The organism is Natrinema gari JCM 14663 (assembly GCF_000337175.1).
Classification (GTDB): Archaea; Halobacteriota; Halobacteria; order Halobacteriales; family Natrialbaceae; genus Natrinema; species Natrinema gari.
Map to the genome: position 1 here is coordinate 113378 of NZ_AOIJ01000033.1, position 53779 is coordinate 167156.

The 53779-nt window shown below is 64.6% G+C and carries 59 protein-coding genes (1 of these 59 only partly in view); 31 read left to right on the top strand and 28 right to left on the bottom strand.

Annotated elements, in window-relative coordinates; genetic code table 11:
- Nucleotides 1-460, bottom strand: the 5' portion of a protein-coding gene (gene dps, locus C486_RS03590; protein ID WP_008453139.1) for a DNA protection during starvation protein. It extends 200 nt beyond the left edge of the window; 460 of the gene's 660 nt are visible here — the first part of the coding sequence; its start codon is at nucleotides 458-460; its stop codon lies beyond the left edge, outside the window.
- Between the two features lie 134 nt (nucleotides 461-594).
- Here dps and C486_RS03595 point away from each other — a divergent pair, with 134 nt between their 5' ends.
- On the top strand, nucleotides 595-1875 hold the full coding sequence (locus tag C486_RS03595) for a DUF7405 family protein (RefSeq protein ID WP_008453140.1): 1281 nt from the start codon (nucleotides 595-597) through the stop codon (nucleotides 1873-1875).
- A 69-nt stretch (nucleotides 1876-1944) separates the two neighbouring features.
- Here the strand turns inward: C486_RS03595 and C486_RS03600 are convergent, their stop codons facing one another.
- Nucleotides 1945-2379 (bottom strand): DCC1-like thiol-disulfide oxidoreductase family protein, encoded by a 435-nt coding sequence (locus tag C486_RS03600; RefSeq protein WP_008453142.1) that lies wholly within the window; start codon nucleotides 2377-2379, stop codon nucleotides 1945-1947.
- 79 nt (nucleotides 2380-2458) lie between these two features.
- The gene (locus C486_RS03605; protein ID WP_008453143.1) at nucleotides 2459-2833 is read right to left on the bottom strand and encodes a 2Fe-2S iron-sulfur cluster-binding protein; all 375 of its coding nucleotides are present in this window, start codon (nucleotides 2831-2833) and stop codon (nucleotides 2459-2461) included.
- A 141-nt stretch (nucleotides 2834-2974) separates the two neighbouring features.
- Between C486_RS03605 and C486_RS03610 the strand changes: the two genes are divergently transcribed.
- The 3 genes from C486_RS03610 to C486_RS03620 all read left to right on the top strand — a co-directional run bounded on the left by C486_RS03610 (nucleotide 2975) and on the right by C486_RS03620 (nucleotide 5099).
- Nucleotides 2975-3748, top strand: coding sequence for an NAD-dependent epimerase/dehydratase family protein (locus C486_RS03610; RefSeq protein ID WP_008453147.1), 774 nt, complete (start codon nucleotides 2975-2977; stop codon nucleotides 3746-3748).
- Between the two features lie 115 nt (nucleotides 3749-3863).
- Nucleotides 3864-4658 (top strand): hypothetical protein, encoded by a 795-nt coding sequence (locus tag C486_RS03615; RefSeq protein WP_008453149.1) that lies wholly within the window; start codon nucleotides 3864-3866, stop codon nucleotides 4656-4658.
- 126 nt (nucleotides 4659-4784) lie between these two features.
- A complete protein-coding gene (locus C486_RS03620; RefSeq protein ID WP_008453151.1) occupies nucleotides 4785-5099 on the top strand; it encodes a DUF7535 family protein in 315 nt (104 codons plus the stop codon).
- A gap of 33 nt (nucleotides 5100-5132) precedes the next feature.
- Here C486_RS03620 and C486_RS03625 read toward each other — a convergent pair whose 3' ends face one another.
- Nucleotides 5133-6143, bottom strand: coding sequence for a glutathione S-transferase family protein (locus C486_RS03625; protein WP_008453153.1), 1011 nt, complete (start codon nucleotides 6141-6143; stop codon nucleotides 5133-5135).
- A gap of 164 nt (nucleotides 6144-6307) precedes the next feature.
- On the opposite strand from C486_RS03625, the gene C486_RS03630 reads away from it, so the two are divergent.
- Nucleotides 6308-7375: a DNA methyltransferase gene (locus tag C486_RS03630; RefSeq protein WP_008453155.1), complete on the top strand. Its 1068-nt coding sequence runs from the start codon at nucleotides 6308-6310 to the stop codon at nucleotides 7373-7375.
- Between the two features lie 301 nt (nucleotides 7376-7676).
- Here C486_RS03630 and C486_RS03635 read toward each other — a convergent pair whose 3' ends face one another.
- Nucleotides 7677-8339: a potassium channel family protein gene (locus C486_RS03635; RefSeq protein WP_008453157.1), complete on the bottom strand. Its 663-nt coding sequence runs from the start codon at nucleotides 8337-8339 to the stop codon at nucleotides 7677-7679.
- Between the two features lie 192 nt (nucleotides 8340-8531).
- Here C486_RS03635 and C486_RS03640 point away from each other — a divergent pair, with 192 nt between their 5' ends.
- Both C486_RS03640 and C486_RS03645 read left to right on the top strand, forming a co-directional pair.
- The gene (locus C486_RS03640; RefSeq protein WP_008453160.1) at nucleotides 8532-9959 is read left to right on the top strand and encodes an NCS2 family permease; all 1428 of its coding nucleotides are present in this window, start codon (nucleotides 8532-8534) and stop codon (nucleotides 9957-9959) included.
- 119 nt (nucleotides 9960-10078) lie between these two features.
- Entirely contained in the window at nucleotides 10079-10336 is a 258-nt protein-coding gene (locus C486_RS03645) for a glutathione S-transferase N-terminal domain-containing protein (RefSeq protein ID WP_008453162.1), read from the top strand.
- A gap of 71 nt (nucleotides 10337-10407) precedes the next feature.
- On the opposite strand, the gene C486_RS03650 is transcribed toward C486_RS03645, so the two are convergent.
- Together C486_RS03650 and C486_RS03655 are read right to left on the bottom strand one after the other, a co-directional pair.
- Nucleotides 10408-10605: a hypothetical protein gene (locus C486_RS03650; protein ID WP_008453164.1), complete on the bottom strand. Its 198-nt coding sequence runs from the start codon at nucleotides 10603-10605 to the stop codon at nucleotides 10408-10410.
- 52 nt (nucleotides 10606-10657) lie between these two features.
- On the bottom strand, nucleotides 10658-11623 hold the full coding sequence (locus C486_RS03655) for a transcriptional regulator (RefSeq protein WP_008453166.1): 966 nt from the start codon (nucleotides 11621-11623) through the stop codon (nucleotides 10658-10660).
- A gap of 169 nt (nucleotides 11624-11792) precedes the next feature.
- Here C486_RS03655 and C486_RS03660 point away from each other — a divergent pair, with 169 nt between their 5' ends.
- Nucleotides 11793-13100: a tRNA(Ile)(2)-agmatinylcytidine synthase gene (locus C486_RS03660; protein WP_008453170.1), complete on the top strand. Its 1308-nt coding sequence runs from the start codon at nucleotides 11793-11795 to the stop codon at nucleotides 13098-13100.
- 87 nt (nucleotides 13101-13187) lie between these two features.
- Here C486_RS03660 and C486_RS03665 read toward each other — a convergent pair whose 3' ends face one another.
- Both C486_RS03665 and C486_RS19970 read right to left on the bottom strand, forming a co-directional pair.
- A complete protein-coding gene (locus C486_RS03665; protein ID WP_008453173.1) occupies nucleotides 13188-13391 on the bottom strand; it encodes a VNG_1110C family protein in 204 nt (67 codons plus the stop codon).
- Nucleotides 13392-13907: 516 nt separating this feature from the next.
- A complete protein-coding gene (locus C486_RS19970; protein ID WP_241432461.1) occupies nucleotides 13908-14537 on the bottom strand; it encodes a hypothetical protein in 630 nt (209 codons plus the stop codon).
- Here C486_RS19970 and C486_RS03680 point away from each other — a divergent pair.
- From C486_RS03680 to C486_RS03690, 3 genes are all read left to right on the top strand, one after another.
- Nucleotides 14491-15603 (top strand): OBG GTPase family GTP-binding protein, encoded by a 1113-nt coding sequence (locus tag C486_RS03680; RefSeq protein WP_008453178.1) that lies wholly within the window; start codon nucleotides 14491-14493, stop codon nucleotides 15601-15603. The two genes, C486_RS19970 and C486_RS03680, sit on opposite strands and share 47 nt — an antisense overlap.
- Before the next feature lie 133 nt (nucleotides 15604-15736).
- Nucleotides 15737-17440, top strand: a complete 1704-nt coding sequence (locus C486_RS03685; protein WP_008453180.1) for a Na+/H+ antiporter NhaC family protein — start codon at nucleotides 15737-15739, stop codon at nucleotides 17438-17440.
- Between the two features lie 47 nt (nucleotides 17441-17487).
- Nucleotides 17488-18276: a VOC family protein gene (locus tag C486_RS03690; RefSeq protein ID WP_008453182.1), complete on the top strand. Its 789-nt coding sequence runs from the start codon at nucleotides 17488-17490 to the stop codon at nucleotides 18274-18276.
- 69 nt (nucleotides 18277-18345) lie between these two features.
- Here C486_RS03690 and C486_RS03695 read toward each other — a convergent pair whose 3' ends face one another.
- The 4 genes from C486_RS03695 to C486_RS03710 all read right to left on the bottom strand — a co-directional run bounded on the left by C486_RS03695 (nucleotide 18346) and on the right by C486_RS03710 (nucleotide 20730).
- Nucleotides 18346-18729: a universal stress protein gene (locus C486_RS03695; RefSeq protein ID WP_008453185.1), complete on the bottom strand. Its 384-nt coding sequence runs from the start codon at nucleotides 18727-18729 to the stop codon at nucleotides 18346-18348.
- 349 nt (nucleotides 18730-19078) lie between these two features.
- Nucleotides 19079-19390, bottom strand: coding sequence for a DUF7521 family protein (locus C486_RS03700; RefSeq protein WP_008453188.1), 312 nt, complete (start codon nucleotides 19388-19390; stop codon nucleotides 19079-19081).
- Entirely contained in the window at nucleotides 19387-19734 is a 348-nt protein-coding gene (locus C486_RS03705; RefSeq protein ID WP_008453190.1) for an ArsR/SmtB family transcription factor, read from the bottom strand. The genes C486_RS03700 and C486_RS03705 overlap by 4 nt, the downstream gene beginning before the upstream one ends.
- Before the next feature lie 261 nt (nucleotides 19735-19995).
- Entirely contained in the window at nucleotides 19996-20730 is a 735-nt protein-coding gene (locus C486_RS03710; RefSeq protein WP_008453192.1) for an alpha/beta hydrolase family protein, read from the bottom strand.
- 305 nt (nucleotides 20731-21035) lie between these two features.
- Between C486_RS03710 and C486_RS21535 the strand changes: the two genes are divergently transcribed.
- The 3 genes from C486_RS21535 (at nucleotide 21036) to C486_RS03725 (ending at nucleotide 24061) form a co-directional block, all read left to right on the top strand.
- Nucleotides 21036-21200, top strand: coding sequence for a hypothetical protein (locus C486_RS21535; protein ID WP_169316569.1), 165 nt, complete (start codon nucleotides 21036-21038; stop codon nucleotides 21198-21200).
- A gap of 452 nt (nucleotides 21201-21652) precedes the next feature.
- Complete coding sequence (locus tag C486_RS03720) at nucleotides 21653-22720, top strand: glycerophosphodiester phosphodiesterase (RefSeq protein WP_008453197.1); 1068 nt, start codon at nucleotides 21653-21655, stop codon at nucleotides 22718-22720.
- A gap of 222 nt (nucleotides 22721-22942) precedes the next feature.
- Nucleotides 22943-24061: a tyrosine-type recombinase/integrase gene (locus C486_RS03725; protein ID WP_008453199.1), complete on the top strand. Its 1119-nt coding sequence runs from the start codon at nucleotides 22943-22945 to the stop codon at nucleotides 24059-24061.
- 53 nt (nucleotides 24062-24114) lie between these two features.
- On the opposite strand, the gene C486_RS03730 is transcribed toward C486_RS03725, so the two are convergent.
- Genes C486_RS03730 through C486_RS03770 form a run of 9 tightly spaced genes read right to left on the bottom strand, consistent with a single transcriptional unit; the run spans nucleotide 24115 to nucleotide 32576 of the window.
- Nucleotides 24115-25953 (bottom strand): Na(+)/H(+) antiporter subunit D, encoded by a 1839-nt coding sequence (locus C486_RS03730; protein WP_008453202.1) that lies wholly within the window; start codon nucleotides 25951-25953, stop codon nucleotides 24115-24117.
- A complete protein-coding gene (locus tag C486_RS03735; RefSeq protein WP_008453204.1) occupies nucleotides 25953-27857 on the bottom strand; it encodes a proton-conducting transporter transmembrane domain-containing protein in 1905 nt (634 codons plus the stop codon). Before C486_RS03735 ends, C486_RS03730 begins: the two co-directional genes overlap by 1 nt.
- Entirely contained in the window at nucleotides 27857-29452 is a 1596-nt protein-coding gene (locus C486_RS03740; protein ID WP_008453207.1) for a monovalent cation/H+ antiporter subunit D family protein, read from the bottom strand. Before C486_RS03740 ends, C486_RS03735 begins: the two co-directional genes overlap by 1 nt.
- Entirely contained in the window at nucleotides 29445-29822 is a 378-nt protein-coding gene (locus tag C486_RS03745; protein ID WP_008453210.1) for a cation:proton antiporter subunit C, read from the bottom strand. The genes C486_RS03740 and C486_RS03745 overlap by 8 nt, the downstream gene beginning before the upstream one ends.
- Complete coding sequence (locus C486_RS03750; protein WP_008453212.1) at nucleotides 29815-30333, bottom strand: MnhB domain-containing protein; 519 nt, start codon at nucleotides 30331-30333, stop codon at nucleotides 29815-29817. Before C486_RS03750 ends, C486_RS03745 begins: the two co-directional genes overlap by 8 nt.
- Nucleotides 30333-30872: a DUF4040 domain-containing protein gene (locus C486_RS03755; protein ID WP_008453215.1), complete on the bottom strand. Its 540-nt coding sequence runs from the start codon at nucleotides 30870-30872 to the stop codon at nucleotides 30333-30335. Before C486_RS03755 ends, C486_RS03750 begins: the two co-directional genes overlap by 1 nt.
- The gene (gene mnhG / locus C486_RS03760) at nucleotides 30869-31234 is read right to left on the bottom strand and encodes a monovalent cation/H(+) antiporter subunit G (protein ID WP_008453217.1); all 366 of its coding nucleotides are present in this window, start codon (nucleotides 31232-31234) and stop codon (nucleotides 30869-30871) included. Before mnhG ends, C486_RS03755 begins: the two co-directional genes overlap by 4 nt.
- Complete coding sequence (locus C486_RS03765) at nucleotides 31231-31512, bottom strand: cation:proton antiporter (RefSeq protein WP_008453219.1); 282 nt, start codon at nucleotides 31510-31512, stop codon at nucleotides 31231-31233. Before C486_RS03765 ends, mnhG begins: the two co-directional genes overlap by 4 nt.
- The gene (locus C486_RS03770; protein ID WP_008453221.1) at nucleotides 31509-32576 is read right to left on the bottom strand and encodes a monovalent cation/H+ antiporter subunit E; all 1068 of its coding nucleotides are present in this window, start codon (nucleotides 32574-32576) and stop codon (nucleotides 31509-31511) included. Before C486_RS03770 ends, C486_RS03765 begins: the two co-directional genes overlap by 4 nt.
- 213 nt (nucleotides 32577-32789) lie before the next feature.
- Here C486_RS03770 and C486_RS03775 point away from each other — a divergent pair, with 213 nt between their 5' ends.
- From C486_RS03775 to C486_RS20810, 6 genes are all read left to right on the top strand, one after another.
- On the top strand, nucleotides 32790-32975 hold the full coding sequence (locus C486_RS03775; protein WP_008453223.1) for a CbtB domain-containing protein: 186 nt from the start codon (nucleotides 32790-32792) through the stop codon (nucleotides 32973-32975).
- On the top strand, nucleotides 32975-33757 hold the full coding sequence (locus C486_RS03780; protein WP_008453224.1) for a CbtA family protein: 783 nt from the start codon (nucleotides 32975-32977) through the stop codon (nucleotides 33755-33757). The genes C486_RS03775 and C486_RS03780 overlap by 1 nt, the downstream gene beginning before the upstream one ends.
- Nucleotides 33754-34086, top strand: a complete 333-nt coding sequence (locus C486_RS03785; protein WP_008453225.1) for a (2Fe-2S) ferredoxin domain-containing protein — start codon at nucleotides 33754-33756, stop codon at nucleotides 34084-34086. Before C486_RS03780 ends, C486_RS03785 begins: the two co-directional genes overlap by 4 nt.
- Before the next feature lie 86 nt (nucleotides 34087-34172).
- Nucleotides 34173-35243 carry a quinone-dependent dihydroorotate dehydrogenase gene (locus C486_RS03790; RefSeq protein WP_008453228.1) on the top strand — a complete coding sequence of 357 codons (1071 nt, stop codon included), beginning with the start codon at nucleotides 34173-34175 and terminating at the stop codon, nucleotides 35241-35243.
- Nucleotides 35244-35323: 80 nt separating this feature from the next.
- Nucleotides 35324-36613 (top strand): hypothetical protein, encoded by a 1290-nt coding sequence (locus C486_RS20805; protein ID WP_152419121.1) that lies wholly within the window; start codon nucleotides 35324-35326, stop codon nucleotides 36611-36613.
- A 74-nt stretch (nucleotides 36614-36687) separates the two neighbouring features.
- Nucleotides 36688-37071 (top strand): hypothetical protein, encoded by a 384-nt coding sequence (locus C486_RS20810; RefSeq protein WP_152419122.1) that lies wholly within the window; start codon nucleotides 36688-36690, stop codon nucleotides 37069-37071.
- A gap of 479 nt (nucleotides 37072-37550) precedes the next feature.
- Here the strand turns inward: C486_RS20810 and C486_RS03795 are convergent, their stop codons facing one another.
- The 3 genes from C486_RS03795 to C486_RS03805 form a co-directional block, all read right to left on the bottom strand.
- On the bottom strand, nucleotides 37551-37790 hold the full coding sequence (locus C486_RS03795; RefSeq protein WP_008453232.1) for a hypothetical protein: 240 nt from the start codon (nucleotides 37788-37790) through the stop codon (nucleotides 37551-37553).
- A 177-nt stretch (nucleotides 37791-37967) separates the two neighbouring features.
- Nucleotides 37968-39335: an allantoinase AllB gene (allB, locus tag C486_RS03800; protein ID WP_008453234.1), complete on the bottom strand. Its 1368-nt coding sequence runs from the start codon at nucleotides 39333-39335 to the stop codon at nucleotides 37968-37970.
- A 137-nt stretch (nucleotides 39336-39472) separates the two neighbouring features.
- Nucleotides 39473-39853: a hypothetical protein gene (locus C486_RS03805; RefSeq protein ID WP_008453235.1), complete on the bottom strand. Its 381-nt coding sequence runs from the start codon at nucleotides 39851-39853 to the stop codon at nucleotides 39473-39475.
- Between the two features lie 149 nt (nucleotides 39854-40002).
- On the opposite strand from C486_RS03805, the gene C486_RS03810 reads away from it, so the two are divergent.
- The 3 genes from C486_RS03810 (at nucleotide 40003) to C486_RS03820 (ending at nucleotide 43947) form a co-directional block, all read left to right on the top strand.
- On the top strand, nucleotides 40003-40992 hold the full coding sequence (locus tag C486_RS03810; protein ID WP_008453237.1) for an NAD-dependent epimerase/dehydratase family protein: 990 nt from the start codon (nucleotides 40003-40005) through the stop codon (nucleotides 40990-40992).
- 491 nt (nucleotides 40993-41483) lie between these two features.
- Entirely contained in the window at nucleotides 41484-41984 is a 501-nt protein-coding gene (locus C486_RS03815; protein ID WP_049910097.1) for a helix-turn-helix transcriptional regulator, read from the top strand.
- Nucleotides 41985-42207: 223 nt separating this feature from the next.
- Entirely contained in the window at nucleotides 42208-43947 is a 1740-nt protein-coding gene (locus tag C486_RS03820) for a DUF7282 domain-containing protein (RefSeq protein ID WP_008453244.1), read from the top strand.
- Nucleotides 43948-44160: 213 nt separating this feature from the next.
- Here the strand turns inward: C486_RS03820 and C486_RS03825 are convergent, their stop codons facing one another.
- Both C486_RS03825 and C486_RS21540 read right to left on the bottom strand, forming a co-directional pair.
- A complete protein-coding gene (locus C486_RS03825; RefSeq protein ID WP_008453245.1) occupies nucleotides 44161-44664 on the bottom strand; it encodes a DUF7344 domain-containing protein in 504 nt (167 codons plus the stop codon).
- Nucleotides 44665-45018: 354 nt separating this feature from the next.
- Nucleotides 45019-45180 carry a DUF7563 family protein gene (locus C486_RS21540; protein WP_007109247.1) on the bottom strand — a complete coding sequence of 54 codons (162 nt, stop codon included), beginning with the start codon at nucleotides 45178-45180 and terminating at the stop codon, nucleotides 45019-45021.
- A 603-nt stretch (nucleotides 45181-45783) separates the two neighbouring features.
- Here C486_RS21540 and C486_RS03830 point away from each other — a divergent pair.
- The 3 genes from C486_RS03830 to C486_RS03840 all read left to right on the top strand — a co-directional run bounded on the left by C486_RS03830 (nucleotide 45784) and on the right by C486_RS03840 (nucleotide 47800).
- The gene (locus C486_RS03830) at nucleotides 45784-46116 is read left to right on the top strand and encodes a winged helix-turn-helix domain-containing protein (protein WP_008453247.1); all 333 of its coding nucleotides are present in this window, start codon (nucleotides 45784-45786) and stop codon (nucleotides 46114-46116) included.
- A gap of 220 nt (nucleotides 46117-46336) precedes the next feature.
- The gene (locus C486_RS03835; RefSeq protein ID WP_008453250.1) at nucleotides 46337-46612 is read left to right on the top strand and encodes a PadR family transcriptional regulator; all 276 of its coding nucleotides are present in this window, start codon (nucleotides 46337-46339) and stop codon (nucleotides 46610-46612) included.
- Entirely contained in the window at nucleotides 46613-47800 is a 1188-nt protein-coding gene (locus tag C486_RS03840; RefSeq protein ID WP_008453253.1) for a DUF1616 domain-containing protein, read from the top strand.
- 219 nt (nucleotides 47801-48019) lie between these two features.
- Here C486_RS03840 and C486_RS03845 read toward each other — a convergent pair whose 3' ends face one another.
- On the bottom strand, nucleotides 48020-48556 hold the full coding sequence (locus tag C486_RS03845) for a DUF7344 domain-containing protein (RefSeq protein ID WP_008453255.1): 537 nt from the start codon (nucleotides 48554-48556) through the stop codon (nucleotides 48020-48022).
- Nucleotides 48557-49026: 470 nt separating this feature from the next.
- Between C486_RS03845 and C486_RS03850 the strand changes: the two genes are divergently transcribed.
- The 5 genes from C486_RS03850 to C486_RS03870 all read left to right on the top strand — a co-directional run.
- On the top strand, nucleotides 49027-49617 hold the full coding sequence (locus C486_RS03850) for an acyltransferase (protein WP_008453257.1): 591 nt from the start codon (nucleotides 49027-49029) through the stop codon (nucleotides 49615-49617).
- A complete protein-coding gene (locus tag C486_RS03855) occupies nucleotides 49614-50834 on the top strand; it encodes a DegT/DnrJ/EryC1/StrS family aminotransferase (RefSeq protein ID WP_008453259.1) in 1221 nt (406 codons plus the stop codon). Before C486_RS03850 ends, C486_RS03855 begins: the two co-directional genes overlap by 4 nt.
- Complete coding sequence (locus tag C486_RS03860; RefSeq protein WP_008453261.1) at nucleotides 50831-51856, top strand: Gfo/Idh/MocA family protein; 1026 nt, start codon at nucleotides 50831-50833, stop codon at nucleotides 51854-51856. Before C486_RS03855 ends, C486_RS03860 begins: the two co-directional genes overlap by 4 nt.
- Entirely contained in the window at nucleotides 51856-53346 is a 1491-nt protein-coding gene (locus C486_RS03865; RefSeq protein WP_008453262.1) for a nucleotide sugar dehydrogenase, read from the top strand. The genes C486_RS03860 and C486_RS03865 overlap by 1 nt, the downstream gene beginning before the upstream one ends.
- The coding region (locus C486_RS03870) for a glycosyltransferase family 2 protein (RefSeq protein WP_008453264.1) at nucleotides 53339-53779 on the top strand (441 nt) is incomplete at its 3' end. The genes C486_RS03865 and C486_RS03870, both read left to right, overlap by 8 nt.

Sequence of the window (53779 nt, forward strand, 5' to 3'; positions counted from 1 at the left end):
CACAGATCTCCGACCACGTCCGAATGGCACAGCGTTCGGCCTCGAGTAGTACTTCGAGAATGCCCGCGGCGCTGAGCGAATCGGTGTCGAAGCCCCCGTCACCGGCCATCGGGACCGGGACCTCGGCGTCGGGGCAGGACGCCCGATCGGCGAACTCGCGAATATCGTTGGGGAGCGCACCGCCGAGTTCGTACACTCGCGGTGCGACTAACTCGAAGTGCGCCCGGTCCTCGAGGCGGGCGTCCTCGGTGATCTCCTTGTAATCCTCGTGGCCGGCGAGGTGCATGCGCAGGTTCGTGTAGTAGTAGTACGTCGTGAATTCGGCACCGATCGCGTCGATCAGTTTCTCGCGCAGTTCCTCGGGCTCGAGTCCCCGTTCGCGAAGGACAGCCATGCCGACGCGCTCGCTCGTGTCCCCTGTATCGACGGTGCCCGTCGCGTGTGGTTTATCGTCTGACATCCATCGGATCACTCCCAGCACTCGCTACATGTATCTTTGCTTGCACTTGCAGCCCGCGAGCCGCGGGATTTCGGCCGGCGTGTGCCGACGACGTGACCGCAATATCCTTACTCGTCAGCCCCTGAAAGACGTGTATGAACGGTTCGGATCACGGCCTCTCGCGTCGCGCGTTCGTCCGCAGTGCCGTCGCCATCGGTGGTGCGAGCGCACTTTCTGCCTGTCTCCAGCGCGAAGAACCCGAAGACGTCCCCCAGGCCACTCTCGCCCCGGACGAACTTCCCGACCGCCAGCACGCCTGGAACGAGTTCCTCGCGACGGACGACCACGGGAACGTCGTCCCACCCGAACACCACCTTCTGCTCGGCCTCGAGTACGTCGGCGACGGCCCGGCCGCGGTCGAACGCGAGCGCGAGCGACTCGAGGGCGCGCTTCGAACCCTCGAACGAGCCTACAAGCGCGGGAACGAGGGGCTAGCGTTTACGATCGGCTACGGTCCGAACTACTTCGACCGGTTCGATACCGCCCTTCCCGATGGCGTCGATCTGCCTGCACCCGAAGCGCTCGCGCCGATCGAGGACCCGAAACTCGACGAGTACGACGCGCTCGTCCATCTGGCCAGCGACTACGGCCACGTCACGCTCAGCGCCGAGGAGGCCCTGAAAGGCGACCTCGACGAACTGAACGGCCTCGAAGTCGAGGGCTCGCTCGCGGGCGTCTTCGACATCGCCGAGCGCCGGACGGGATTCATCGGCCGCGGCCTCCCGGCGGACAACCAGGCCGGCGTCAGCGGCATTCCCGACAGCGAACCCGTTCCGGAGGACGCACCGCTTTTCATGGGGTTCAAGTCGGGATTCAGGAAGACCCAGGCCAGCGAGGACCGCGTGACGATCGACGAGGGCCCGTTCGCCGGCGGCACGACGATTCACCTCTCGAAGATCCAGTTGCACCTCCATCAGTGGTACGAACAGGACAGCCGCGACCAGCGCGTCGCCAAGATGTTCTCCCCGACCCACGCCGAGGACGGGCTCGTCGAGGGTGCCGGCCACAATCTCGGCGACTCGAGCCGGGTCGCCGAGGTCGGCGGGAGCGCGGCCGACGACGCGCGAACCGAAGGAACGGTCGGTCACGCGCAAAAGACGGCCCGCGCCCGCGAAGACGGGTCACCGATCATCCTCCGACGGGATTTCGACTCGACCGACGATGACCGGGCGGCCCTCCACTTCCTCTCCCTGCAGCGCTCGATCGCGGACTTCGTGACGACGCGGCGGGCGATGACCGGCAGCGACCTCACGGAGGGGGCGGTCAACTCGCGGACGAACAACGGTATCCTCCAGTATATCAGCGTCCGCAACCGGGCGAACTACCTCGTGCCGCCGCGGGATCGGCGCGCCTTGCCCGCGCCGAATCCGGCGTAGCGGATCGGGTCGATTCCGCGAACGAACCGCCCGACCACGAGGTGCGCGGCCGGGTCGCCGAAACCTATCTTAGGCGTCCGGGCTGTGGGTCCGCGTCCCGGCGGCCGCGAGGTCGTCGAACAGCGCCGCGGCGTCGTCGGACAGCGGATAGGCGTCGTGATAGGGATCGATCTCGCGATCGGTTCCCGAGACGAACTGGACGGCGTCCGCGACCCGTTCGTAGCTCTCGTCGACGATGTCCCGGACGAGCACGGGCAGTCCGGCCCGCTCGCACAGTTCGGTGGCGGCGGCCCGCCCCGCCCAGACCGTTTCGGCCTCGATATCGACGAAAAAGAGCGCGAAGGGAGTGTCGCCGAACTGGGCCGCGAGGAACGCCTGTGCGGCCGGGTCGTCCCACGGAACGACGCCGACGGACTCGAGGCGTCGCATCGCGGTCGACGCCGCCGAGCAGAAGGGACAGTCGCCGTCGTAGAGCAGGAGCCCCGTAAACTGTGGGTCGGGCATACCGTTCGGTACGCCACGAGGGCGGAAAACGTTCGGTGGGGCAGGTGCCGGGACCGGTTCGGTCGACCCGCGTTCGTCCCTACTCGAGTTTCGACCGCCCCGGGGGCTTGTCGTGGTCGGCACGATGCCGGAGCAGTGCCTCGGACCGTTCGACCTCAATGACGCAGTCGGATCGGGGGCGAGCGACGCAGGTGAGGACGAAGTTCGCCGCCTCGTCCGACGGGTAGTATCGCTTGGCCTGACTGTGATCGACCTCGCCGGAGCGGAGTTTCGCACCGCAGGTGATACACCATCCTTGCTGGCAATCCGCCGACAGCCAGAGGTCCGCGGCGCGGGCCGCCGTGAGGATCGACTGGTCCTCGCGGACCGCGACAGTTCGGGACTCGCCCGCGGCGTCGAGAGCCGCGTCCTCGGGGACGCGAAGTTCGACCTCCCAAGTCGTGGGGGCAGTCACAGGCCCAGGTACGATCGGGTTTGAAAAAGGTCTGCGGCCGGACGACCCAAGCCGCGGGTCGACTGAATCGACCGCCGGAATCGGCGCGAAGCCGGAAGGCGCTGGCCCGACCTATTTCGGCGTGGTGACCGACCGTCCCGTATGACTGCCATCGCGATCACCGGCGCGGCGGGCAAGGTCGGCCGGCAAGCCATCGACGCGTTTCCCGACGACCACGACCTCACGCTCCTTTCCCACCACGAGACTGCGGACCTCGAGACGGAACTTCTTGAGATCACCGAGCGCGAGGCGTTCGTCGACGCGCTCGAGGGCCAGGACGTGTTGCTCCACCTCGCGGCGAACCCGTCGCCGCGAGCCGAGTGGGACGAGGTGCGAGGGCCGAACGTCGACGGCGTCTACAACGCGTTCGAGGCGGCGATCGAGCACGACCTCCAGCGGGTAGTCTTCGCGAGTTCGAACCATGCGGTCAACATGCGAAACGCCGTCTCGGGAATCCGGCCGGAGTCGACGGTGGGCCGTCCGGCCATCGTCCGACCCGACGATCCGGCGGATCCCGACACGTACTACGGCGTCACTAAGGCCTTCGGCGAGGCCATGGGATCGTACTACGCGAAGCGCCACGGCCTCGAGGTGGTGAACCTGCGGATCGGCTGGCTGCTCACACGGGACGACCTCCGGCGGGAGTGTCGCGAACGGGACGGCGCGGGCGAGCGCTACGCCCGCGCGATGTGGTTGAGTCCCGACGACTGCCGACGGCTGCTCAACGCGGCCGTGACGGCGACCCTTGGCGGGTCGCCCCTGACCGCACACGGGATCTCCGCCAACTCCGACCGGTTCCTCTCGCTGTCCGAGACGATGCGCGACCTCGGCTACCGGCCACGAGACGACGCCGAGGCGGTTCTGAACGACGGATGAACCGACCCGGAAGCGGACGAGGCGGCCGCGACTCCACCTCGTCCGCGGTCCGCCCGCGACGACAGTATATCAACACAACAGAACGAATATAGTATCGCGGCCGCATACGGGATGCATGGCCCGCGAATCACCATCGGACGACGCGATCACCGCCGCGGCGGATGTCGTCGACGTCCTTCGCCAATTCGGCCTCTCCGACGAGGCGATCGTCGGCGGCGCGATCGAGGCCCCCGATTCGATACGCGACGCGACGAAAGCGGTCGCCGTCGACGGGGCCGTCGTACGGGGGCTCGGTACCGGTGGCGACCCCGAACGCGCGAAAACCGGGACGGTACAGGCCGTCCTGAGCGAGAGCGGCCGCGGCGTGATCGTGGACAACACCTACCACCACAAACGCACCCTCGAGGTCCCGCTCGACAGAGCGCTGGCCGAGTTCGGGTACGGGTTCGAGTTTCGGAGCGTCGGGAGCGACGAGTGGATCGAACCCGCGCATCCCGATCATCCCCGGGCGTTCCGGCTGGTCGTGGTCGACGATGCGAACGACCCCGTCGCGACGGCCGCGTTTCGATACCCGCCGACCGACGGCGCGCATCCGAGTCGGCTGTGCCGAGCCCTCGGGACGGCACTGAACGACACCGTTCTCGCCGCGGTCGATATCCGCATGCTCCTCCTCGACGAAGGGAGCGGGTCGTTCAAGTGGGTCGTCGTCGATCGGGAGACGCTCGAGACGCTGGCGTCGGCGTACGGGCCGACGCTCGCGGTGTTCGGGGAGCCACTCGTGCGGCGCGGGCCGGAGTACAAATACGGCGTCCGGGAGATCGACCGGTCCGCCGCGGTCGATCACCAGTCCGAATTCGGGGTCCCGGAACCCGAGGAGACGTTCGCGATCGAAACGGCGTACGACCTGTAGGGAGCGTCGCGTCGTCACTCGACCGACTCACCGCCGAAATGACAGGTCGTCAGACCGCCGGCAGCGGTACCGCGGCCGCTCGAGGGGATCGAAAGACGGAATACCGACACGTTCGTAGCCGATCACATGTCAGTCAAGGTGTCCGAGTCGACGGGCTACGGGCCGAACACCCAGATGTCACTGTTCGGCTATATCATGGCCGCAGTGCTCGTGGTCGTTCTCATTCCGTTGATCCCCGTTCTCGTTCCCGTCTGGATTCTCTGGAAAGTGTTCGTCTCGGAGGAACAGTTCGAGCACAGCTTCGAAACCTGGCGTCGCGAGTCCGGACGCACCGGCTCCAGCCGTCACGACTCCGCCGAACCGGAGGTCGAAGACAACTCCGACCCCGCGGACGACGATGCTGCAGACGCCGAGGGCGACCGAACGGCCGCGGAGTCCTAACCCGGTAGGTTCCCGCTCGAGTGTCCCGTCGGGCTAGTCGTCGGTATTCGCCGCCGCGACGAGGTCGGACGGCGGCCCGCCCGGACGGTCGTCGCGGTCGTGGGGAGCCTCGAAGTCCAGGTCGGGGCCGCGAGCGACGATCCGATGTGGGTTCACGTCGGGATGGGTCGTGTAGTAGTGTTCTTTGATGTGGACCATGTTCACCGTCTCGGCGACGCCGGGAGTCTGATACAGATCCCGTAGATACGGCCAGAGGTTATCGTACTCACGAACGTACTGGACGTTACACATGAAGTGTGTATGGTAGACGCTATCGAAGCGCACGAGCGTCGTGAACATCGCGATATCCGCTTCGGTTAGCCGATCGCCGGCGAGATAGCGCCGGTCCGCGAGCACCTCGTCCCAGTGGTCGAGCGCCGAAAAGAGGTCGGCGATCGCCTCGTCGTAGGGCCCCTGCTCCGTGGCGAATCCGGCCCGATAGACGCCGTTGTTGATCGGCTCGTAGATCTCGTCGATGATCCGGTCGACCTCGTCGCGGTATCCCTCGGGATAGAAATCGACGTCTCGGGACGCGATGTCGTCGAACTCAGTGTCGAGCATCCGCATGATCTCTGCGGACTCGTTGTTGACGATGGTCTCCGTCTTCTTGTCCCAGAGGACCGGCACCGTTACGCGACAGGTCGCGTCCGGGTCCGCTCGCACGTACAACTCGCGGAGGAACTCGGCGTCGTGGCGGTGATCGCGCGTACAGCCCTCCTTGTCGGGCGTGAACTGCCAGCCGTCCGCATCGCGGTACGGATCGACGATCGAGACGGAGATCGCGTCCTCGAGTCCTTTCAGCGCCCGCGTCACGAGCGTCCGGTGTGCCCACGGACAGGCATAGGAAGCGTAGAGGTGGTATCGTCCTGCCTCCGGTTGGTATCGGGCGTCGGGGTCGTCTCGGATTTCGTCCCGGAACGTCGTTTCCTGACGTTCGAACGAGCCGCCGTCGTCGGTCGACTCGTAGGTATCGGTCCGCCATTCGCCGTCGACGAGCATGTTCATACACGAACGGGCGGGACGGACGACTAAAGGCTCTCGCTAACACTCGTGTCACCTGGATCTCACGGCGACTCGCGGTCGTCCAACTGAACCGATCGGTCCTATCGACGGCCGACCAGGCCGTTCGGAGCAGAAGCGTTTAACAGACTCCCGTGAGCACTCGAGGTATGGCAGACGACGGGGATCGACACCGCCAGAGCCGCCTGTTCACGGACGACGACGGCGCGTTCGACGCCGACCGTGCACGGGAGGAATCCCTGCCGGTCGAAGACGGCGAGGTGATCGATACCGACGACCTGGCCGACAACCAGCGCTACGTCGAGGGTCGGGGAATCTACGACGAGCGCAATCGAGTGAACGATCTCACGGGCAAGGAGTGGAAATACGCCACGAAGTCCGTGATCACGGAGGGGTACCCACCCGCCGTCCAGCACGAGCGGCGCAGCGAACACGGCGGCCAGAAACCGCCGCGGCTCTGTGCGGACCTGATCGGCCGGTTCAGCAAGGCCGGCGACACGGTTCTCGACCCCTTCGCGGGCGTCGGCGGCACCCTGCTCGGTGCGAGTGTCTGCGAACACGAGGGGACCGGCCTGCGGGACGCAATCGGATTCGAACGGACCGAACGCTGGGTCGATCTCTACCGGGAGGTTCTCGCGGCGGAAAACGACGAGCGTCGCGCTCGCGGCGATCCGCCCCTCGCCGAACAAGACATGCGCCACGGGGACTGTGTCGAATTACTCGACGATGTCCCCGACGACTCCGTAGACCTCCTGCTGACCGACGTTCCGTACTGGCACATGGACGAACTCGAACAGACGCGCAACGAGCGCGAAACGCGCGAGAGCAAGTTGGGATCGTTCGACGGTGCCGAGGCTGATGACGCGACCGCCGACACCGATGCGGACGATGGAGGCGGCAGCGAGCAATCGAAAGCCGAGTGGCTCGCCGACATGGCCGACAAGTTCGACCGGTTCGCGGACGCCGTCACGCCGGACGGTCACGTCGTCGTCTTCATCGGCGACATGTACCGCGAACAGTCCTACGAGTTCCTCTCGGCGGACCTCGCGCGGGCGATCGAGTCGTCCGCCCCGCTCACGCTCGCGGCGAACCTGATCTGGTACGATCCGACGAAGGACCTCCACGTCTACGGCTACCCCTTCTCGTTCGTCCCCTCGATGGTTCACCAGAATGTCCTCGTCTTCCGTCTCGAGGATGGGAGCGACGCCGGGAACTGAAGTGCGGCCGAGTCGTTTCTGCCGGCCGCCGGGCGGCGAGTCACGCCCGAGGGATGGCTCGGATGTCCACGGCAGGCGGGGCGAACCTGACTGAGTCTGACTCCCGTCTGTCGGTCGTCTGACGCGGTTTTATTGGGCCCCAGCGTGACGAAAGGAATAGGCGCGCGACGGTCTCCCCACCCCTCCCCCATCCAGCCGTCTGCGCGCCTACTCCCGTTCCTCTCCCCCCTTTTGATAGCGGCAGGTGAGCGGTAGCCGCCCGATCGAACCCGAACCGAGCGCAGTGGCCTGCTCGGCTCGATCAGGCGTTCGCGGGCAACAGGGTCGACCGAACGTCGTCCGTGCGATCGCTTTCGATGATGAGTGCGACCTCATCGCCGATCTCGAGTTCGGTCCCCGGGAGCGGAATCGTCAGCGACTCGCGGGCGCGACCGTGGGCGTAGATCCGCGCGGACTCGGGCAAGTCGAGTTCGCTCATTCGCTTGCCGACCGCCGGCGATCCCTCGCGAATCTCGAGGACCGTCAACTGGAGGTTCGCGGCGAGGTCGGCCACGACGTTGAAGTCACCGCCGAGCAGGGCCGTCTTCGCGCCGGCAGCCCCGAGCCGTTCGGGATAGATGATCTCGTCGACTTCCTCGGCATACTTCTCGTAAATGTCCTCGCGGTAGTCCTCGTCGATCCGCAGCACGGTCCGACAGCCGTGGTGCGTGCCGACCATACAGGCCGCGAAGTTGACGTTGAGATCGGGCGTGAACGTGCCGATCGCGTCGGCGTTCCCGATACCGGCGTCGACGAGGACGGTCTCGTCGGCACCGTCGCCCCGGACCGTCTCGAGTCCGTCGCCACTGGCGCGCTCGAGGCGGTCCATGTCGTTGTCGACGATGACGACCTCGTGGCCCTCTTCGGCGAGGATCGTTGCCGTCCGCGAGCCGACTCGGCCGTATCCCACGATGACAAACCTCATGCTACCGTGGTACGCGGTCCGGGGTGAAATACGTTGGTCCGGCCGCCACTCGTTGTACGCCGGACGATCGGAGCGCGAGCGGACCCGAGTTCGGTTCGCGCCCCCTCATCTATACACGATTGTGGCCATACATGGCCCCGATGCGGACAAGAACGCTTAACTAATCGGTGTGGTTATGCTCGGACATCCAATATGGGGGCACTCGCAGCGTTCTTCGGTTTCGACGAACACGATACCGATCTCGAGACGGAATCGATCGCGGGGGTGACGACGTTCCTGGCGATGTCGTACATCATCGTCGTCAATCCGGCAATTCTCGGCGAGGCGATCACACTGGAGGGCTACAGTTCGGGCGAAGTCACACAGATGATCACCGTCGCGACGATCCTCTCCTCCGCGGTCGCCATCTTCGTGATGGCGTTCTGGGCGAACAGGCCGTTCGGCCTCGCGCCCGGGATGGGGCTGAACGCCTTTTTCGCGTACACAGTCGTCCTCGGGCTCGGCGTCCCGTGGCAGGTCGCGCTCGCGGCCGTCTTCGTTGAGGGAGTCGTCTTCATCTTCCTGACCGCCATCGGCGCGCGACGGTACATCATCGAACTGTTCCCCGAACCGGTCAAGTTCGCCGTGGGGGCCGGTATCGGCGTCTATCTGCTCTTTTTGGGTCTCCAGGAGATGCAGATCGTCGTCGACGACCCGGCGACGCTCGTCAGTCTGGGGAACGTCGCGACGAGCGCCGTCGCCGCGCTCTCGGTCGCGGGGCTCGCGCTGATGCTCGTCCTCCACGCACGGGGGATCCGCGGGTCGATCGTCATCGGGATCGTCGCGACGGCCGTCGCCGGGTGGGCGTTGACGGCTGCCGACGTCGTCGCCCCGGGAACACTCACGCCGCCCGGTAGCTACGAACAGGTCACCGAGGAGGGGCTCCTGAGTATGATCGCGAGCGTACAGTACGACTTCAGGCCCCTGATCGCCGGCTTCATCGACGGCCTCGGGATGATTACCGAGGACCCGCTCGTCTTCGTCCTGGTCGTCTTTACGTTCTTCTTCGTCGACTTCTTCGACACGGCCGGGACCCTCATCGGCGTCTCGCAGATCGGCGGCTTCCTCGACGAGGAAGGCGATCTTCCCGAGATCGAAAAGCCGCTGATGGCGGACGCGATCGGCACCACAGTCGGGGCGATGATCGGTACCTCGACCGTGACCACGTTCATCGAATCCTCGACCGGCGTCGAAGAGGGTGGGCGGACCGGGTTCACTGCCCTCGTCGTCGGTCTCCTCTTTGTGCTGTCCCTGCTCGTCGTGCCGCTAATCAGCGCCATCCCGCAGTACGCCTCCTATCTCGCGCTGGTCGTCGTCGGTATCATCATGCTTCAGGGCGTCACTGACATCGACTGGCAGCATCCCGCCTGGGCGATCGCCGGCGGACTAACGATCACGGTCATGCCGATGACCGCGTCGATCTCGAACGGTCTCGCGGCCGGCATCATGAGTTATCCGCTCGTCAAAGGTGCCATGGGCGAAGCCGACGACGTCTCGACCGGCCAGTGGGCGCTTGCGCTCTCGTTCATCCTCTACTTCGTCATCTACTTCGCCGTCGACGCCGGCATGGTCTCGTTCTGACGGCTGCCGTCGAGTGCCGGTTTCGGCGACGCCGCCGGCCCACCCGCCCAGTCTCCGCGATCCCGGCAACGACCCGGTCGACCGGTGACCTGATACGTCTTCCGTGGCAAGGCCCTCGCATGGCAGACATCACGATGTACGAACTTCCCGGCTGTCCGTACTGCGCGAAGGTCCGCTCGAAACTCGACGACCTCGAGCTCGAGTACGACGTCATCGAGGTCCCTCGCTCGCACGACGAACGGACGGAAGTCGAGAACGTCAGCGGTCAGACGGGCGTGCCGGTCATCACCGACGAAGCCAACGGCGTCGAAGGCATGCACGAGAGCGACGACATCGTCGCGTACCTTGAAGAGACCTACGGCAGCGGCGCGGCGTAACTCCTGCAATCGATCGCCGTTCGGATGCCGGACTGCGGGTCCGGATCGAGACAGGACTGCTCTCGGACCCACTAAAACCGACCACTACACAGGCTGCACAGCGTGAGAACGGGATAGCCGATCGCGACGGCGATGGCGACGAACAGCGCTCCATCGGCCGCGGTGGTGATGGTCGTGCCGTAGTTGAACGCGACTCCGAGTCCAGCCATAAACCCGACGAGGAGTCCACGACGTGCGCTGACGATGTCGACGGCGGAATTCGTCTGCATTGGTACTCGCTGAATCGCCGACATCGGTCCATGCGGCCGGCGCGGATCCCTGTCAGGCCGCCTCTTCGTGCTCGGAGCGCTCCCGGATGACGTCCCGAAGGTCGTCGGCGTTCCGGAACGTCTCGAGTTCGTCGCGCTCGACCAGAGCGGTGCCGTCGACGGACTCCTGTTTCGCCCGGTCGACGACGTAGACGGATCGCGTCCGCGTGACCTGTCCGATCGAACTCATGATCCGGGCGCGTTTCTCCGCGGCCTTCGTGAACTTCGAGTGGCCGGTCAGCACGATCTCGCTGTCGTCTTGGTCCTCGCTGACCGCCGTGAACGGCGAGCGGGCCGTCGGGTGGACGCTGTAGCCGGCCCGCGTGAGGACGGCGACGACCTGTTCGTCGTCCGGGTCCGCTTCCGGATCAGCTGGCGTCGCCTCGCTCTCGTGGACGTCGTCGGCTCCCTCGAGGACATCAACCGGGCTCGTCAGTGGCGCGTCGAACATCTCTTCGAGGGCCATCGCGATCTCGACGGACGCGTTCATCCCGTCTTCGTACTTCGAGACGGTCCGTCGGGAGACGCCGAGTTCGCTGGCGAGTTGGCCGAGGCTCCAGTCGCGGTCCTCGCGCTCGTCGGCCAACAGATCGCCGTCGATGTTGACGTAGAGGCCCCCTGGGGCGGCGTAGATCAGCGGTGGGACCTCTTCGATGAAGAGGTTGTACGCCGTGTCGGGGCTGAAAACCGGGACGCCGTGTCGGAAGTAGACGACGTCGGGTTTCAGGTCCTCATCGCGGCTTCGCAGGCCGATGACCAGCGGCGTCGCATTGAGGTAGGTCCCCAGGCGTCGCATCTCGTGGCCGGTCGCCTCGTTGAACGCGTCGATGTTTGCGAGGATCTTGACGAGGATCAGATCCTCGCCGCGCCGAGCGGCGATATCGAAGCTCTTCGGCCGGATCGCACACCGATCACTTACCAGGAATCCCGCGTCCTCTAACATCGCGGTCACGTTACCGACTAGTGCGGAGCGGGACATACGGGGTTGTAAGCGATTCCTCCTATAAGAGGTTTTTCCCCGGGATATCCGGGTGCCGTGTCGCGATTCCGTGATCGTCATGGGAGTATACTTATATATTAGTTTCCGCCGATCGACGGCGAAACGAGATCCCGAAAGGGATTCCCCGGTCCCCCGCCAAGAGACGCCGATGACCGTCGTCGGGATCGACGATACCGACTCGCGCGAGCGCGGGATGTGTACGACCTACGTCGCCGCGACGATTGCCGATCGACTCCGTCAGGAGCACGGCGCGTCCGTGTCTCGAGTCCTCCTCGTTCGGCTCAACCCCGCCGTCGAGTACAAGACGCGGGGCAACGCCGCGCTGGCGATCCACACGGACTGCGATCCCGCCCGCGCGTTCGCGATCGCTCGCGACCGCCTCGAGTCGCTCGCCGAAACTGACGACGACCGAACGAACCCCGGTCTGGTCGTGGCCGACCGCGTACCCGAAGCGGGCGCGATCCCCGCCGACGTGCGTCGATTCACACGCACGGCGATCCGCGACCACCTCGAGCCGGCCGCCGCCGCGGCCCTGATCGAGCGCCACGAGTATCGGTCGTGGCACGCCGGCGACGGCCGCGGCCGGATCGGGGCGCTGGCCGCGATCGGCTCCTGGACGGCGCTCGAGGAGTGGACCTACGAATACATCTCGTATCGCGAGCCCGACCGCTGGGGAACACCCCGTGACGTGACCCACGAGAGCGTCTTCGCCGCGGCCGAGCAGGGGTATCCCTCGGTGTGGGATACGGTCGACCGCGGCGAGGGCGAGACCGTCTGCGTCCCCCACACGCCCGGCCCCATCCTGCACGGCATCCGCGGCGACGATCCCGATTCAGTCCGTGCGGTCGCCGACCGAATCGAGAGCGAACCCGTCGCCGGGGGACGGCTGTTCGTGACTAACCAGGGCACGGACGTCCACCTCCGGGACGGTTCGATCGGGACCGTCGAGAACGGGCGGGCCTACCGCGTCGAGGGGCGAGTCGCGAGCGAGCCCGAAACGCGTCGCGGCGGCCACGTGTTCGTCGATATCGAACCGCCGGCCGCCGAGGCCGCCGACGGCGACAGGTCGGCCGAGCGGCTCACCTGCGCGGCGTTCGAGCCGACGAAGCGGTTCCGCGATCGCGTGCGAGCGCTCCGCGTCGGCGATCGGATCACCGCCTGCGGCGAGGTCGCCGACGGCACGCTCAAACTCGAGAAGATCGCCGTCCGCGACCTCGTTCGGACCGAGCGGGTAACGCCGATCTGCCCCGACTGCGAGCGAACGATGGAGAGCGCCGGACGGAAGCAGGGGTATCGCTGCCGAGACTGTGAAACCAGTGCGGCGGAGCGAGCCGAGCACCCGCTCGAGCGAGACCTCGAAGACGGCTGGTACGAGGTCCCGCCGTGTGCGCGACGCCACATCGCGAAGCCCCTCGTTCGAGGCGGGTTCGATGCACCGACGCATCCGGAGCGGTGACGCCGAACCGCGGGGCTAGGTGCGTTCGAATAGGGGAAAGAGGCGCCGGGGGATCGATCGGCTTCGGTGGACCACGACGAGCGGCGATCACCGAATGGTGACGCCACGCCGAGCGAGGAACTCGCTTACCGCCTTGATTTCGACGGGACTGCCGATGATGCGGCAGTCGTCGTCGCCCGCCGGAACGACGGTGACGGTGAACTCGTCGTCGAGCTGCGACTCGAACCCCTCGAATGCCTCCCGTGGCAGGACGATCTGGGTACTGTCACGCAGCCGCGACGCGTTCGGCATAGGTACCGTATCCCCGGCCGGTCGTTTATGTGTGTCGAAGTCCCGTTTCTATCGGTAATGGAGCTGAGTGGTCGGGCCCGAAACTGACGAGTCGCCCGCTTTGTGACCCACCATCGAGTGACCTCGACGGCTGCCGTCATCACTGCCGGGTGGTCCGTACTGGCGCTCGCATGCAGCCCAGCTATGTACCATGATAGCATACAACAATATAGTCTTCCCTCGAGCGCCCGGGGCAATCGAGAATCAGCGAACGAAATCCAGGACCATCGAGGGGAGACTCGGCGTCGGATCGTGTCGCGAGCGATCACCGAATCGAATCCGTCGACGAACCGACTGCACTCGCAGGTGCATTCGGCGGTCACGACTCCGTTTGGGAGGAACTGACCGACAATACCTTTTCCCGCCAATGCCTCGATAACGAGAGGGAGGTACGGCACGTAACGACTCAGCGGCACACCACGGCGTGGTCGGCCGCCGTTTCGTCGGGCCGTGGGGGTCAATCTGTTCCGTAGACCGTCACCGACTGCGTGTCGACTGTCGTCGGATCGTGACCCACGACGAGGTCGACCTCACGACCGGCCCCGGGCCGTCGCCCGTGTTCGATAGCGTCGCCGTCACCTCGAGCCACTCCCCGCCCGTCACGGGCGCGTTCGTCTCGAGGCCAGTCACCTCGAGGTGCCCTTGCGATCCGCCGTCTTCGGTTCCGATAACCGTAACGTCAGTCACCGACGCGTCGTCGCGCGTTTCGACGCGGGCGGGGAACGTCTGCGTGTTGCGGACGGTCGCAGTCGTGAACTCGAGTGACACGGTTTCGGTGTGGCCCGTAAACACCTCGACCGTCTCGCTGTCGACGTGCGTGGGGTCGTGGCCGACGATCAGGTTGACCTCGACATCGACGAACCCGTGATACGTGGAATCGCCCTCGGGCTCGACTGCGGCCTCGACGACGAGGTCCTCGCCCGCTCGAACCGGCGCGTTCGTTCCGGTGACGAGACGGTCCGGAACGCAGTGACCGACGGGCGGTCGGTCCGACCGACCGCGGCGTCGCCAGCGTGTGTCTCGAAAGGGTTTTTCGGCCCGGCCGGTTGCATACTGACAAATGGGGCTCGAGGATGAAATCGAGGCAATCGAAGACGAAATAGCCAATACGCCCTACAACAAGTCGACTGAGGCCCACATCGGCCGGCTGAAGTCCAAGCTCGCGGAGAAAAAGGAGAAACTCGAGAAACAGCAGTCCGGGTCGGGCGGCGGTGGCGGCTATTCCGTCGAGAAACACGGCGACGCGACCGTCGCGCTGGTCGGATTCCCGAGCGTCGGCAAGTCGTCGCTGCTGAACTCGATGACGAACGCGGAGAGTGAGACGGGGTCCTACGAGTTCACGACGCTCGATGTCAACCCGGGGATGTTGAACCACCGTGGCGCGAACATCCAACTGCTCGACGTCCCGGGGCTGATCGAGGGCGCGGCGGCGGGCAAAGGCGGCGGCCAGCAGGTGCTTGCGGTCGTCCGCAACGCCGACCTCATCATCTTCATGCTCTCGGTGTTCGAGATCGAGCAGTACGATCGGCTGCGAGAGGAACTGTACGACATCAACATCCGCGTCGATCAGGAGCCCCCGCAGGTTACGGTCCGCCCGAAAATCAAAGACGGTATCAAGATCACCTCGAGCACCGACCAGGACTTAGACGAAAAGACGATCAAGGACGTCCTCCGCGAGCACGGCTACGTCAACGCCGATCTAAATCTCCAGGAGAACGTCTCCATCGATCGGCTGGTCGACGGCCTGATGGAGAACCGAGAGTACATCCCCTCGATCACCTGCGTCAACAAGGTCGACTTGATCGATCCCGACTACAAGGAAACGGTCGACGAGCAGTTGCGCCAGCGCGACTTGGACCCCGAGGCGGTCACCTTCATCAGCGCCGAAGAGGAGAAAGGGCTCGACGTGCTCAAAGACCGTATCTGGGAGCGACTCGGACTCATCCGGGTCTACATGGACAAACCCGGCCGCGGTATCGACTGGGAGGAGCCGCTCGTCGTCGAGCAGGGAACCACCGTCGGCGAGGCCGTCGAGAAACTCGGCGGCGAGATGGAAGAGCGGTTCCGCTTCGCCCGCGTGACCGGTTCCAGCGCGGCCCACGACCAACAGCAGGTCGGCAAGGACCACGTGCTCGAGGACGAGGACGTACTGAAACTGATTCTGCGACGCTAGTCCCGGACGGTCGCCCCGTCACCCGACGGCTCGGCTCCCACTCGGATCGGTCCGCATGCGGTACTGTCGAACGGCTCACACGAGCCGGATCGGAACGGTCAATACTATCCAGACAGCCGAAGACTAGACAGTTATGGCTACGTACGGGGCACTCTCCGTGTTGCCGCCGCTGCTCGCGATCGTCCTCGCGATCGTGACTCGCCGACCGATGCTGGCACTGTTTCTCGGCATCTGGTCGGGGGCGGTCATCCACACCGAGAGTCTCGGCATCGCACAGACCTTCGACTGGATCGTCAGCGCGGTCATCGTCGACGACGGCTTTCACGTCCAGATCCTCGTCTTTACGCTCCTGTTGGGGTCGGGCGTCGCGCTCATCTGGCGGCTCGGCGGCGCGATCGCGGTTCGCCACTGGGCGACCGAACGCCTCGAGACCCAGCGAACCGTCGGGCTGACCACGTGGATCCTGGGAATCGTGTTGTTCTTCGACGACTACGCCAACACGGCCATCGTCGGGAGCACGATGCGGGAACTCTCCGATCAGCTCCGCATCTCCCGGGAGAAGCTCGCGTACATCGTCGACTCGACGGCCGCGCCCGTCGCGACGCTGGGCATCTCGAGTTGGGTCGCGTTTCAGCTGTCGCTGATCAGTAGCGCGTACGACGACATGGGCGTCGCGGACGAGGCCCCGACGGCATTCGAGACGTTCGTGGGCTCGATCCCCTACAACACCTACGCGCTGCTGGCGATCGTCATGGTCGGCATCATCGTCTACACCGGGCGGGACTACGGCGAGATGCTCGACGCCGAACACCGCTCGCGGACGACGGGCGCAGTCAACCGCGAGGGCGCACAGCCGCTCCAGAAGGTCGAGGAGGACCTGGGCGCACCGATCGACGAGCACCCGATGCTGCGGACCTTCTTCGCGCCCGTCGTCGTCCTGATCGCGGTGACGCTCGCGAGCGCGTTCTGGACGGGGTATCAGTCGTGGCTCTCGAGTCAGGCCGAAGCGGGAGCGCCGACGGCGTTCGGTGCCGCCGTCGACGACGCAGGGCTCACGCAGGTACTGATCGACATCGTCGGCGCGGGCGACTTCGCGGCGGCGCTGATCTGGGGCTCGTTCGCGATGGTCGCGACCGCGATCGCGATCGGACTCGCCTACGACCTCTTCGATATCGGCGACGGTGTCGATACCGTCATCGACGGCTTCGGCATCATGCTGACGGCGGTCACGATCCTCGTGCTCGCGTGGACGATCAGCAGCGTCGCGGAGACGCTCGGGACCGGCGAATTCGTCGCCGCCATCGCCGAACCGTATCTCACCGCGGCGTTGCTTCCCGTTCTCATCCTGTTCGTCGCCGCGTTCGTCGCGTTCACCATGGGCTCGTCGTGGGCGACGATGGGGATCGTGACGCCCATCGCCATTCGGGTCGCCTACGGGTTCGGGACCGGGTTCGAACTCGTTCCAATCGCCGTCGGTGCCGTCTTCTCCGGCGCGATCTTCGGCGATCACGCTTCGCCGATCTCCGATACGACGGTGCTCTCGGCGACGTTCTCCGGTGCGGACCTGATCGATCACGTGCGCACGCAACTCCCCTACGCCCTGACCGTCTTCCTCGTAGTCATCGGCTGTTACCTGCTCAACGGCTACCTCGGCGTCCCACCGCTCGTCTTCCTGCCGCTGGGCGTCGTCGCCCTCGTCGGCCTCGTCGTCGGCCTCTCGAGGGTCGACGCCGGTCGAAAGGGGCTCGAGCCGGTTGCGATGACACCGGCCGCGACCGCCGAGACCCCCAGCTCCGAATCCGAGCGCGACTCGGAGTCCCCCGAGACCCGCGAGTAGGCCCCGCAGTCGCCAATCTTTTGGAGTGTGCAGCTGTCCGTTCGCGTATGGACGGAACGCTCGATCACACGATGCTTCGCGTCGCTGACCTCGAGGAATCACTCGACTGGTACCAGGACCACCTCGAGTACGAGGAGAAGGATCGCTACGAGGGCGACGGCTTCACCATCGTCTATCTCGGGCCCGAGGAGATGCACGCCGACGGAGCGATGCTCGAGCTTACCCACAACGAGGGCGAGGAGCCCGCGGTCGGCGACGCGTGGGGCCATATCGCGGTTCGCGTTCCCGAAGGCAAACTCGAGGACTACTACCAGCAGCTCATGGACGAGGGCGTCGAGGACTACCGCGATCCCGAGTCCTGTGGCGGGCGCTACGCGTTCGTGAAAGACCCCGACGGCCACGAGATCGAGCTCGTCCAGCGCGATGAGGGAACGCTCTGGTCGCTCGACCACACCATGATCCGCGTCGAGGACGCCGACGAGGCGCTGGGTTTTTGGACGCGCAAGTTCGGCTACGACGAGGTCGGCCGCTGGGAGGCCGACACCTTCGCGAACTACTTCGTCGAACCCACGAACGCCGCCGACGAGGCGATGTCCGTCGAACTGACGTACAACTACGACGGTCGGAGCTACGAGATGGGCGACGCGTGGGGCCACCTCTGTGTCCGCCTCGACGATCTCCACGAGGACTGGGACCAACTCATCACCCGGGAGGCAGCGGACTACCGCGACCCCGAGAGCTGCGACGACATGTACGCCTTCACCAAAGATCAGGACGGCCACGAGATCGAACTCATCGAGCGCGACCTCGAGGCCGATTCGCTGTTCCCGTTCTAGGAGCGCCGCGGCCGCGGTCGACGCGAACACCCTCGACGAACGCGGACGGCTCGAAACCGCCGGGCCATCCTACAGGTCGGGAATCGGAACGACGACGACCGGCCGCGTCGCGTCGGCGAGAACCCGCCGCGCAGTCGCCCCGACAGCTCGCGTCGCGTCCGGATCGCCACCGTGCGCGCCGATGACGAGTTCGTCGACATCGATCGCCGCCGCCGTCTCGAGGAGCACCGGTGCCGGGGATCCCGATCGGCGCTCCGTCTCGACGCCACCGGCAGCCCCGAGTCGGACGGCAGCGACGTTCAACGCCTCGTCGGCGTCACGGCGTGCCGTCGGATCGTCGGCCGGGAAGACGGCGACAGCAGTCACGGTATCGGCCGAGGTCACCCGGTCGTCGAGATAGTCACAGATCGCCGCTGTCGTGTGAACGGAATCAGTGCCGACGAGATAGTCCATAGCGACGCTACGGTGACGTTCTCGAAGAACCCTGTGGACGGCGGCGAGTGAGATCGGACCCGAACGCCCGGATTTTCCGACCCAGAAAACACGCTCGTATCACTAATACGATGGCGTGGATAGGGACGGATGGGGGACGAGAGAGGCCGCACCACACGCCTTCGTGGTCCCCCGTGCCTCCCCGCATCCGATCATCCCATGGGTCGCGACGCCAGCCTTGCCCCTCCGCCCCCGCGACTCCCCCTCGCGCGGGGGCGTCCTGCGTCGTTTGACCCCCTCCTCACTGTCAGCGGTACCGGTGATCCGGGATGGCTTCGGCCCTACACGTTTGTCGACCGCGACGACTCGGTCAGTGCCGCCCGTACAGCGAGTAGGTGATCGCGCCCAGTCCGAGCAGTCGACTCACGTTCTCGAGCAGCGCGATGACGATCTGATCCGCCCTGACGAACGTCGTCATCACCACGTTGACCAAGAAGGGACACAGCGTCAGCAAGAGGAGTCCAATGGAGAGATAGAGCATCGACGATGCATCGTTACGCCGGTAGCCACGGTAGGCCTGATAGGCGATAATCGTTCCGACAAGCGCGACGAGGAAGAGACTCGCGATCGTCAACAGCTCGAACAGCGTCACCTCGTCGATCCGGACGACCTCTCGATTCATCGCATCCCCTCCCACATGCGAGTGAACTTGTCGGCGACGTCTTCCTCGCGATACGTCAACTCGAGAGTGAACGAGCCGTCCTCCAGCGACAGCTCCAGTCGGTCGAGGTTCGCACTGTAGACGCTGTAGTGGTTGCCGTCGGAGGCGAGCTCCGTCTCTTCAGTGACGAGATCACACTCCTCGAGCCGATCAAGCCGCCGATAGATCGTCGGGAGAGACGCGTCACATCGTTCGCTCAATGTGCTGGCAGACATGGGTTCGACGCTCGTGTGGGTGAGGATATCCCGTGCGTACTCGTCGTCGAGAACCGAAAGCAATGTCGACAGGTCAGTTTCCTCACTCACTGGTATAGCTGTTCCTTTCGGCATGGATATCAAAAGCAGTCCGATTTTTCTGGACTAGAGAATACGTTTTCGCTCGCGGGCGTGAACGGAAAATCACCTGCAAGACAGAGGTCGATCAATCGGGACGCAAGGCGGTCCGGGACGCCAGCAGTCCGTCCGAACGGACGCGATCACGCCACGCGTTTTGTATATCGGGATGTGGTTTACCAGAGGCGGGGCAACGCGGTAAACCGACACGGCGGTCGATGTCGGGCGAAACAGCTACTCGTGAGCGTCCGCCCACGCGATCCAGTCGAACAGTCGATCGCGCAGTCGTTGCTCGCCGGCCGCCGAAAACCGGTGTCCCTCGCCTGCGAACCGCTCGACGAGGACGTCGGTCTCGAGGCGCGCGGCGGCGGCGAAGCTATCGGCCGGATCGACGACCGCGTCCGCGCCGCCGTGGAAGATCGCGACCGGAACGTCGAGTTCGTCGACGACGTCGTCGAACGGATACCGATCGAGCGCGTCGAAAAACCGCCGTTCGACTCGGTCGCCGGTGTCGAACGTCCACGCGCCCTCACGTTCGACGACGGTCCGGTACTCGTCGAACGTCTCGATGGTTGTCACGGGTGCACGCGTCGCGACCGCCTCGACCCGCTCGTCCTCGGCGGCGGCGTGGACGGCGACTTTGCCGCCGAAACTCGAGCCGAACAGCACGTACGTCCGGGGATCGAAGTAGTCGACGACGTGCTGGAGGTCAGTGAGTCGCGTCTCGAGCGTCGAGTCGACGAACTCGCCGTCGGACTCGCCACAGCCCCTGGCATCGAACCGGACGGCGTTGTACCCCGCCTCGCTGGCCCGGCGACACCGGGCTTCGTAACTGCCTGACTTGTCGCTGCGTAGGCCATGGCAACAGACGAGCCAGTCGTCGGAGTCGGCCTCGTGGTGGACGGCGGCGACGGTCGGAGCGGCGTCCGTCGTCGCGTTACCGACCGGAACGCGGTGTGTCTCGGGCATCTCGTATCCCGGCGGACGGCTGCCGGGGCCTTGATAGCTGTGTCCCGACGGTCGCTCGAGGCCGGTCCATCGTCACCGCTGCAATACTGCGGCGGTCGGTCCGAAGCGATCTCGGGATGACCATGGATGGGGCCGGATCGAGAGTTTCAGCCCCGTTCGACGGGCTGTGCGGCCGTCGGGACGAACGAGTCCGGAACGGAGCGACGGACTCGAACCCGATTCCGGCGCGCCGACCCCACACCGCGGCCCTGCGACTGGTGTACTCCGGCGAACCGTTTATCGCTCGCCGGCGAGTTGGTTCGTGTATGACCCGCACGACCTACCGGTGTCCGTGTGGCGCACGCATCGCGTTCAAACAGGACCTCGAGAAGCAATCCGGCGTCCCGACGCCGGACTGGCAGTGCAAGGACTGCGGGACGCCGGTCCCAGGGATAACGGCCGAGAAGATCAGACATCAACATCCCTCCTGAATCGCCGCGTGGAATCGGAAACGGCGCTGCCGCCCCCTCGATAAACCAAATAGAGATATATTAAAGAGTGGCGTATTGGGGTTGGACTACGACGGCTATAGAGGGACTCCGATGTGTGATGGCGGAGGCATTGGTTCGTCGGAACGACGGCGAATCGCTTCTCGCTAATCGAGGTGCTGGACAGCTTCGAACTCAGGTCTCGAAGCACTCGTCAACCGAGACCCATGTCTCAGGTCTCGAGGTGACGATGGCATCGACGTCGACCACCTCGTCAGTGGTAGGGACTCGACCCAACCGTTGTCCCAGTTTGCAGACTATCGCCGACAGCTATCCCGCCGGTCCGGCCGTGTAGAGACGTATGCTGAAAACTGTTCGCACGGATATTCGGCCATCGTGCTATGCGGACGTATTATAATTCGTTTTACCAGTCGTCCCGCTCTGCCGACCTGCAGATGTCCGAGATACACGACGACGAGCGACGAACCGACCACCCGGATACATCCAGTGGCGCGCTCCGCCGCCGATCGTTTATCGTCGCGGCCGGTACGTCGGCGACCGGAATCAGCGGCGCTGCGGGGGCAACGCCCAGTCACGAGAGCAGAGACGACACTCCCGACACCCGCCAACACGACGAGTCAAAGCGGAACCACTCCATCGGTCGCGACGGCGATCCGAACCTGATCGCCCACCGTGGCTTCGCCGGCCTCTATCCCGAGAACACCGTCGGCGCGGTCGACGCCGCTGCTCGCGGCGGCCAGTCCGCAATCGCCCCCTCACGCGGTGCCGACATGATCGAAATCGACGTCGTTCCGACCGCCGAAAACGACGTCGTCGTATTCCACGATAGCCGACTCGCCGGTCGCGACGGCGGCGAGCGCGGACTCACCGACACCGAGGGCGTCGTCTGGGAGACCGATACGGCGACCGTCACGAACGCCGAGGTCCTCGCAAGCGGCGAAACCGTCCCCCGGTTGCGGTCCGTCCTCGAGGCGATTCCACCCCACGTCGGCGTCAACGTCGAGCTGAAGAACCCGGGGTCGTTCGACGTGGCCTTCGCCGAATCGCTGCCGCAGGCGGAACTCGAGGAACGGAAGCAACGCTGGCAGCCCTTCGTCGCGCGAGTGCTCGACATCGTCGATGACTTCCACCACGAGTACCTCTTCTCGTCGTTTTACGAGGCGGCGCTGGCGACGACCCGCGACGCGTCCGACTACGCCGTCGCGCCGTTGCTCTGGAACTCCGTTCAGGAGGGTGTCGAAATCGCGCGACGCTACGACTCCGAGGCGATTCATCCACCCTACCACATGATTCGAGGAACGCCGTTTTACGCCGATCAGCGCTACGAGGACGGAGCCGGCTGGGCTGACATCGATCTCCTCGCCGTCGCACACGAGGAGGGCCGGGACGTGAACGTCTTCACGCTCGCGACGTGGTACCAGGGCGAACAGCTCGCAGCGGCCGGCGTCGACGGACTCATCAGCGACCACGCGGACGTGCTCCGGTTCGGCGCGACACGGTGACTCCGAGGGAGACGGACCACCGGATGGGATCGCAGCCAGGTCACACGGTTCCGATCTATGAGACCGAAACACCGATTTAGGAGCGTAGAACAGTATCCAACGAGTAATGATCCGTGGCGGTACCCACACGATCCGTTCTTGCCGCGGTGATACCCGCCACGAGCGGCGACACGGGGGCTCGAGATCGCGTCTCCGTCCGATACCGGGGCGGGTGATCGCGTCGTGACCGAGGTGGCGATCGCCGACGCGGTCGACGCCTATCTCCAGCGAAAAGCCGTCGGCGATCCCGACGGCCCGGGCGCGGGAGCCTACGCGTCCAACGCGGAATCGATCCTCCGGCGGTGGGCCACCTGGCTCGAGGACGAGCACGAGCTCACGTCGCTGTTCGCGCTCGAGGTCGACCACATGCGCGCCTACGCCAAGGAACTCCGCCGGCGGACGGAGCGCGGGGAGTACACCGCCTCGACCGCGGGCACCTACTACGCGGTGGTCCGTGCGTTCCTTTCGTGGTGCGTTCGCGGCGGCGTCCTCGAGCGAAACCCCGCGGCGACCGACCGCGCCGAGGCCGCACTGCCGACCGCCGACACGCGGCCGTCCGATGACTCCTGGACGGCCGACCAGCGGCGCGAACTCGAGCGCTACGTCCGCGAGCGGGTGCTCGAGGCCGACGCCCAGTCGACGAGCGAGCGCCGCACTCGGCTGCGCGAGTACGCGATGGTCGCTGTCCTCGCTCACTCGACGGTCCGCGGCGCGGAACTGTTCCGGGTCCCGGAGGATGACCGACGCACGGGCGCGACCTGGGACGATGTCGACTTCTACACCGGGACGGTCCGCGTGCTGGGGAAGTCCCAGCGCCTCGAAGACGTGCCGCTTCCCGCCCGTGCGCGGACGCCGTTGCGGCGCTATCGGGTCGTTCTCGATCCGCCGTCGAACGACTGGCCGCTGTTTCCGACGGGACATGCGCCGTCGATCGCCGCGCGAGTCCGGTCGGTGCTGGACGAGCGCGGCCACGACGAAGGCGAGATCGAGGCGCTGCTTGAGGACGCGACGGCGATGGAACTCGCACGCGAGCGGTCGATCGCCCCGCCGGCGATCACCACCGAGGGCGCGCGGTCGATCCTGAAGCGACTCTGTGAGGCAGCCGTCGTCGACGTCGACGGGAACTACCTGACGCCGCGGGGCGTTCGCCGAGAGCACGACGACGTGTACCGACGCGAAGCAACGGCGTCGAAACCGACCCTGCGGGCGTCTGTCCTCGAACAATCGATCGTGGTACAGGAAACGCAGCGGCCGCCCGAGACGGACACGAAGCGGCGCGACGAGCAGTCGGGGACGGAGTGAGCGACACGGGCTGGTGGGCCGCTTCTCCGACGACGACTCTCCGACGACGACTCTCAGACGACGAGGAGCCACAGGACCACCGTGAGGACGAGCGTCAGCAGCAGCACGGTGGTGCCGATACCGGTCCGGAGGTGGATCGTCGACGGGCGGCCGCCGTCGGTCGGCTGGCGTTCGTCAACGGCGACCAGCCAGTCGGGCAACTGCCCCGCCGCCGTGTCGACAGCGATGACGGGGTTGTTCCCGATCCAGTAACAACGTTTGACCGCGCCGACGACGGTCCGGTCGACGGCGGCGTAGGCCTCGGTGACGCCGAGCATCGTCCAGCGACTGACGGCGTAGGTTGCGGGGTAGACGACCATCACCGGATCGCCGAGGTCGAGTTTCGAGAGCGGCTTCCGGACGACGACGAAGGTGACGGCCGCGACGCCGGTCAGGATCCCCGCCGTCTCGAGATGGCCCAGACTGTAGGGATGGAGATGGCCGGGCCCGCCGTAATACTCGAACTCGATGCCATGGATCGTCGGCGCGAGGTCGGCCAGCCCCTGCCACCAGACGCCGAAGAGGAGGCAAGCCCCGCCCAGCCCGAGCATCGCGACGGTCTGGCCGGGTTTGGCGTCCGCGACCTCGTAGTCGCTCTCGCCGTGGAAGAAGACGTAGTAGCCGAGCTTGATAAAGGACAGCAGGGTCCCGATCGCGCCGAGCCAGAGCAGCCAGTACAGCGCCTGATACTCCGGCTGGCCGTAGTAGTGAGGATCGGCCGCATTGAAGAGCATCCCCTTGCTGACGTAGCCGTTAAAGCCCGGAATCGCGGTGATCGAGAGTGCGCCGAACCCGAACCCGATCGCGGTCAGTGGCATCTCGCGCCAGAGGCCGCCCAGCTTGTACAGGTCCTCCTCGCCGGTGCGATAGATGACGACGCCGACGGCCATGAACAGCAGGCTCTTGAACAGCACGTTGTTGAACAGGTGGCTCATCGCGCCGGCGGCGGCGAGATCCGACCCCATCGTGGCCATACCGATCCCGGCGACGATATAACCCAGTTGGGCCTGAATGTGATAGGAGAGGAGCGCCCGCATGTCGTGTTGCAACAGGGCAAAAGTCGCGCCATAGACGGCCATCAAGCCGCCCATGTACGCGATGTAAATACCCAGATCGCTCCCGGCATCGACCGGGAACGCTCGGTAGAGGACGAACGCGCTCGTCTTCGTCGTGTACACCGAGAGGAAGACGGAAGCCGCGATGTGGGGTCGTGGATAGGTGTCGGGGAGCCAGGTGTGGACGCCAATGAAGGCGACGTTGACACCCATCCCGAGCACGGCAAGCAGCGCCGGAATCCCGTTTGCGATCCCGGTCTCAGTGTAGATGAACGTCCCAGTCTGAACGTAATGAGCGGCGATCGCCAGCATTACGAGTACACCACCAGTGCCGTGGAACAGCGCGTACCGGAAGCCAGCCCGAACCGCCTCGCCGCCGTAGTGCCAGACCACGAGCGTGCTGGTAACGGCCATCAACTCCCACATGAACAGGAGCACGAGCCAGTCGCCGGCGAACGCTGCCCCGATCGACGAAGAGACGTAGACGAGCGCGAACGCGACCAGCGTCTTACTGGCCTCGCTCGAGTAGGCGTAGATGACGCTACAGACCCCGAGGAAGCCGAGGCCAAGCCCGACCATTCGGGAGAAATCGTCGACGTAGAACGGGACGACCTTGAATCCGAGGAAGGTCCCAGCCAGGTGTTGTCCCTCGGGTGCGAGCAGCGAGACCGCCAGAACCGCCGCGAGGCTCGCCGCGCCGACGGCGAAGCCGGTGATTCGGGGCAGGACGAGCACGAGCAGCGCCGCCGCGAAGACGATAAGCGGCGGGTAGGCCATCGAGAGGGGCTCGAGTGCCATCAGTTGGGCACCCCCGTCACGAGTCGGTCGAACGGAAGGGCAGTCACGTCCTCGAAGGGGAGTCCGAAGACATCCCCGACGATCTGTCTCGCCAGATCGAGGAAGACGGCGTAGTCGGGGCCGATCCCGAGGACTACTGCGCCGATCGCGATCACGGCGATGGGCGCGAGCATCAGCCACGTGGTCTCGGTAATCGGCGACCGACGCGGCCAGCCGTCGGCCGGCGGCCCGCCGGTCAGGTGGTCGTCGAAGTCGCCGTGGTGGTCGACGCTACTGACATGGTCCCCATCGGGAACCTCGGCGTCGCTTGGGTATTCGTCGACCGCGTACTCGTAGTCCCCGTCCTCGTCTTCGGCCGGGCGCTCCGGATCGGAGCGATCGGCTTCGCCATCGGTGGGCTGCCCGCCGTCGGCGGCGATGTCCGCGTCGGACCCATCGGCGTAGGATTCGACCAGCCCACCCCGTGGGAACTCGAGGAGGGGTTTGGCGTCGTGGCGCTCCTCGCTCTCGAAGAACGCGGTGTAGACGACCGGCCAGAAGTACGCGATGTTGAGGACGGCCGAAAGCAACAGTGCGGCGGCGAACAGCCAGTATTCACCGCCCATGGAGCCGGCACCGAGCAACATGTAGAACTTGCTGACGAAGCCGGCGATCGGCGGGAGACCGGCCATGCCGGCGGCACCGACCGTGAACGCGGTCATCGTCAACGGCATCCGCTTGCCGATGCCGGCCATCTCGCTGATGTAGTCGGTGTGGGTCTCGACGTGGATCGACCCCGCACAGAAGAACAGCGTGAGCTTTGCGAACGCGTGGGCGGGAATGTGAAACAGCGCGCCGACAATCGCGTACGGATGCAGCATCGAGAGCCCGAGTACGATGTAGGAGAGTTGCGCCGTCGTCGAGTACGCCAGCCGGCGCTTGAGGTGGTCTTTCCGCATCGCGATGATGCTCGCCGCGGTCAGCGTGAACGCGGCGACGATGGCGACGGGGATGTTCAATCCGACGGTGCCGATGCCGGGCACGTCAAGCGGCAGGTCGTGGATCAGCCCGGGACCGTAGACCTCGAGAATGACCCGGGCGATGCCGAACGCGCCGGATTTGACGACCGCCACGGCATGGAGCAGTCCGGAGACGGGCGTCGGGGCGACCATCGCGTCGGCGAGCCAGGAGTGAAGCGGCATCAAGGCGGCCTTGACGCCGAAGCCGGCGATGAGCAGGAAGAAGGCGGTCTGTGCGTAGATCGGTTCGGCCTGTGCGGCCGTGGCGAGGGCCTCCATGCCGCCCGCTTCGAAGGCGAGCGTCGGCCCGCTGTGTACCAGACTCGTCAACCAGTAGATCATGACGGTCCCGGCGAGCAGAAAGACGCCGCCGCCGAAGAACGTGTACGTGATGTACTTCCGGCCGGCGATTCGCGCCTCGGAGTCCTCGTTGTGGGCGACTAACGGATACGTGACCAGCGAGAGCAGTTCGTAGAAGACGAAGATCGTCACTAGATTCGCCGCAAAGGCGATCCCGACGGCGGCCGAAAGGCTGGCCGCGAAAGAGGCGAAAAAGCGCGTCTGGGCGTGTTCGTCGAGCCCGCGCATGTAGCCGATGGCGTAAAAGGACGTGAAGATCCAGAGGAAGCTCGCGAGGAGGGCAAAGAAGATCCCCAGGGGATCGGCTCGAAGAGCGAAATCGATGCCCGCGAGGAATTGAATCCCGGTGCTCTCCCGGAGGCTCCACGCGAAGACGGTCCCGTCCATGACCGCCGGGAGCATGCTGACGATGATTCCGAACTTCGCGAGGGCGGCGACGACCGACCAGCCCTCGCGGAGGTTCGGACGACGATGCGACGCGATGATCAGGACGATGGCAACCGCTGACACCAACACGGCGGCGAGCGGCCGGATATCTGCAACCATTAGTTAATCACCTTGGTGAGGAACGGATCGAGTAGTTCAGCGATCGTCCCCCCCGAAAAGCCGAGGGCAACGGCACCGATTGCGGCGAGGACGACGATCGCGACCATGCCGGTCGACACGGGAGCCGCCGATCGGTCGCCGCGGATGGCGGCGATGGCGGCTCCGGGCTCGTCGCGTGTGGGTTCGGCATCGGACTCGTCGGAGCCGGCATTACCGCCGTCCGTCGCGACCGGGGCCGGCGCGTGGAGCGGGTCGGCCCTCGCGGGCGGCGTGAAGTACATCTTCTCGAGCAGGCGGGCGGCGTAGGCGAGGGTGAGCATGGTACTGAGGAAGATCACGGCGGCGACGGGCCACAGTTCGGACTGGACGGCACCGAGCGCGATGTACCACTTGCCGACGAAGCCGACGCCCGGTGGGACGCCGACGAGCGAGAGCAAGAGCACGGCGATCGCGCCGGCGACGATCGGTCGCGATTTGGCGAGGCCGGCGTACTCGTCGACAGTGCGGGCGTCGTAACTCCGCGCGACGAGTGCAACTCCCAGGAAGAGACCGGCCTTCACCAGACCGTGACCCACGAGATGGATCGCGGCACCGATGAAAGCCGTTTCCGAGCTGCCGGCGATGACGACGCCGTAGGCGGCGATAACGAGCCCGAACTGCGAGACCGACGAGTACGCGAGCATCCGCTTGACCTCGGTCTGAATGACGGCCAGTATCGTTCCTGCGAGGACGCTCACGCAGCCGATCGTGAGGACGACCGCAGCCGCGTTCGGCATCGCGGTGAGGTACTCGACGCCGAAGACGGTCACGAGCAGCCGGCCGAACGCGTACGCGGAGGCCGTCGAGACGAGCGCGGCGATCAGCGGCGTCACGCCGTCGGGGGCCTGCTGGTAGGCGCTCGGCTGCCAGGTGTGCAGCGGCCACTGAGCGACCTTCACGGCGAAGCCGACGACGATGAACGCGACGCCGGTATGGAGCAGCGTCTGACTCTCCGCACCGGGAATCGCCTCGGCGAGCTCGAGCATGTTCAGCGTCCCCGTCGCCATGAAGACGAAGGCGACGCCGATCAGGTACATCGACGCGGCGATCGTGCCCAGGATCAGGTACTTCAGGGAGGCGACCGCCGCTTCGGGACCGTCGCCGCTGGCGACCAGTGCGTAGGTCGCCAGGCTCGTGATCTCGAGGAAGACGAACAGGTTGAACACGTCGCCGGTCAGCGAGATGCCGAGCAGCCCGGCGGTCAGCAGCAGGTAGGCGGTGTAGAACGTGTTCCCGCGCGGGCCGCCCTGACGCGTGTACACGAGGACGCCGGTGGCGACGGCGGTCACGAGCAGGACGATCAGTATCGAGAACTGATCAGCGACGAGTTCGATCCCGTACGTGCGAGGGTAGTCGCCGAGCGTGTGGGTTACGGCCTCGCCGCGAGTCGAGACGACGCTCGCGAGAGCGATCGCCCCGGCGAAGAGAGCGCTCGTCGTGAGCGCGGCGACGGGCCAGCCCGTTCGGTCGACCCACAGCCCGAGGGCGATCGGCAGCGTCGCGGCGAGGATCGGGACGGCGATCAGGAGCGGGAGGAGCAGGTCGACGCTACTCATCGGCACGCACCTCCCGAAGCGTGTCCTCGCGGAGCGTCCCGTACTCCGCGTAGATCCGGATGATCAGCGCCAGTCCGACCGCCGTCAGCGCGATCCCGACGACGATGGCAGTCAGCACGATGACCTGGGGCAGCGGACTCGCAACCATGACTTTCAGGGGCACGCCGTCTTTGGGGACGATCGGTGCCGACGCATCCTCGGCGTCGATATAGGCCATCGAGATGAAAAACAGGAAGATCGCCGTCTGGAAGAGGTTCACCCCGATCAGTTTCTTCACGAGGTTCTTGCTGGCGATCACCATGTAAATCCCCAGCCCCAGCAGGACGAACACCAGCACGTACGTGTAGTGGCTAAAGAGGGACTCAATCATCGTCACTCACCTCTGCATCCACCGACTCGCCGCGCTCGTCGCGGCCGCCGGTCCCGCTCGGTCGCTCGGGCGAGAACCCGGCCGCCATCGTAAAGAAGAGACTGATGATGGTTCCCGTGACGATCAGCGAAATACCGCCGATCTCGATGGCCTCGAGGCCCCACTTGGGCTTGATGTGGAACACTTCCTTGAGCATGGTAAACTCGAGGAAGTGTCCCCCCAGTGCGATCATCGCGAGGCCGATGGCTCCGAAGATGACGACGCCGCCGGTGATGATGCCGACGAGGAAGGAATTACGGAGCCACTGGCGGGTCGGCTCGATGCCGAACGCGAAGGCGAGCATGAGGACGGTGACGCCGACGACGGTGCCGCCTTGGAACCCGCCGCCGGGGGCGTCGCCCCCGTGGAAGGTCATGAACAGCCCGTACGTGAGCGTAAACGGTGCGATGATCTTGACCGCAGTCATGATCACCTGACTCTCGGTGTAGGTATCGTCGACGGATTGCGACATTAGGCGAACACCTCGCGTTTCAGGACGAGCAGGGTCGAGACGCCGGCGGCGAAGACGACGACCGCCTCGCCGAAGGTGTCGAACCCACGGTAGGCGGCGAGCACGGACGTGACCGCGTTCTTGACGCCGGTGTCGTGATACGTCATCGTGATATAGTGTTGGGTGACCTCGAGATTCGACCAGACCGGCGTGTCCCTGGCACCGACTGCGTACATTTCGGGCAGGACGACGGTACAGAGCAGGAGCACGAGCGCGCCGACGACGACGACTGCCGGGACGTGAATCCGTTCGCTAAGCCGGTCGGTGGACGGGCGCGTCGTCCGCGCGATCGTCAGCAACAGCAACAGCGTCGTGACGCCGGCCCCGATGGCGGCCTCGGTCATCGCCACGTCGGGAGCCAACAGGAACGTATAGAGGATCGCCATGCCGAGGCTGTAGGCCCCGAAGACGATGATCACCGAGAGGATGTCGCGAAACAGCGCCGTCGCAACGGCCGTCGCGAGGATAAACGCCACGAGAGTGTACGCGAACAGGCTCATCGCGACTCACCGTCCGTGTCGGCGTTGCCCGCGGTTTCGGCCCCGTCTTCGCCCTCCTCGGCGAGGACCGGCTCGACCCCCGTCTCCGCCGCCGATCGGGAGATCGCGTGGGCCGCCGTCGGGTTCGTGATAAACACGAAAAACAGCAGGAGGACGGTGTAGACCGCCGCGTGCTGCCAGCCAAACGCAACCGCGACGCCGGCGAGCGCAAAGCCCGCCCCGAGCGTGTCGGTCTGGGAGGCGGTGTGGGCCCGCGAGTAGACGTCCGGCAGACGGATGACGCCGACCGTCGAGACGAACGTAAAGAGCACGCCAAGCCCCAGCAGGGCGACGATCACCCAAAAGCGCAGCGTCTCGATCACAGCACACCACCTCGCTCGACGGTGAACTTCGAGATGGCGATCGACATCAGGAAGTTCAGCAGAGCATAGATCAACGCCACGTCAAGGAACCACGACTGGTCGAGTCCCGCCGCGAGCAGGGCGAGGATGACGACCGTGTTCGTCCCCAGTACGTTGACCGCCAGCAGTCGGTCCTGCGTCGTCGGACCGACGACCGCGCGATAGAACATCGCGATCGCGAGGACGACGAACAGCGCGGCTGCGGCGAGGAACACGTCCTCGATCGGGACCGGCGTCACAGCTCGTCACCCCCGACGATTTCGGCGTCGTCGCGTTCGCGCGGCGAGGCGATCGCCGCCGACTTGCGGCCGTAGAAGACGAAGCGAATCCCCCGCTCTAGGCCGCCGTCGAAGAGATCATCGCGGGCACCCGGGATCAGCGTGTGGACGAGCAGTTGCTGGTTGTTGGCCCGGACCGTCAGCGTCCCCGGCGTGAGCGTGATGCTGTTTGCCAGCGCGGTCAGCGGCAGACCGCTTCGGACGCGGGAGTTAACCCGCGTCAGCGTCGGCTCGATCGGCATCGACGGCCGGAGGATGACGGCCGAAACCGCGATATTGGCCTTGACGATCTCCCAGAGCAAATAGGGGATGTAGAGGGCGAACCGGACGACCCGGAGCGGCGACTGCACGCGATCGGGCGGCACGGTAAACGTCACCTGTGCGAGCGAGATGGCGACGATACCGGCGACCGCCGCGCCGGTAACGAGGTCGAACCAGTAGGACGGGTCTCCGAGGAGGAGATAGAAGCCATAGGAAATCAGAAACGTCGCGAACTGGCGGTCGAACCCCTCCGGCCCACCGTTGAGACGGCCGCGTCGGGCCGGCCGATCGACGGGCGCTTCGTCGTAGGCCAGCCCGATGCGATCGAGTTCGCGCTCGAGTGGCTGGAGCATCTGTGCGGTGACGCCGGGCTGGTACTCGGGATCGAGGACGACGCGATCGATCCCGTGTTCGTCGGCGTAGGCGTCGAAGCTCTCGGCGTAGTCGCGAGGTCCGAACAGGTACTCGTCGGCACCGAGCGTCGTCGTCTCGATCGTCACGTCGGCCCCGCCGGCATCCTCTTCGGCCCAGTTTTGCGCCCGCGAGAGCAGCCCGTCGGCGTCATCGCTGTACCGATCGCTCTGGGGGACATCGGCGTCGTAGGGCATCGCGACGACGAGATGACATTCGAGCGAGTCGGCTGCCTCGAGACCGGACTGGACGGCGTAGCCGACCGTCTGTCGAACGGTCACCGTGTCCGACAGCGGAACGAGCAGGCGTTCAACCGCCACGGCGTCTCCCTCCTGGCGACCGTCGTTGGACACTCATGACTCTCGTTGTTAGTCGAACCAAGCGGTAGCCGTAGGAAAACGATTTCGTTATTCAGTAGCAATCGTCCGTTCCGACGGGTATACTCCAATTATTCGTGATATATTCGCTGCGTGCTCACCGAACCGTCGAAAAGAGTGGCGCTCGTGGCTGCCGCCGGACGATCGGTAGTTTTACAATTGTAGTTTCAATAGGGAAAACTGACTTGCATGACCACGACTGAAACCGTCCACGATCGAATCGGAATCGCACGCGACGAACTCACAACTGGCCAGTTGCTGGCCGTCTTTGCCTTCGTCGCGGCACTGACGTTTACGTTGCTGTTCCTCCAGGAGCCACTAGCTCACGACTCGATGCACAACTTCCGTCACGCCGTCGGCGTCACCTGTCACTGATGCTCGTCGACTATCTCGAGCGGGGCGTGCTGGCCGGGGTAATCGCGGGACTCGCGTACGGCCTCTACATGGCGCTGGTCGCGAACCCGTTGCTCGGCTACATGGAGACGGTTGCCGAGGGTGGCGAACACGGTGCCCACGCTTCCGCCGGCGAGCACGTCCATGCCGCCGGCGAACACGCACACGAGGCGGGCGAGCACGCCCACGCGGTCAGCGAAGCGACGACAGCCGCCGTGAGCATCGGTAGCGGCGTCCTCTGGGGAATCCTCCTCGGCGGTGCCTTCGCGCTCGCCTTCTACTTCCTCGAGCCGGCGCTGCCCGGCCGCGGGCGGGTCAAGACCTACGTCCTCGCTGGGGCCGGCTTTTTCGCCGTTTCCCTCGCTCCGTGGCTGGTGCTGCCGCCGACGACGCCGGGTGCCGAGCAGGCGTTCGATCCCACGTTCCGGAGCGCGCTCTACGCGGGCATGATGGCCGTCGGCGCAGTCGTCGCCGCCGGATCGATCTACGGCTACCGGCGCGTTTCTGCTCGGAGCCGGCCGATCGGAGCCGTGGCGGCTGCAGTCCCGATCGTGGTGCTCGTCGCGATCACCGTGGTCGCCGCGCCGACGATCGTCGAAATCGACGCGATGCCGGCGGAGCTGGTCACCGCCTTCCGCGGGATAACCGTACTGAGTCAGGCCGCGCTCTGGTCGCTCGTCGCCGGCTGCTTCGGTTGGCTCCAGACGCGAGCCGGCGTCCGTCCGGCCGCGGACCGACGCGACGACCTGCTCACAAGCCCATGAAGGATCGGACCGAAGAACGCCGCGACCGCCTCAACGCGCACGTTTTCGTCTGTACCAACGACCACGACGGCGAGTACGCGAGTTGTGGCGCGGCCGGTGCCGAGGAGACGGTCACGGCGGTCAAAGACTGGCTACGGGAGCGCGACGCCTTCTGGACCACGGTCTCCGTCAGTGAAACCTCGTGTCTCGGGCTGTGCAGCGAGGGCGGAACCGCGATTACGATCCAGCCACGAAACACGTGGTACTCGGACGTGACACCCGAGACCGTTCCGGACCTGCTTGAGTCCGAGTTCGGTCCCGATGCGGACCAGGTTCGCGACGAGGGGTGACTAGCGACGAGGGCGGCGGTGCCCGGTCGGAAATGGCCTCGAGCGGTTCGGGACGTTTACCTGTCGTCCACCCTCATGTTCCGGCAATGACGCTGTACTCGCGGGTTCGTCCCCTCGCGTTCACGCTGCCGGCCGAGACGGCCCACGATCTGGGCAAACGGACGCTCCGGGCAGCCCAGTCGACGTGGCCGACGCGAACGGCATTGTCCTACGCCTACGGATACGACGATCCGGCCCTCGAAGTCGACCTGTTCGACACGACGTTTCCGAACCCGGTCGGCGTCGCCGCCGGCTTCGACAAGAACGCCGAAGTGACCCACGCGCTGGCGGCGCTTGGCTTCGGCTTCGTCGAGATCGGCACCGTCACGCCGTATCCGCAGGCGGGCAACGACCGCCCCCGACTCTTCCGGCTGCGCGAGGACGAGGCGATGATCAACCGAATGGGATTCAACGGCCAGGGGATGGAACGCGTCAAATCCCGGCTCGAGGCCGACGGCACGCCCGACATCCCGCTCGGGGTCAACGTCGGGAAGATGAATTCCTCAAGCGAACGGGAGGCGATCGAGGACTACCGGCGGGTTTTCGATCGGCTCTCGCCCTTTGCCGACTACGTCGTCGTGAACGTCTCCTGTCCGAACACGCCCGACGAGTTCGACGAGGGATCGCCCGAGCATCTCCGGACGATCTTCGAGACGCTCGAGGCGGAAAACGACCGGAACGTGCCGATCCTGGTCAAGATCGGTCCGGACGAACCCGCGGAGTCCGTGTTCGACCTCGTGGACATCGTCCAGGAATTCGACCTCGACGGTATCGTCGCGACGAACACCTCGACGAGTCGCGACGGCCTCGCGTCGCCCCGACGGGAGGAGTGGGGCGGACTCAGCGGGAAGCCACTCGCGGATCGCTCGACGGCCGTCATCCGCTCACTCGCGGACTATACCGACGGTGACCTGCCGATCATCGGCGTCGGTGGAGTCGACTCGGCCGAAAGCGCTTACGAAAAGATCCGCGCCGGAGCCTCCCTGGTCCAGTTGTATACCGGGTTCGTCTACCAGGGCCCGTCGACCGCGACGCGGATCAACCGGGGACTGGCAGCGTTGCTCGAGCGTGACGGCTTCTCGTCGGTCGAGGACGCGGTCGGCGCTGATCTTGACTAACTGAGCAGGGATCGGGTTTTCTAATCTCTTTATTGAGCGAAGGATTTATTTCTGTATAGTTGGGATTCTATAATGTAGACATGGGTAACAATAATCGACGAAGTGTATTGAAATCAATTAGCGGAATTGGTATTAGTACGGCTGCTATCCCTCAAGTCAAAGGGTCTGACTCCGACACTCAGTACGAAGGAGTTGCATATGATCCAACTACGCATGAAATTATAGGGATAGCACATGGGAAAATATCACATAATAAGGGTATTGACGGGGATTTGATTATTGATGGAGATAAATTTAGTGTAAATAGGCCTAAAAAGACTTACGAAAGCATTAGTAGACAGAATATCGGAGAGTCTGTTAAAGAGACACAATTTGAGAAGGAAGAAGAAAATGAGAATGATTACAATAGGCCAAAGAAAATAAAAATCAAATCATTTGGGGAATCCTCTTTAACGGGTGTGATCCGGTATCCAGAACTTGATAGAATCGCGTTTGCACTAGAGCGAAAATCCAATCAAAAAAGATCAAGTGTAAAAAGATTACTGAACGAGTATAGGGCAGATAAAAAACATGTGGACTCCAAGGAGTTCAAAGGTGGACAGGAAATAAAACCAACGTCTGAAACTCAAGGCACTTGTGATGTAGATAACTGCACGGATGACGATTATGATTTAATAACGTTTAATAATACACAACGTGGGTGGTCAGATCATACAGAAGAATATTATAAACATTGCGTCTATGTGACTGCAGACGGAAGTAAGGACCATTTTGCTCAACAAATACCTGCAAATGGGTGGAATAGGTGGAACATTCAGAATTTCTATCCAAAAATCCCCGAAATTGACTATAGTAGGAATGACTATGATAAATGTAGGGGAGGTACTTGCCATATGCTATTACCAGGAAGTTCCAGGTATTATTTTGATTTGTCATATAAGAGTGGGTGGCAAAACGATGACTTATATAGTAATAACCCCTACCCATCTGATTCCCATAGCGATGGGAGTGAATTTAACTTTGGTTTGTCAATCTCTGCCGGTTACGGTCCAATCTCAGCAGGCTTTTCAATATCTATGAACAATAATGCTCAATCACCAGAATTCAATAATTCTCATAGAGATACAGAATGGGAGTTCCCATTAGATTCTTTCCCGACAGACCAAAGGTCATGTAGAGGGGTCTATTTTGATATTAATGCAGCCAAAAACTATGGGGAACAGGAAGTGAAGGTTGAGTGTTCATCGTCATGGAGTATAATTGAAATGAATGGTCATACTGGAGATAGAACTGGGGTATATAGCGAAACAGATACACAAGAGAAAACAATAACAGTTGATATTATAGGAGATGAAAACAATAACAGTTGATATTATAGGAGATCAGAACTATCATATAAGAATTGTGGGAAACAATCATATTATAGGAGATTTATTATTTATTCATGGAATTCAGACGTAGACATATTGTATGGTCTGTAGTAGGTTTCTTCATCCCAATAACAGGCTGCTTTTCCTTTGGAGAACCTGGCACGGTATCTTTAAACATATTAAACTGGTCGGGGAAGGAAGTAATGATCAATGTGGAAATACGTAGGTCGGGGAAAAAAGTATTTTTAGAGGAGTATGAAATGGATAGAGACGCAACTATTTTCCGAGAAAATATTATAGAAGGTGGAGACTATCAAGTCGAGGCTACTGTCTCCACAGACACAACGGACACAACAGACACATATGATTTCTCAATGGGGAATTGTGATGATCAAGAACTCATAATTAGAGTTAGGAACGATGGGAGAATACAATTTGATGAAAATTATTGTGGTTGAGAATTTTTCCTTTACAGTCGAAGAGCAGTAGAACGCAGTTCAAGTAAATCACAACAACAGCAACGAGTCTACGTGCTCGGCGTTGTTGATCCACGCGATGCTGGGGGTGGTCCACAGTGGGGCTTAGTTACACTATGCTTGCAACCTATCCAGCAGAATACTCGAGAGTAGTTCGCGGTTTGAGGACGACCGCAGGTTGCGGTTCGGCTTGCCGAATCACGTGCTCAACGGACTTTGTTCGCCGGGAAATCACGTTTGTGTTCGACGCGCATGGGTACAGACGAGCGCTGAAGGAAAGCCCCTTGCGGACCGCTCGACGGCGAGGTCGACGCTCTCGACGGCGAGCGTGTTGCCGAATCGTTTCCGTAAATCGGTCGCCTCGATCGCTAACTGGGTTGCGGACATCTGGTTGTCGCTGTCGTGGTATGGAACTAGTTACTCGTCGAATCGAACCACTCCGCGTGTCGTCGGCGATCCGATCAGCCCGGCTCCGGATCGTCGATCGCGTCGTCGAGTCCATGGTGTTCCGCGGGGCCGACGGCCTCGTCGGTCCGCTCCTCGCCTCGCAGTTCTCGCGTGCGCGGCTCCTCTCGTTGGGGTTCGACGACGGACTCTTCCTCGCCGCCGGTGACCGAAAGAAACACCGACCGGAGCTGCTCGGTCTTGTCCGTTCCGTGCGTTTCGTCGTTCTCGTCGGCTTCGGCTCGTTCGTTACTCATGGCTGCCGTTCCCTACTGAGACCGGAGAGTCGGCATATGAATATAAACCGGCTGCCACTTTCACGACCTGAAAACGCGCGTGGACGACGATTCCTGAACGACCGCTCCCTCGAGGCTTGCCGCAGGATTCCGTGTGGATAGCCGTCCGCGGCCGATGAGTAGCACCGAGACGCCCGTTCAGTCGACATCGACGCGCGTTCCGTACCCGGACTCGCCGACGACCGTCCCGTCCTCGGCCACGACGTTCCCGCGGACGACCGTCGCGATCGCTTTGCCGGTAAACGTCTCACCCTCGAACGGCGTCACGCAGTTTTTCGAGTGCAGTTCCGTTCGGTCCGCGAGGGTCCACTCGCGGTCGGGGTCGACGATCGTGAAGTCCGCGTCGGTGCCGACCTGGAGCGACCCCTTCTGTGGATACATGTCCCAGACCTGCGCGGGTCGCGTCGAGTGGCGGCGCACCCACTCCTCGAGCGTGAGTCGGCCCTGATCGACGAAGGGGAGCATGGCCGGGACCTCGGTCTCGAGGCCGACGAACCCCGAGATCGCGTCCCAGGTGTTGCCGAAGGGGTCGTCGACTTTCTTCTCCGCCGGGGTGTGGGGCGCGTGATCGGTCGCGAGACAGTCGATCGTTCCCTGATCGATGCCGACGTCCCAGAGTATCTCGCGCTCCTCGGCGTCCCGGATCGGCGGCTGAATGCGCGCGACGTTGCCCTTCTTACGCATGACGTCCTCGGTGAACCAGAGGTAGTGGGGGGTCGTTTCGGCGGTGACATCGACACCCCGGTCCTTGCCGCGGGCGACGGCCTCGGCGGCCGAGCCGGAGGAGACGTGGAACATGTGGATTTTCGCGCCCGTCTCCTCGGCAAAGGTGATCATCCGCTCGACGGCCTCGCGCTCGGCGATCACGGGCCGCGAGTGGGAGTGGTCGATCGGCTCGTTTCGCCCCTCGGCCTTGAACCGCTCCGTGTAGTGGTCGATGATCTCGCCGTTCTCCTCGTGGAAGCCCAGTCGCTTGCCCGTCTCTCGGATTCGCTCCATCGCCTCGAGGATCTCGCCGTCGTTTGGCGGCGGAACATCGCCGACCGTCGACCCGAGGAAGATCTTGAACCCGAGCGCGCCGGTCTCGTCGATCTCGGGGATCAGATCGAGGTTCTCCGAGGTGACGACGGCGTAGCTCTGGAAGTCGACGTGAGCCGACGCCTCGCCGCGCTCGAATTTGAGTGCGAGGTGCTCGGGCCGGTCGATCACCGGGTCCGTGTTCGGCATCCCGACGACGGTCGTCACGCCGCCGGCCGCCGCCGCGCGCGTCGCGGATTCCCAGTCTTCCTTGTACTCGAGGCCGGGTTCGCGGTTGTGGATGTGACAGTCGACGATGCCGGGGACCAGCACGTTCCCCTCGGCGTCGAGGACGCGGTCGGCCTCGGGAAGCCGGTCGCTCCGACCGACGGCGACGATCTCCCCGTCCTCGACGGCGACGCCCGCGTCGGACGTCCGTCCCGCGGGCGTGACGACGGTACAGTTGCGCACGACGAGATCCACGGTCATTACGGTGGGATTGCCGAGGGCCGCGCATATAGCTTCCCCAAACGGACCGCCGCCGCGGTGTCCCTCGCAGCCGGAACGTGTCCGACGTGGGTCCGCGTCCGGTTTGTGGGTGTCGAACGTGAGACCGCTCCGAGTCCTCAGTCGGTCGATTCGGAAGACAACTGCTCCTCATAGGCGGCTCTGACCGACGCCGGGGCGCGATAGTCGCGCCGTTCCGCGATGGCCGTCGCGACGATCAAAAACGCGAGCAACACGGCAGCTATCGACTTCGAATCGGTCGGGTCGATCCGGTCCCATGTGCGGTGGAGCCAGAAGATATCCGTCAGGACGGACGTTCGATGGAACGCGGAAAGTCGCTCCGCGGCTATCGGGCTGATCCAGTGGACGTCGGGAAGCATCGCCCACCCACCACCGAGTAGGATCACTGTGCGCGGATACCGGTCGGTCGGAACGAGATACGTGACGACCAGCGTCGTCATCGCCGCCCCGAACGCGAAATGGCCGATGGCGATCGACATTTATCGGAGCTGTCGGCCGTCGGACGGATACGTGTTCCCGATCAGCGTTGACGTTCGGGCTGTAAGCGATCCCTTCTCCTCGAGCGAGCACCGGCACAGCGGCGGTACGAGTGCGATACTAAACAGCGCGGGACTGGTGGTGGGCGGAAATGGACTCGAACGCGATCCGCGACAGCACGATCCTCGTGACCGGCGGTGCGGGCTTCATCGGGAGTCACCTCGTCGAGGCCCTGTCTCCCCACAACGAGGTCAGAGTGCTCGACGACTTCACGACCGGCGACCGCGCGTACTTGCCCGACGACGTGACAGTGATCAAGGGCGACGTTCGTGACCCGATCGCCCTGCAGGAGGCGGCCCGCGGCGTCGACGTGATCTTCCATCACGCCGCGCTCGTCAGCGTCACCCAAAGCGTCGACGACCCCCGGCGGAGCAACCGAACGAACCTCGAGGCGAGCCTGCTGGTCCTCGAGCAGGCCCGCCAGGAGGACGCGCGGGTCGTCGTCGCCTCGAGCGCGGCCGTCTACGGCCACCCCGAAACGCTGCCGGTGCCGGAGACGGCACCGACGACGCCGACGTCACCGTACGGCGTCCAGAAGCTCGCGGTCGACCAGTACGCTCGCCTTTACGAGGACCTGTACGGACTCGAGACCGTCGCACTGCGGTATTTCAACGTCTATGGGCCGCGCCAGCGCGGGCCCTACAGCGGGGTAATTTCGACGTTTCTCGAGCAGGCGCGGGCGAACGAACCGATCACGGTCGAGGGCGACGGCCGGCAGAGTCGCGATTTCGTCCACGTCAGCGACGTCGTCCGAGCGAACCTGCGGGCGGCCACGACCGACGCGGTCGGTGAGGCGTACAACATCGGGACGGGACAGCGAACGACGATTCTGGACCTCGCCGAGACGATCCGGACGATCACGGGCTCCGACTCGACGATCGTCCACCGCGAGCCTCGCACCAGCGATATCAGACACAGCGGCGCGGACACGTCGAAAACGACCCGCCAACTCGGGTTCGACGCCACGGTCGGTATCGAATCGGGCATCCGGTCGCTGGTCGGCCACGATCGATCCGATCCGGCCGACGCGGAGACCGCCACCGCCCTCGAGCCGAACCGAAGCGACGGGTCGTATCGCTGAGACGGGTAACCGGTGCGCTCGTGGCCGGCGGTTGCGCTCGACCGGGCCGCAGAGCTCATACGCCTCGTCTGTGCCCGATGGGCGACGCGCAAACGCCGACGCAAACGGCACCGGACCGGCGAATCGCTCGGTCGTGTCCGATCGGGAGAGACTCACACCAACGTTTTGTTACCGGCTAAATCCGGAATGAATCCGCGCTAACCGTTCCAAACGTCCGGTTGCGTTTATTCAGTCTGTCGAGCAAAGGCCGCCTATACCATGCCCGGCGAGTGTTACAGCAGTCCGTCCTCGCGTCGCGCCGGCGTTCCGCCGCCGAACGGGGCTGTCCGGTTCGGATCGACCGTGGAGACCGACACGTTGGGTGCGTTGAACTCACAGGTGTCGTGAGATACCGGAAACACGCTAACAAACTATGTATTATAAAAAACAATTTGTGGACAGATCACGACGGTACAGGACATGAATCACATGACTGTAGACCGTTCACAGCCATGAGCAGCCGACGACGGGGTTCCACGCTCCGCGACGCATACGGGTCGTCGAGCGGTGGTGCAGTCGCGTCCACGATCACCGTGAGTTCGTGGTCCGGAGTTCTCCTGGGAGTGGGTCGGCCGCTCCAACTGGATGGGGGTGCCCATCTCGCGGCCATTGCCGGTATGGTCGCGCTCGCAGTGCTCGGTGGGATACTCGTCGCTCGTAATCGATACGAGGAACCGGCCTCGGCGGCGGCTGACTCGGAGCCGAGCCGCGAGGAGTTCGTAACCGACCGGGAGCGGGTGCAGCAACTCCTTCGGGAGAACGGGGGTCGGATGAAACAGTCGCAGATCGTCGATTCGGTCGACTGGTCGAAAGCCAAGGTCAGCCGCCTGCTCGCCGATCTCGAGGACGACGGCCGGATTACGAAACTGCGGCTCGGGCGGGAGAACCTGGTCTGTCTCCCGGGCCACGAACCGACGGCGTCGAAGTCACCCGAACAGGTGAACGACGACTAGCGTTTGCACTGCTCCGGACGACTCGTGAGATCGAACGACGGCGGTCCGGCATCCGTCGATCGGCGGGCGGCGGAAACGAGGAGGCGGTCGTTCCTATCAGCAATCGTTGGTTTCCGTTCGCGAAGACGCCGATGGTGGGCCGTAGTATTCGATTTCGTAGCGTAATGGTTCTGCTGGTTTATCCGCCGAAGGAACGACGGGATGGATGCCTTCACGGGCAACTATGAACGCACGCAATCAGTTACTCGTCGTACTTACCGCGCTGATGGTCGTCAGCTCTGGCGGGGCGATGGTGGCAGCCGCAACGGGCGGCGACACCGTCGAACAGGGCGACAATGTCAGCGAGGACGAGTACGAGGGGACAGACATCGAATCGGCGGACGAATCAGTAGCCGAGAGCCAGGATCGGTCGGAGACGGCGACCGGACTGGAGGACAACGCGTCCGACGACGGCGAACTCGAGCCGGATACCGACTCCGACGGGAACCAAGCCGCGTACGTGACGTTTAACGATCAGGCGATCGACAACGACACGGTCGTCGTCGAGAACGCCACGCTCGCGAGCGGCGGCTTCGTGGCGATCCACGACAGCAGCCTCCTCGTCGGCAACGTCGTGGACAGCGTAATCGGCAGCTCGACCTACCTCGAGGCGGGCACGCACGAGAACATCGAGATCACGCTCGACGAGCCGCTCGAGGAAGACGAGACGCTGATCGCGATGCCGCATCGCGACACGAACGACAACGAGACGTACGACTTCGTCGAAACCGACGGACAGGCCGACGGGCCATACCTCACGGCCGATAACGAACCGGTGACCGACGATGCGGAGATCACCGTCGATGGCGTGGCGGACGAAGCGCCCGTCGACGAGGAACCGGTTGACAACGAGACCGATGAGCTTCCGGTCGAAGAAGAGCCGGTTGACGAGGAACCCGTTGATAACGAAACCGACGAGGAACCCGTTGATGAGGAACCGGTTGACAACGAAACCGACGAGCTCCCGGTCGAAGAAGAGCCGGTTGACGAGGAGCCGGTTGATAACGAAACCGACGAGGAACCCGTTGACGAGGAACCGCTCGACAACGAAACCGACGACGAGCCGGTCGTAGAAGAGCCAGTTGAGGAAGAACCCGTCGAGGACGAGCCGATGGATCAGCTGCCCATCGATGCCGATAACCGCCCGGTCTTCGTCACGGTCGAGAACCTCACGGTCGAGGACCTAAACGCCGAGAACACGTCCGTGTACGTACTCGTCGTGGGTGACGATATCGATACCGACGACCTGCCGGACGAGATCGATAACATCACCGAGGAGCCGATCGTCGACGACACCGACGACGAACTGCTCGATAACGAAACCGACGACGAAGACGAGGTACCGGTTGACGACGACACCGACGACGAACCGCTCGATAACGAAACCGACGACGAGGACGAGGTACCGGTTGACGACGACACCGATGACAACGGGCTGTTCGGTGACGAGACTGACAACGAAACTGATGACGACGACGCTGCTGACGACGTGACGGCCGAGGCCTTCGAGGTGAGCGATCTCGAGGCCCCCGAGAGTGCCACGGTCGGTGAGAACATCACGGTGACGGCGACCGTCGAGAACCCGAGCGACGAGGAACGCACCGAATCCGTCCAGTTCCGGCTCGAGGGAGACCTCGTCGCCGAGCAGAACGTGACTCTCGACAGCGGCGAGAGTGACGACGTCGAGTTCGAGGTCGAGACGAGCGCGCTGCAGGCAGGCTCGTACATCCACATGATCCTCACCGATGAGGCCGGTGAGGTCGCGATACTCGAACTGATCGACGAGATCGATACTGACGAGGACGTGGACAGTATCGATGACGAAACCGACGACGAACTCAACGAGACGGACAATCTCGACGACACGGACGAGATCGATGACGACAACGAGACGAACGACACCGACGACGGCTTGACGGCCTAACCGAGGAGACTCCAACGGACAGCGCGTCTTTTCGCGCCGTTGCAGGCGATACGGCGACGGTGTGCGTCCACCGAACGGCGACCGGGAATCGATTTCTTCGCTGCTCGTTCCGCTCCTCGAGCGCCGCGACAGTGCTTACGGCACCGGTACTACTAGTGGTCGGAGCGGATCGAGTCGGCGGTCACGAGACGCGAAGCACAGCCGCGACGGCCCTCAGCCGAGCAGTCGATAGAGGCTGCTCGCGGCGACGGCGAGAAAGACGAGCACGCTCGAGAGCACGGGATCGACGCGCGAGACGACGGGCAGGTCGAGTCCGGCCACCGCGATGACGGCGAGGCCGAGCACGCAGAGTCCGAGGTGGAACCGCAAGATTCGCGAGTGATCGGTCGTGTGACCGTCGACGTACTGGAGGACCGCCTCGAAGTGACGGCCGGACTGAATCGTCTTCGCGTCGGAATCGTACTCGATGACGGCGTCCTCTTCGAGTTGGGGAAGATGCGTTTGTTGAAGGGAGACGTAGACGCTCTTGTAGAGGTTGTTCGGGACGGGCGTCGTGTCGGATTCGGTGGCGGCGATTTCGGTTGCGACGTCGGAGACATCGATCTGTCCGCCCTCCTCCGCGAGCAGTTGGACGATCGCACGTCGTCTGTCGTTGCCGAGGATGTGAAACACTTCGCTCTCCTCGAGCGGATCAGTTCTGTCCGTTTGGACTGACATCGATCAGGGAGAAGGGACGGGCGTGTTCGAGGGGCGATCCACCACCTGTGACCATGTCTCCCCAGTTCACTCACCACTAACTTTAACTTTTGCAGGTTACGTTGTCGGTCGGTTCACGCCGCGAGCACGAGTAATGCGGCCGTCCGCGTAGGGAGCGGATACAGTCAGCGACGGCGAGCTCTCGAGAGCGGTGTCGGTCCCGCGATCGGAGACGGACAGCGCTGGAACGAGAACGGAGCGTGGAGGATGAGACCAGCAGCCGTGCTATCGGGTCGGTATCGGGAGAGATGGAGCAAAAAGCCTCGTCGATCGGCGTCGAAACGGCGAAATCAAACCGGCGGATAGCGGTAGTGGTCAGTCACCCGGGAGATGCCCGCCGGACTGCATCTCCCGATACGTCGTACAGGATGGACAGCCGTGGACGATATCGCCGTTGTCGCCAAAGACGCGAGCGAACTGCTGTGTGACGTGCGTCCCGCAGTTTCGACAGCGGGCACCGGCTGTCGACGATTCCATGGGCTTCCAGTCGTGTTGTGTGGAGTTCATGGGTTGTGGGGGTGTGTACTCGGACGAGTCGCGCTCCGTCGCGTTGCCGACGGGACCGATCCGTGCCGCCCGCGGTCCCGGCGGCCGACGCTGCCGCCGATCCGTCGCGATACCCGCCCGGGCATCATCGAACCAAGGGGAGCAAACGCGAATAAAGGACGCAGACCGTTCACCCTGAGCGCGCGCTTGAGAACCGAGAAAGCGCCTCATTATGCCCGGGAGAAGCGCTCATACCGCTCGAAACGCGCGGTCTCGAAATCGATCGACAAGTCGTATCAATCCCAGTTCAGCCGCGTTGGACGGCAGTCGGCTCTCAAACAGGATATTGACCCGTCGGGGGACGGGTCGAAAGCAGTAATTTCCGGAGCGAAATACGATTTTACGTCGTGCAGCCGACTGGCGGCAGGGGATAAGGTACATCGTTATAAAATACCACTATCGCTTACCGATTTTCGTGCCGGAATGTAATGGTGGAATCCCCGACAGTGGTGGCCCAACCGCCGCCCGTCTCGTATCGTCACCTCTCGTGCAGAGCGAACGGCCCCTGCCCGTCCTGGACGGGTGACTACGACTATGTCAACGCAAGCGAGTAACACGCGATCGGAGTCGACTGCCGACCACGCGGCCCAGCTCGACGTCCTCGGGGACGACTGTGCCCGGACGATCCTCATCGCGACGAGCGAGGGCCCGAAGACGGCGAAAGAACTGACCAAACGAACGGATAGCTCCTCGGCGACCGTCTACCGACGAATCAACAATCTCCTCGAGAGCGAGCTCATTGCCGAGTGCGTGCGGTTCGACGACGACGGCTCACATACGACCGCCTACGAGGCGACCGTCGATGTCCTCCGCGTCCGGATCGACGCCGACGGGATCGATGTTGCGGTGTCGGACGCCGACGAGTAATCCGCGACGGATCGAGGCACATCGCTCGGCCCGTAACCGTACGCCGGTCGATCGCACCACGGTGCCGCTCGAGCGGGCGACGGTCCGACGGACGACACGGCGCGACCGGTCGTCGAACGAGTACTTTCGCTCGAGTAAGCCCGTTTAAATGCGAGCGGTGACGCCTGTATGATACGGATAACAAATATCTACTCAGTAGAACGGTCAGTGTGATTGAACAATGCACGATCTGACCGGCTTCCAGCGCGATCTGTTGTACGTGATCGCAGGTGCTGACCGACCGTCGGGCCAGACGGTTAAAGACGAAGTCGAGAAGTACTACAGTTCGGAGATCAATCACGGGCGCCTGTATCCGAATCTGGACACACTCGTCAACAAGGAGTTGGTCGAGAAGGGACAACTCGACAGACGAACGAACTACTACGCGATCACCGAATCCGGTCGACAGCGGATTCAGGAGCGCCGGGAGTGGGAAGCGCAGTACGTCGACTTCTAGGTGCTCGAACGCGAACGGAGCGGCCCAGCGCAGGCCCGACGGAGCGTCCCGCTCGTCGTCCGACCCCGAACCGAGCAGCAGCCGGTTGTGATCGGTAGCGCGGCCATAACAAAGAACCGGAAGGTGGTTCGATCCGACGAGAATGCCACGCGTACTGTCCGTGCGGAGATCGAACGCCGACCAGCGGCCGGTGGATCGTCGATGAGCCACGAAACGAGTCCCTGGACTCGGTTCGACGTCGTTCGTCGCTATCCCGTCGACCTCGCGGCCGTCTCGATCGGTGCGGTCGTCGCCTATCTGCTCGTGACGGCGATGGCGAGCGAGAGCACTCTCCGGCTGTTCGTAACCGTTCCGCTCGCCCTGTTTCTCCCGGGCTATGCGCTCGTCTCGGTCCTCTTTCCGGCCGGCAAGCGGGAGACACGCGAGACGGCGGCGACGGCCGCCGAGCGCCGTCCACGTGGGATCGACGGGACCGAACGCATGGGGCTGGCGTTCGTCCTCTCGCTGGCGGTCGTGCCCCTGATCGTCTTGCTACTACCGCTTCTCGGACTCGCGCTGACGACGACATCGATCGCCGCAGCCCTCGGGTTCGGAACGGTCGCCGTCGCACAGATCGGCGTCGTCCGGCGGCTTCGGGTACCGGACGGCGATCGGTTTGCCGTGTCACCGCTCGCGGGCCTCGAGACGATCGGCGGCGACGGCACGACCGCGACGGCGTCGTCGATACTGCTCGTGCTGGCGATCGGGACGGCGGTCAGCGCATTGCTCGTCGCGTTCCTGCTACCCGTGACGGCGGGCGGGTTCACCGAACTCGCGCTCTACAGCGAGGATGAGGACGGCGAAGTCGTCGCCGGCGAGCTCCCGAACGAGATCGAGCCCGGTGAGTCGATTCCGCTGACGATCACCATCGAGAACCAGGAGGGTGCCGAGCGGGACTACACGGCCGTCGTTCAGGAACAGACCCTCGAGGACGGGACGGTCGTCGACCGGACGGAGTTACGCCGGATCGACGCGAGCGTCTCGGACGGGGCGACGGGGTCCGGGGAGCGGACGATAACGCCGACGGCAGAGGCGGGGGAAACGGTTCGAATCAGCGTCTTGCTCTACGAGGGTGAGCCGCCGGCGACGCCGACGAACGGGAACGCCGCCGAGGAGACCCACTTCTGGGTGACGGTGACCGAGGAGTGAACCGCGTTTCGGGGCTGCCACCGGTGGCGGAGCCGCGAACGTCCCGTCGGAACCGGGTCCGGACCGGCGGGAGTGATGCGTGGGTCACCGGTCCCCGGCTCGAGGGCGGGGACGGTGGCTTGATGGGAAAAGACAAGTCACGACGAGCGGAGACGGCGGGATCGTCCCGCCGAACGACGGGGTGACGGCTCCCGCGTGGAGAGCGGACACTGACGCTGGTTAGCGGCTCGGACGCCCGATCGGGAGCTCGATCCCCGGACGACGCGAGACGTACTGTGCTGCCGAGAGCCCGAGAACGACGACGCAAACTGCCAGTGCGACGACCGGTGCGGCGGACATCGTCAGCGGACCGATCGCGAGCGCGGAGAGCGCGAACGCGACGACGCCGACCGTCGCGACGGCTGCGTAAAGCCGGTGCCACGGCCGCCGGTCCTCGAGATGCCGGTCGAGATAGGGTTCGAAACGGTCCTCGCTCGGCAGGAGTTCGATCTCGTGGCCGTCCGGGTCCCAGTCGACGATGCCGTGATCCTCGAGCATCGGCAGGTGGGTCTGGTACAGCGAGATGTAGACCCGCCGGCGCTGTGTACGAGTCACGTCGTCGGGGTCGGCATCGTTCTCCCAGGCAGCCACCTGCTCGACGAGCGGTGCGAGATCGCAGGTGCCGCCCTGTCGTTTCAGGTACTGGACCGTTCGGCGTCTGCGCGCATTGCTGAACACGTCGAACAGTTTCGCTTGCGTGAGTTCGCTGTCAGCCATGTGTGCCCTCCTCGTATCGGATCGGATCCCGGTCCCGTCTGACGGGTGAAGTCGGATTCCTCACAGCACACGATGCCAGCGTGTCCCACTTTACTATCACTCTGCTACCCGCCCGAAACGGTATTGTACCAGTTAGCGGCCGTGACTGACGCCTTACTCGACGGTTCACGGATCGACGACGGTTCGAGCGGCCGTTCGCCGCCCCACGGGGCTGGGGACCGGCAACCGTCGTTTGGCCGTCTCGACGACACTGTAGTTCGGAGCTACGAGGCCTGCAGGCCGGGGATAACAAAGCCTCGTTACCGGCTGTTTGAGCACGATTGCCCACGCGGGTATCGATTCACTATGACAGGAATACGCGACCGACCACGATCTCGAGTAGCGGGCCGAACGGACACGGCGCTGTGTTGCCGTCGCGTTCGCTCGAGCGGCGACTGGGGCGGCTCCCGTGCGGACGGAGGGGGTCGGCGATGAGCGAGGCAGTACGCGATGTCGCCCGCGGTGACGACTGTACGATCGACGACGGGGCGACGGTCGGCTACGGCGGGTTCGACGAGCCGACCCGGATCGGCGACGGGGCAACGATCAGAACGGGCTCGATCGTCTACGGCGACGTGACGATCGGCGACGAGTTCGCGACGGGTCACGACGTTCTGATCCGGGAAGGGACGACGATCGGCGACGACGTGCTCGTCGGCACCAAGACGGTCATCGACGGGCGGACGACGATCGGCTCACACGTCAGCCTGCAGACGAACGTCTACGTTCCGACCGAGACGACGATCGGCAACAACGTCTTCGTCGGCCCGGGAGCGGTGCTGACCAACGACGAGTACCCCGTCCGGACCGACGACGGGCTCGAGGGACCGACGATCGAGGACGGCGCATCGATCGGCGCGAACGCGACGCTGTTGCCGGGCGTGACGATCGGCGAAAACGCCTTCGTCGCGGCCGGGGCCGTCGTCACGGTGGACGTGCCGGCAGCGAGCCTGGCCGTCGGGACGCCGGCGAGCGTTCGGGAACTACCGGAGTCGCTCGAGGGGGCCAACCAGCTCGCATGACCGACACCGAACCCACTCCCGAGGGCGACGCGACCGTCGAGGCCACCAGCGCCGGCGCGGGGACCGAAGCGGTCGACGCCGAGCCCGAATTCGACCGCGACGGCGCGTCGACGCCGGTGCCGATCGCCGACCCCGAACTCAGCGCCGACGCCATCGAGCGCGTCGTGTCGGTCCTCGAAGCGGGGCGACTCGCCGACGGCCCCGAAGTCAGGGCCTTCGAGGAGGAATTCGCGAGCTACTGCGGAACGACCGACGCGGTCGCGACCGCCAACGGAACGACCGCCCTCCACGCGGCGCTCGAGGCGATCGGGGTCGAAGCGGGCGACGCGGTGCTCACCTCGCCGTTTTCCTTCGTGGCGAGCGCAAACGCGATTCGGCTGGCGGGGGGGACGCCCGTTTTCGCCGATATCGATCCCGAGACGTACACCCTGGACCCGGCCAACGTGGAACGCGTCCTCGGCGAGCGGAACGATATCGTCGGACTCCTCCCCGTGCACCTCTACGGGCTCCCCGCCGACATGCCGGCGCTGTGCGAACTGGCCGATGCACACGACCTGTTCGTCGTTGAGGACGCCTGTCAGGCCCACGGGGCGAAGATCGACGGCCGGCGCGTCGGCGAGTTCGGCGATGCCGCGTGTTTCTCGTTTTACCCGACGAAGAACATGACCACCGGCGAGGGTGGCATGATCGTCACCGACCGCGACGACATCGCCGCGCGGGCGGCGAGGTACGTCAATCACGGTCGGGAGAGGGACGGGACCGGCGGCTACGAACACGTCGCTCTCGGCCACAACTACCGGCTGACGAACGTGGCGGCGGCGATCGGTCGCACCCAACTCGAGCGTCTCCCGGCGTGTAACCGTGCCAGGCGCGAACACGCGACATACTACGACGATCGGCTGTCCGACCTCCCCCTCGAGACGCCGACGGAACCGGCGACCGCACGGCACGTCTACCACCAGTATACGGTTCGGACCGACGAGCGGGACGCCCTCGAGTCGACGCTTAGCGACTGGGAGGTCCAGACCGGCGTCTACTACGAGACGCCGATCCACCGCCAGCCGGCCTACGAAACGGTCAGCACGGCCGCCGCGTCGTTACCGCAGGCGGAACGGGCCGCCGCCGATGTCCTTTCCCTGCCCGTCCATCCCGGGCTGACCGAGCGCGACCGGCGGACCGTCGTCGAAGCAGTACGCGATCACTTCACCAGCCAATGAGTACGGACCACCGAGCGAACGCGACGAGGGAGGAACCGATCCGGGCCGGCGTCGTCGGCGTCGGCTCCATGGGCGAAAACCACGCGCGCGTCTACGGCGAACTCGCCGGCGTCGAACTCGTCGGCGTCACCGACCGCGACGACGACGTGGCCGAGACGATCGCGACGCGATACGGGACCGACGCGCTCGCGCTCGAGACGCTGTGTGACCGCTGCGATGTTGTGACGGTCGCCGTCCCGACGCCCGCCCATTACGAGACGGTTTCGACCTGTCTCGAGGCGGGTGTCCACGTGCTGGTCGAGAAGCCGATCGCGGCAACCGTCGAGCAGGGCCGCGCACTGGCCGAGCAGGCCCGCGAGGCGGGACTGGTCCTTCAGGTCGGCCACATCGAACGGTTCAACCCGGCGGTGCAGACGGTCGCGGGGCTGATCGACGATCTGGACGTGATCAGCGTCGAGGCCGAGCGCCTCGGACCGCCGATCGATCGGACGGCCCCGGGCAACGTCGTCTTCGATCTGATGGTCCACGACATCGATATCGTCGGCTCGCTGCTCGACGACAAGCCACACTCGCTGGCCGCGATGGGTACCGACAACGGGCAGTACGCCACCGCGACCATCGAATACGATGATGTCATCGCGACGGTGACGGCGAGTCGCCTCACGCAGAAGAAGATCCGAACGCTCACCGTCACCGCCCGCGAGTGTCTCGTCGAGGTCGACTACCTCGAGCAGTCGGTGTTGATCCACCGCGATTCCTACCCCGAGTACGTCGCGGACGACGGCCAGCCCCGCTACCGCCACGAAAGCGTCGTCGAGAGACCCCGCGTCGACAGCGGCGAGCCGCTTCGCAACGAACTCGAGTCGTTCGTCGGGGCCGTTCGTACCGGGTCGACGCCGACAGTCACCGCCGAAGACGGGATCGCAGCCCTCGAGACGGTCAAGGTGATCGATCGGCTCGCGACGGGACCGTCGGAAGAGACGGGCGACGCCCCGCCGAAAGAACGTGAGGTGGAGGTCTGATGGCGGAGCGTTCGGTCGACGAGGAACCGACGCGCCGATCCGGGGGTTTCGGCGGGCGGACGACCGGCGGGCTCTACGGCTCGAGTCACCCGCCGGAGCGACAGCGCGACCGGGTGACCAGCGGAGAGTTGCCGGTTGCCGTCTACGGGCTCGGCAAGATGGGACTCCCGCTCGCGGCGGTGTACGCCGAGACGACGGGTAACGTGACCGGTGTCGATGTCGACCCCGCGGTCGTCGACACGATCGCCAGCGGCGGGAGTCACGTCGGCGGCGAACCCGGACTCGACGACCTCGTCGCCGCCCAGGTCGACGCCGGCCGACTCGAGGCGACGACCGACGGCGAGGCGGCGGCGGCCGCGGCGCGGATTCACGTCGTCATCGTCCCGACCCTGCTGGACGACGAGAACGAGCCGGACCTGACGACCGTCGAGTCAGTTGCCGACGATATCGCCGCCGGACTCGCCCCGGGGGACCTGGTGATCGCCGAGTCGACGCTTCCGCCGGGGACCTGCCGCGATGTCCTCCGGCCCCATCTCGCGAGCGAGAGCGGACTCGCGCCCGACGCGTTCGGGCTCGCGTTCTGTCCGGAACGCACGTCCTCGGGGACGGCGCTGCGGGACATCCGCGGCCAGTACCCCAAGGTCGTCGGCGGCGTCGACGCGGCGAGCACTCGCGCCGCGGCGATCGTCTACGAGGAACTCTCGGACAACGACGTCCACCCGGTTTCGGACGCGACGACCGCGGAAGCGGTCAAAGTGTTCGAAGGGCTCTACCGCGACGTAAACATCGGCCTGGCGAACGAACTCGGCCGCCTCGCGGACGAGCTCGGGATCTCCGTTCGCGAGGCGATCGACACGGCAAACGACTTGCCCATGTGTCAGTTGCACGACCCCGGTCCGGGCGTCGGCGGCCACTGTATCCCGTACTATCCGCACTTCCTGCTCGGCCGAACCGACGAGCCGCTGGCCGTGACTGGGACTGCCCGCCGCGTCAACGACGAGATGCCGGCGGTCGTCGCCGACCGCCTCGAGCGGGAACTCGAGCGGGCCGGTATCGCCCTCGCGGACGCCTCGGTCGTCATCCTCGGGCTCACGTATCGCCCCGGCGTCGAGGAGATCCGTGCCTCGCCCGCGCTGGGGCTCATCGACGCCCTCGGCGAGCACGGCGCGGACATCGCCGGCGTCGACCCGCTCGTCGATCCGGCCGACTACGGCGCGCGACCGGTCGCGATCGACGGGCTGGCTGCGGAGTCGTTCGACGCCGCCGTGATCGTCACGCCCCACGCGGCGTTCGATCGGATCGACTGGACCGCGCTCGAGCCGATGGTGGTCGTCGACGGCCGGGACGCGGTCGATCTCTCGGAGACGGCCCATCGGGAATACGACCTGGCTGGCTCGAGCGACGGACGGCCGCCGAGCGGAGCGCGCGGCGACGCGGGGAGCCACCGTGGAGCGTCGAGGACGACGCCGGGCGGAGAGAACGATGTATAAGGGAGACCGGATCGGCGTCGTCGTCACGGCATACGACGAGGCGTCGTTCGTCGGCCGCGTCATCGAGACGGTACCCGACTTCGTCGACCGGATCTACGCCGTCGACGACCGATCGCCCGACGACAGTTGGGCGGTCATCAGGCGGGCCGCCGAGCGGGTCAACGAGGAAGCCGAGGGCGAGACACTGCCGGCTGTCGCGGCGGCCGATGGCGGCGACGACCGGCGCGTCGTCCCGATCCGTCACGCGGAGAACCGCGGCTACGGTGCGGCGGTCAAGACGGGCTACCGCCGCGCCGCCGAGGACGGGATGGACGTCGTCGCCGTGATGAACGGCGACGGGCAGATGGACCCCGCCATCCTCGATCGGATCGTCGACCCCGTCGTCACCGGCGAGGTCGAGTACGCCAAGGGCAACCGGCTGCTCCGTCCCGAG

Excerpts from the sequence above, each read along its gene's own strand:
- C486_RS03595 (WP_008453140.1), top strand. The coding sequence starts at position 595 with ATGAACGGTTCGGATCACGGCCTCTCGCGTCGCGCGTTCGTCCGCAGT.
- C486_RS03600 (WP_008453142.1), bottom strand. The coding sequence starts at position 2,379 with ATGCCCGACCCACAGTTTACGGGGCTCCTGCTCTACGACGGCGACTGT.
- C486_RS03610 (WP_008453147.1), top strand. The coding sequence starts at position 2,975 with ATGACTGCCATCGCGATCACCGGCGCGGCGGGCAAGGTCGGCCGGCAA.
- C486_RS03615 (WP_008453149.1), top strand. The coding sequence starts at position 3,864 with ATGGCCCGCGAATCACCATCGGACGACGCGATCACCGCCGCGGCGGAT.
- C486_RS03620 (WP_008453151.1), top strand. The coding sequence starts at position 4,785 with ATGTCAGTCAAGGTGTCCGAGTCGACGGGCTACGGGCCGAACACCCAG.
- C486_RS03625 (WP_008453153.1), bottom strand. The coding sequence starts at position 6,143 with ATGAACATGCTCGTCGACGGCGAATGGCGGACCGATACCTACGAGTCG.
- C486_RS03630 (WP_008453155.1), top strand. The coding sequence starts at position 6,308 with ATGGCAGACGACGGGGATCGACACCGCCAGAGCCGCCTGTTCACGGAC.
- C486_RS03635 (WP_008453157.1), bottom strand. The coding sequence starts at position 8,339 with ATGAGGTTTGTCATCGTGGGATACGGCCGAGTCGGCTCGCGGACGGCA.
- C486_RS03640 (WP_008453160.1), top strand. The coding sequence starts at position 8,532 with ATGGGGGCACTCGCAGCGTTCTTCGGTTTCGACGAACACGATACCGAT.
- C486_RS03645 (WP_008453162.1), top strand. The coding sequence starts at position 10,079 with ATGGCAGACATCACGATGTACGAACTTCCCGGCTGTCCGTACTGCGCG.
- C486_RS03650 (WP_008453164.1), bottom strand. The coding sequence starts at position 10,605 with ATGCAGACGAATTCCGCCGTCGACATCGTCAGCGCACGTCGTGGACTC.
- C486_RS03655 (WP_008453166.1), bottom strand. The coding sequence starts at position 11,623 with ATGTCCCGCTCCGCACTAGTCGGTAACGTGACCGCGATGTTAGAGGAC.
- C486_RS03660 (WP_008453170.1), top strand. The coding sequence starts at position 11,793 with ATGACCGTCGTCGGGATCGACGATACCGACTCGCGCGAGCGCGGGATG.
- C486_RS03665 (WP_008453173.1), bottom strand. The coding sequence starts at position 13,391 with ATGCCGAACGCGTCGCGGCTGCGTGACAGTACCCAGATCGTCCTGCCA.
- C486_RS03680 (WP_008453178.1), top strand. The coding sequence starts at position 14,491 with ATGGGGCTCGAGGATGAAATCGAGGCAATCGAAGACGAAATAGCCAAT.
- C486_RS03685 (WP_008453180.1), top strand. The coding sequence starts at position 15,737 with ATGGCTACGTACGGGGCACTCTCCGTGTTGCCGCCGCTGCTCGCGATC.
- C486_RS03690 (WP_008453182.1), top strand. The coding sequence starts at position 17,488 with ATGGACGGAACGCTCGATCACACGATGCTTCGCGTCGCTGACCTCGAG.
- C486_RS03695 (WP_008453185.1), bottom strand. The coding sequence starts at position 18,729 with ATGGACTATCTCGTCGGCACTGATTCCGTTCACACGACAGCGGCGATC.
- C486_RS03700 (WP_008453188.1), bottom strand. The coding sequence starts at position 19,390 with ATGAATCGAGAGGTCGTCCGGATCGACGAGGTGACGCTGTTCGAGCTG.
- C486_RS03710 (WP_008453192.1), bottom strand. The coding sequence starts at position 20,730 with ATGCCCGAGACACACCGCGTTCCGGTCGGTAACGCGACGACGGACGCC.
- C486_RS21535 (WP_169316569.1), top strand. The coding sequence starts at position 21,036 with ATGACCCGCACGACCTACCGGTGTCCGTGTGGCGCACGCATCGCGTTC.
- C486_RS03720 (WP_008453197.1), top strand. The coding sequence starts at position 21,653 with ATGTCCGAGATACACGACGACGAGCGACGAACCGACCACCCGGATACA.
- C486_RS03730 (WP_008453202.1), bottom strand. The coding sequence starts at position 25,953 with ATGGCACTCGAGCCCCTCTCGATGGCCTACCCGCCGCTTATCGTCTTC.
- C486_RS03735 (WP_008453204.1), bottom strand. The coding sequence starts at position 27,857 with ATGGTTGCAGATATCCGGCCGCTCGCCGCCGTGTTGGTGTCAGCGGTT.
- C486_RS03740 (WP_008453207.1), bottom strand. The coding sequence starts at position 29,452 with ATGAGTAGCGTCGACCTGCTCCTCCCGCTCCTGATCGCCGTCCCGATC.
- C486_RS03745 (WP_008453210.1), bottom strand. The coding sequence starts at position 29,822 with ATGATTGAGTCCCTCTTTAGCCACTACACGTACGTGCTGGTGTTCGTC.
- C486_RS03750 (WP_008453212.1), bottom strand. The coding sequence starts at position 30,333 with ATGTCGCAATCCGTCGACGATACCTACACCGAGAGTCAGGTGATCATG.
- C486_RS03755 (WP_008453215.1), bottom strand. The coding sequence starts at position 30,872 with ATGAGCCTGTTCGCGTACACTCTCGTGGCGTTTATCCTCGCGACGGCC.
- C486_RS03775 (WP_008453223.1), top strand. The coding sequence starts at position 32,790 with ATGACCACGACTGAAACCGTCCACGATCGAATCGGAATCGCACGCGAC.
- C486_RS03780 (WP_008453224.1), top strand. The coding sequence starts at position 32,975 with ATGCTCGTCGACTATCTCGAGCGGGGCGTGCTGGCCGGGGTAATCGCG.
- C486_RS03785 (WP_008453225.1), top strand. The coding sequence starts at position 33,754 with ATGAAGGATCGGACCGAAGAACGCCGCGACCGCCTCAACGCGCACGTT.
- C486_RS03790 (WP_008453228.1), top strand. The coding sequence starts at position 34,173 with ATGACGCTGTACTCGCGGGTTCGTCCCCTCGCGTTCACGCTGCCGGCC.
- C486_RS20805 (WP_152419121.1), top strand. The coding sequence starts at position 35,324 with ATGGGTAACAATAATCGACGAAGTGTATTGAAATCAATTAGCGGAATT.
- C486_RS20810 (WP_152419122.1), top strand. The coding sequence starts at position 36,688 with ATGGAATTCAGACGTAGACATATTGTATGGTCTGTAGTAGGTTTCTTC.
- C486_RS03795 (WP_008453232.1), bottom strand. The coding sequence starts at position 37,790 with ATGAGTAACGAACGAGCCGAAGCCGACGAGAACGACGAAACGCACGGA.
- allB (WP_008453234.1), bottom strand. The coding sequence starts at position 39,335 with ATGACCGTGGATCTCGTCGTGCGCAACTGTACCGTCGTCACGCCCGCG.
- C486_RS03805 (WP_008453235.1), bottom strand. The coding sequence starts at position 39,853 with ATGTCGATCGCCATCGGCCATTTCGCGTTCGGGGCGGCGATGACGACG.
- C486_RS03810 (WP_008453237.1), top strand. The coding sequence starts at position 40,003 with ATGGACTCGAACGCGATCCGCGACAGCACGATCCTCGTGACCGGCGGT.
- C486_RS03815 (WP_049910097.1), top strand. The coding sequence starts at position 41,484 with ATGAGCAGCCGACGACGGGGTTCCACGCTCCGCGACGCATACGGGTCG.
- C486_RS03820 (WP_008453244.1), top strand. The coding sequence starts at position 42,208 with ATGAACGCACGCAATCAGTTACTCGTCGTACTTACCGCGCTGATGGTC.
- C486_RS03825 (WP_008453245.1), bottom strand. The coding sequence starts at position 44,664 with ATGTCAGTCCAAACGGACAGAACTGATCCGCTCGAGGAGAGCGAAGTG.
- C486_RS21540 (WP_007109247.1), bottom strand. The coding sequence starts at position 45,180 with ATGGAATCGTCGACAGCCGGTGCCCGCTGTCGAAACTGCGGGACGCAC.
- C486_RS03830 (WP_008453247.1), top strand. The coding sequence starts at position 45,784 with ATGTCAACGCAAGCGAGTAACACGCGATCGGAGTCGACTGCCGACCAC.
- C486_RS03835 (WP_008453250.1), top strand. The coding sequence starts at position 46,337 with ATGCACGATCTGACCGGCTTCCAGCGCGATCTGTTGTACGTGATCGCA.
- C486_RS03845 (WP_008453255.1), bottom strand. The coding sequence starts at position 48,556 with ATGGCTGACAGCGAACTCACGCAAGCGAAACTGTTCGACGTGTTCAGC.
- C486_RS03850 (WP_008453257.1), top strand. The coding sequence starts at position 49,027 with ATGAGCGAGGCAGTACGCGATGTCGCCCGCGGTGACGACTGTACGATC.
- C486_RS03855 (WP_008453259.1), top strand. The coding sequence starts at position 49,614 with ATGACCGACACCGAACCCACTCCCGAGGGCGACGCGACCGTCGAGGCC.
- C486_RS03860 (WP_008453261.1), top strand. The coding sequence starts at position 50,831 with ATGAGTACGGACCACCGAGCGAACGCGACGAGGGAGGAACCGATCCGG.
- C486_RS03865 (WP_008453262.1), top strand. The coding sequence starts at position 51,856 with ATGGCGGAGCGTTCGGTCGACGAGGAACCGACGCGCCGATCCGGGGGT.